The sequence below is a fragment of the Neobacillus solisequens genome (genome assembly GCF_051233465.1).
Taxonomy (GTDB): domain Bacteria; phylum Bacillota; class Bacilli; order Bacillales; family Cytobacillaceae; genus Neobacillus.
Genome location: NZ_JBKFGJ010000027.1, coordinates 1 through 57,671, shown reverse-complemented (window position 1 = coordinate 57,671; position 57,671 = coordinate 1). Strand labels below are relative to the sequence as shown.

Annotated in this window: 46 protein-coding genes, 1 rRNA gene and 2 riboswitches (1 of these 49 running past the window's edge); of the genes, 45 read left to right on the top strand and 2 right to left on the bottom strand. The window is 38.3% G+C overall.

Annotated elements, in window-relative coordinates; translation table 11 throughout:
• The 21 genes from ACI3K6_RS21600 to ACI3K6_RS21500 form a co-directional block, all read left to right on the top strand.
• Window positions 1–400, top strand: partial view of a DUF1672 family protein gene (locus tag ACI3K6_RS21600; RefSeq protein WP_435556463.1) — the final stretch only. Its footprint begins 509 nt before the window's first position; the window shows 400 of its 909 coding nt (coding positions 510–909); the start codon falls outside the window, past its left edge; the stop codon is at window positions 398–400.
• A gap of 370 nt (window positions 401–770) precedes the next feature.
• Window positions 771–1,679, top strand: a complete 909-nt coding sequence (locus ACI3K6_RS21595) for a DUF1672 family protein (RefSeq protein WP_435556462.1) — start codon at window positions 771–773, stop codon at window positions 1,677–1,679.
• A gap of 457 nt (window positions 1,680–2,136) precedes the next feature.
• Window positions 2,137–2,973 (top strand): DUF1672 family protein, encoded by an 837-nt coding sequence (locus ACI3K6_RS21590; RefSeq protein ID WP_435556461.1) that lies wholly within the window; start codon window positions 2,137–2,139, stop codon window positions 2,971–2,973.
• Between the two features lie 13 nt (window positions 2,974–2,986).
• On the top strand, window positions 2,987–5,080 hold the full coding sequence (locus tag ACI3K6_RS21585; protein WP_435556460.1) for an SA1320 family protein: 2,094 nt from the start codon (window positions 2,987–2,989) through the stop codon (window positions 5,078–5,080).
• 611 nt (window positions 5,081–5,691) lie between these two features.
• A complete protein-coding gene (locus tag ACI3K6_RS21580; RefSeq protein WP_335476056.1) occupies window positions 5,692–5,988 on the top strand; it encodes a WXG100 family type VII secretion target in 297 nt (98 codons plus the stop codon).
• A gap of 158 nt (window positions 5,989–6,146) precedes the next feature.
• Complete coding sequence (gene esaA, locus ACI3K6_RS21575) at window positions 6,147–9,530, top strand: type VII secretion protein EsaA (protein WP_435556459.1); 3,384 nt, start codon at window positions 6,147–6,149, stop codon at window positions 9,528–9,530.
• Window positions 9,505–9,999, top strand: a complete 495-nt coding sequence (gene essA, locus ACI3K6_RS21570) for a type VII secretion protein EssA (protein ID WP_335476052.1) — start codon at window positions 9,505–9,507, stop codon at window positions 9,997–9,999. Before esaA ends, essA begins: the two co-directional genes overlap by 26 nt.
• A gap of 12 nt (window positions 10,000–10,011) precedes the next feature.
• Window positions 10,012–10,263, top strand: a complete 252-nt coding sequence (locus ACI3K6_RS21565; RefSeq protein ID WP_335476050.1) for an EsaB/YukD family protein — start codon at window positions 10,012–10,014, stop codon at window positions 10,261–10,263.
• A gap of 20 nt (window positions 10,264–10,283) precedes the next feature.
• On the top strand, window positions 10,284–11,624 hold the full coding sequence (essB, locus tag ACI3K6_RS21560) for a type VII secretion protein EssB (RefSeq protein ID WP_435556458.1): 1,341 nt from the start codon (window positions 10,284–10,286) through the stop codon (window positions 11,622–11,624).
• A 35-nt stretch (window positions 11,625–11,659) separates the two neighbouring features.
• The gene (essC, locus tag ACI3K6_RS21555) at window positions 11,660–16,198 is read left to right on the top strand and encodes a type VII secretion protein EssC (RefSeq protein ID WP_435556457.1); all 4,539 of its coding nucleotides are present in this window, start codon (window positions 11,660–11,662) and stop codon (window positions 16,196–16,198) included.
• Window positions 16,191–16,595: a chorismate synthase gene (locus ACI3K6_RS21550; RefSeq protein ID WP_435556456.1), complete on the top strand. Its 405-nt coding sequence runs from the start codon at window positions 16,191–16,193 to the stop codon at window positions 16,593–16,595. Before essC ends, ACI3K6_RS21550 begins: the two co-directional genes overlap by 8 nt.
• Window positions 16,582–16,884 carry a WXG100 family type VII secretion target gene (locus ACI3K6_RS21545; protein WP_435556455.1) on the top strand — a complete coding sequence of 101 codons (303 nt, stop codon included), beginning with the start codon at window positions 16,582–16,584 and terminating at the stop codon, window positions 16,882–16,884. Before ACI3K6_RS21550 ends, ACI3K6_RS21545 begins: the two co-directional genes overlap by 14 nt.
• A complete protein-coding gene (locus ACI3K6_RS21540; protein ID WP_435556454.1) occupies window positions 16,881–17,588 on the top strand; it encodes a DUF5081 family protein in 708 nt (235 codons plus the stop codon). Before ACI3K6_RS21545 ends, ACI3K6_RS21540 begins: the two co-directional genes overlap by 4 nt.
• Window positions 17,581–17,913 carry a hypothetical protein gene (locus ACI3K6_RS21535; protein ID WP_435556453.1) on the top strand — a complete coding sequence of 111 codons (333 nt, stop codon included), beginning with the start codon at window positions 17,581–17,583 and terminating at the stop codon, window positions 17,911–17,913. The genes ACI3K6_RS21540 and ACI3K6_RS21535 overlap by 8 nt, the downstream gene beginning before the upstream one ends.
• Before the next feature lie 4 nt (window positions 17,914–17,917).
• Window positions 17,918–19,690, top strand: coding sequence for a hypothetical protein (locus ACI3K6_RS21530; RefSeq protein ID WP_435556452.1), 1,773 nt, complete (start codon window positions 17,918–17,920; stop codon window positions 19,688–19,690).
• Window positions 19,691–19,701: 11 nt separating this feature from the next.
• The gene (locus ACI3K6_RS21525; RefSeq protein ID WP_435556451.1) at window positions 19,702–20,217 is read left to right on the top strand and encodes an Imm6 family immunity protein; all 516 of its coding nucleotides are present in this window, start codon (window positions 19,702–19,704) and stop codon (window positions 20,215–20,217) included.
• 497 nt (window positions 20,218–20,714) lie between these two features.
• Window positions 20,715–20,903 carry a hypothetical protein gene (locus ACI3K6_RS21520; protein WP_435556450.1) on the top strand — a complete coding sequence of 63 codons (189 nt, stop codon included), beginning with the start codon at window positions 20,715–20,717 and terminating at the stop codon, window positions 20,901–20,903.
• Window positions 20,904–20,996: 93 nt separating this feature from the next.
• Window positions 20,997–21,608 carry an SMI1/KNR4 family protein gene (locus tag ACI3K6_RS21515; protein WP_435556449.1) on the top strand — a complete coding sequence of 204 codons (612 nt, stop codon included), beginning with the start codon at window positions 20,997–20,999 and terminating at the stop codon, window positions 21,606–21,608.
• A 395-nt stretch (window positions 21,609–22,003) separates the two neighbouring features.
• Window positions 22,004–23,566 carry a spore germination protein gene (locus ACI3K6_RS21510; RefSeq protein ID WP_435556448.1) on the top strand — a complete coding sequence of 521 codons (1,563 nt, stop codon included), beginning with the start codon at window positions 22,004–22,006 and terminating at the stop codon, window positions 23,564–23,566.
• A 24-nt stretch (window positions 23,567–23,590) separates the two neighbouring features.
• Window positions 23,591–24,691: a GerAB/ArcD/ProY family transporter gene (locus ACI3K6_RS21505; protein WP_435556499.1), complete on the top strand. Its 1,101-nt coding sequence runs from the start codon at window positions 23,591–23,593 to the stop codon at window positions 24,689–24,691.
• Window positions 24,678–25,835, top strand: coding sequence for a Ger(x)C family spore germination protein (locus tag ACI3K6_RS21500; RefSeq protein ID WP_435556447.1), 1,158 nt, complete (start codon window positions 24,678–24,680; stop codon window positions 25,833–25,835). The genes ACI3K6_RS21505 and ACI3K6_RS21500 overlap by 14 nt, the downstream gene beginning before the upstream one ends.
• 292 nt (window positions 25,836–26,127) lie before the next feature.
• Here the strand turns inward: ACI3K6_RS21500 and ACI3K6_RS21495 are convergent, their stop codons facing one another.
• Together ACI3K6_RS21495 and ACI3K6_RS21490 are read right to left on the bottom strand one after the other, a co-directional pair.
• Entirely contained in the window at window positions 26,128–27,054 is a 927-nt protein-coding gene (locus ACI3K6_RS21495) for a CHAD domain-containing protein (protein WP_435556446.1), read from the bottom strand.
• Window positions 27,055–27,182: 128 nt separating this feature from the next.
• The gene (locus tag ACI3K6_RS21490; protein WP_435556445.1) at window positions 27,183–29,309 is read right to left on the bottom strand and encodes an RNA degradosome polyphosphate kinase; all 2,127 of its coding nucleotides are present in this window, start codon (window positions 29,307–29,309) and stop codon (window positions 27,183–27,185) included.
• A 239-nt stretch (window positions 29,310–29,548) separates the two neighbouring features.
• On the opposite strand from ACI3K6_RS21490, the gene ACI3K6_RS21485 reads away from it, so the two are divergent.
• From ACI3K6_RS21485 to ACI3K6_RS21370, 24 genes are all read left to right on the top strand, one after another.
• Window positions 29,549–31,081: a Ppx/GppA phosphatase family protein gene (locus ACI3K6_RS21485; RefSeq protein WP_435556444.1), complete on the top strand. Its 1,533-nt coding sequence runs from the start codon at window positions 29,549–29,551 to the stop codon at window positions 31,079–31,081.
• A 339-nt stretch (window positions 31,082–31,420) separates the two neighbouring features.
• A complete protein-coding gene (locus tag ACI3K6_RS21480; protein ID WP_435556498.1) occupies window positions 31,421–33,514 on the top strand; it encodes an RNA degradosome polyphosphate kinase in 2,094 nt (697 codons plus the stop codon).
• A gap of 161 nt (window positions 33,515–33,675) precedes the next feature.
• Window positions 33,676–33,882 (top strand): DUF6199 family natural product biosynthesis protein, encoded by a 207-nt coding sequence (locus tag ACI3K6_RS21475; RefSeq protein WP_435556443.1) that lies wholly within the window; start codon window positions 33,676–33,678, stop codon window positions 33,880–33,882.
• 210 nt (window positions 33,883–34,092) lie between these two features.
• Entirely contained in the window at window positions 34,093–34,641 is a 549-nt protein-coding gene (locus tag ACI3K6_RS21470) for a DUF2179 domain-containing protein (protein ID WP_435556442.1), read from the top strand.
• A gap of 195 nt (window positions 34,642–34,836) precedes the next feature.
• Complete coding sequence (locus ACI3K6_RS21465; RefSeq protein WP_435556441.1) at window positions 34,837–34,977, top strand: hypothetical protein; 141 nt, start codon at window positions 34,837–34,839, stop codon at window positions 34,975–34,977.
• 55 nt (window positions 34,978–35,032) lie between these two features.
• Window positions 35,033–35,404 (top strand): DUF956 family protein, encoded by a 372-nt coding sequence (locus ACI3K6_RS21460; RefSeq protein WP_435556440.1) that lies wholly within the window; start codon window positions 35,033–35,035, stop codon window positions 35,402–35,404.
• A 402-nt stretch (window positions 35,405–35,806) separates the two neighbouring features.
• On the top strand, window positions 35,807–36,778 hold the full coding sequence (locus ACI3K6_RS21455) for a mannose/fructose/sorbose PTS transporter subunit IIA (RefSeq protein WP_335481506.1): 972 nt from the start codon (window positions 35,807–35,809) through the stop codon (window positions 36,776–36,778).
• Between the two features lie 33 nt (window positions 36,779–36,811).
• Window positions 36,812–37,612, top strand: coding sequence for a PTS mannose/fructose/sorbose transporter subunit IIC (locus ACI3K6_RS21450; protein WP_435556497.1), 801 nt, complete (start codon window positions 36,812–36,814; stop codon window positions 37,610–37,612).
• 18 nt (window positions 37,613–37,630) lie between these two features.
• Window positions 37,631–38,542, top strand: a complete 912-nt coding sequence (locus ACI3K6_RS21445) for a PTS system mannose/fructose/sorbose family transporter subunit IID (protein ID WP_435556439.1) — start codon at window positions 37,631–37,633, stop codon at window positions 38,540–38,542.
• 100 nt (window positions 38,543–38,642) lie between these two features.
• Complete coding sequence (locus tag ACI3K6_RS21440) at window positions 38,643–39,659, top strand: oxidoreductase (protein ID WP_435556438.1); 1,017 nt, start codon at window positions 38,643–38,645, stop codon at window positions 39,657–39,659.
• Window positions 39,660–39,818: 159 nt separating this feature from the next.
• Complete coding sequence (locus tag ACI3K6_RS21435) at window positions 39,819–40,181, top strand: hypothetical protein (protein WP_435556437.1); 363 nt, start codon at window positions 39,819–39,821, stop codon at window positions 40,179–40,181.
• Window positions 40,182–40,303: 122 nt separating this feature from the next.
• The gene (locus ACI3K6_RS21430) at window positions 40,304–41,125 is read left to right on the top strand and encodes an MBL fold metallo-hydrolase (RefSeq protein WP_435556436.1); all 822 of its coding nucleotides are present in this window, start codon (window positions 40,304–40,306) and stop codon (window positions 41,123–41,125) included.
• A gap of 106 nt (window positions 41,126–41,231) precedes the next feature.
• Entirely contained in the window at window positions 41,232–41,423 is a 192-nt protein-coding gene (locus ACI3K6_RS21425; protein WP_435556435.1) for a hypothetical protein, read from the top strand.
• A 1,042-nt stretch (window positions 41,424–42,465) separates the two neighbouring features.
• Window positions 42,466–43,422, top strand: coding sequence for an AAA family ATPase (locus ACI3K6_RS21420; RefSeq protein ID WP_435556434.1), 957 nt, complete (start codon window positions 42,466–42,468; stop codon window positions 43,420–43,422).
• A complete protein-coding gene (locus ACI3K6_RS21415; protein ID WP_435556433.1) occupies window positions 43,423–44,640 on the top strand; it encodes a DUF58 domain-containing protein in 1,218 nt (405 codons plus the stop codon).
• Window positions 44,637–46,862: a transglutaminase TgpA family protein gene (locus ACI3K6_RS21410; RefSeq protein ID WP_435556432.1), complete on the top strand. Its 2,226-nt coding sequence runs from the start codon at window positions 44,637–44,639 to the stop codon at window positions 46,860–46,862. The genes ACI3K6_RS21415 and ACI3K6_RS21410 overlap by 4 nt, the downstream gene beginning before the upstream one ends.
• Before the next feature lie 74 nt (window positions 46,863–46,936).
• A riboswitch (purine riboswitch) is annotated at window positions 46,937–47,038 on the top strand.
• Between the two features lie 122 nt (window positions 47,039–47,160).
• The gene (gene guaA, locus ACI3K6_RS21405; RefSeq protein ID WP_435556431.1) at window positions 47,161–48,699 is read left to right on the top strand and encodes a glutamine-hydrolyzing GMP synthase; all 1,539 of its coding nucleotides are present in this window, start codon (window positions 47,161–47,163) and stop codon (window positions 48,697–48,699) included.
• Window positions 48,700–48,798: 99 nt separating this feature from the next.
• Window positions 48,799–48,900, top strand: a riboswitch (purine riboswitch).
• Window positions 48,901–49,011: 111 nt separating this feature from the next.
• On the top strand, window positions 49,012–50,340 hold the full coding sequence (locus tag ACI3K6_RS21400; RefSeq protein WP_435556429.1) for an NCS2 family permease: 1,329 nt from the start codon (window positions 49,012–49,014) through the stop codon (window positions 50,338–50,340).
• Window positions 50,341–50,552: 212 nt separating this feature from the next.
• Complete coding sequence (locus tag ACI3K6_RS21395) at window positions 50,553–51,491, top strand: ABC transporter ATP-binding protein (protein WP_435556496.1); 939 nt, start codon at window positions 50,553–50,555, stop codon at window positions 51,489–51,491.
• A gap of 12 nt (window positions 51,492–51,503) precedes the next feature.
• On the top strand, window positions 51,504–52,688 hold the full coding sequence (locus tag ACI3K6_RS21390; RefSeq protein WP_435556428.1) for an ABC transporter permease: 1,185 nt from the start codon (window positions 51,504–51,506) through the stop codon (window positions 52,686–52,688).
• Window positions 52,681–53,808 carry an ABC transporter permease gene (locus tag ACI3K6_RS21385; RefSeq protein ID WP_435556427.1) on the top strand — a complete coding sequence of 376 codons (1,128 nt, stop codon included), beginning with the start codon at window positions 52,681–52,683 and terminating at the stop codon, window positions 53,806–53,808. Before ACI3K6_RS21390 ends, ACI3K6_RS21385 begins: the two co-directional genes overlap by 8 nt.
• Before the next feature lie 112 nt (window positions 53,809–53,920).
• Window positions 53,921–54,763, top strand: coding sequence for a glucose PTS transporter transcription antiterminator GlcT (glcT, locus tag ACI3K6_RS21380; protein WP_335480869.1), 843 nt, complete (start codon window positions 53,921–53,923; stop codon window positions 54,761–54,763).
• A 179-nt stretch (window positions 54,764–54,942) separates the two neighbouring features.
• A complete protein-coding gene (gene ptsG / locus ACI3K6_RS21375) occupies window positions 54,943–57,003 on the top strand; it encodes a glucose-specific PTS transporter subunit IIBC (RefSeq protein WP_435556425.1) in 2,061 nt (686 codons plus the stop codon).
• A 588-nt stretch (window positions 57,004–57,591) separates the two neighbouring features.
• A 16S ribosomal RNA gene (locus ACI3K6_RS21370) occupies window positions 57,592–57,671 on the top strand; the annotation flags it as partial.

Here is a 57,671-nt window from a genome sequence, read left to right as displayed (position 1 = left end):
GCGGGAAGAAGCAGTGAACAATACAAGGGTAACAGGTTATGCAACCCCGTTTTATTATATAAGTACTTCAGAACTGGACTTTCCAAAGGCCTATGATGCATTCCTTAAAAAGAACTACAGTTCAAATCAGGATTTTCGTAATTTAATAGAAGAAACAAAATTTAATAAAAAGGGAATGCTAATATCTTTAACTTTTTATATGAAAAAACAACATAGCTTACCAGATAAAAAAATAGCGAATGAAATAATCGAATTGTTTAAACAAAGTAAGGGGTTCCCTCCTGGAAATTACGGGGTATTTATCGAAAGTAATGACATTTTAAAAAGAACAGGAACTTCAAAAAAAGATGTGGGATCAACCCCAGGAATAGATGATATTATCATTGAGCCACAAAAGTGAGATGATGAAATGAATAGTGTAAATGTAAAAAACAACATACATTTTGATTAAGATTTAGTGATTGGGGTGCAAAAGTGTTTATATCATCGTAACGATATTTTTATATTGGTAACAGTCTTATAGTATAACAATTTGGCCCATTCTAGCAGTTGGGCCATTTTGCATGTATTAAACCCCATCTGGAAAAATAGATCTGATATTCGATAAATCTTCGAGTCGTGAAAAAGGCCATTTTTTTATAAGGATTTTATTAATACTACTAAGTAGTAATTAAGTAATATGTGCCATTCGGTACTTTTGTTCTATTCAGTTCGAACTGTAAAATAATTACCATAATACTAGCAATTAATACATATTAGGATGTGGAAACATGCGGCAAAAGAGGGAGATATATTGGGTCATTCTAATTAGTGTGACTCTCATATTAGGAGGATGCAGCTTTATCAGTAATGAAACGGGCGATAAAAAAAATGCTGAAGATGGGTATATGCCGGTTCAGGACTATACCGGTCAAGGGTACTCGTTCAATTATGGCGAAAAAACAGGCGAATTTGCCAAAAAGCACCGTCAGAAAATTATTGATAAAGTACATCATTTTTTTATGGAAAAATACGGGCTGAACGTGACGGTTCACAGTTTGGTTGGAGCAAAAAATGCTGTTGTCGCCTTCGTGGAATCAAAGCAAATTCCTAAATTCCATACATCTGTTATTGTAGGAGTTGACCTGCAGAATAATATAGTTGGTGATGTTGGGGCTTATGAAGGGAAAGTTGAAGGAGCGATTACATCAGGCCTTTATGTAATGGCATATGAGAAAGAATTCCAAAACTTGGATGAATTTTGTGAACAAATTGCAGAAAAATATCCAGTAATAGGAATGAGGATAGAGGCTGTGAATAATACGATGGATTCGGGTTATACAACACAATACTATTATACAAGCACGTCTCAATTAATTTATCCTAACGCCTATGATGCATTTGTCGAAAAAACCAATAGTTCAAATCAAGATTACCGTAATCTAATAGAAGAAAAAACTTTTAAAAAAGATGATATGAATATATCTTTAACCTTTTATATGAAAAAGAAACATAGCTTACCAGATCAAAAAGTAGCTAATGAAATAATTGACATGTTTAAACATACTCAGGGAGTCCCTCCAGGAACTTATGGAATATTTGTTCAAAGCAATGACATTTTAAAACGAACTGGAACCGAAAAAAAATTTGAAGGGACGACACCAGGAGTAGATGATATTATTATTGAACCAAAAAAGTGAGATGATTAAATGAATAGTGTAAACGTAAAAAAACAACATACGTCTGACCAAGATTTAGTGCTATTGGGGGGCAAAAGTTTATCGGCATCCTAAACAATATTTTCATATTAATATGAATGAAAATTTGGGTAACAGTCTTGTAGTATATAACAATTTGGCTCATTCCAGCAGTTGGGCCATTTGCATGTATTAAATCATCTGAAAAATAGATCTGATATTCGATAAATCTTCGAGTCGAGAAACAGGCAATTTTTATAAGTCTTTATTAATACAAAAAAGTAGTAATTAAGTAATATGTGCCATTCAGTACTTTTGTTGTATTTAGTTTGAACTGTAAAAGAATTACCATAATACTAGCGATTAATACATATTAGGATGTGGAAACATGCGGCAAAATAGGGAGATATTTTGGGTCATTCTAATTAGCATGACTCTCTTATTAGGAGGATGCAGCTTTATGAGTAATGAAACGGTTGATAAAAAAAATGCTGAAGATGGGTATATGCCGGTTCAGGACTATACCGGTCAAGGTTACTCGTTTAATAACGGTGACAAAACAGGAGAATTTGCCAAAAAGCACCGTCAGAAAATTATTGATAAGGTAAATCAATATTTCAGGGATAAATATGGATTGAATGTGCAGGTTCACAATTTGGTGGGAGCAAAAAATGCTGTGGTCGCCTTTGTGGAATCAAGGCAAGAACCCAAATTTCATACATCCGTTATTGTAGGTGTTGACCTACAAAACCAAAAAGTCGGCGACGTTGGGGCGTACGAAGGAGTTGTGGAGGGTGCCATTACATCTGGACTATATGTAATGGCATATGAAAAGGAGTTTCAAAACTTGGATACATTCTGTGAACAGATTGCAAAGAAATATCCAGTAATGGGAATGCGGGAAGAAGCTGTAAACAATACCATGGATTCAGGTTATTCAACACCATTCTATTATACCAGTACACTAGATTCATTCTTTCCAAATGCCTATAATGCATATACAGTTGATCATACAATCTCAAAAGATAAGGTACATAATTTAATAAGCAGCGATCTGTTTAAGCAAGATTTTAATACATTAGAAATTAGTTTAACTTTTTATATAAAGAAAAGATACGATAATCCTAATCAAAAAATGGCAGATGATATTATACGTGAGTTTAATCAAACAACAGGATTACCGCCAGGAAATTATGGGATATTTATACAAAGTAACGAAGTATTAAAACGTACAGGGACCGCAAAAAGTCACAAGGGTACAATTACTGGTAAAACAGATATTATTGTAAAACCATAAAGGTGAGATTTAAATGGCTGATACAAATGTAAGAATTTCAAAAACTACTGATCCAGATTTAGTTCAATTGAGCGGGTATTATGTGTATTTGCATCCAAAAGAAAAGAACGTATTAAAATTGGAAAATCCATATCGTGTCTTGGAAACGAATTATAATACAAGCCACACTGGTCTTGATGCTATGGTTGTTCAAAATATACTTACAAAAGAAATTTCTATCATTTTCGAAGGCACGCAACCCGAGAATAACAACCAAGATATACTCACGGATGGAAGCTTGGTATTATCAAATGCAACCCCGGATCAATATAAAGCAGCAAAAGAATACTTTAATGAAGTAAATAATAGATACGGGCATGTTGACCATGTAGCAGGAAACTCGTTGGGCGGTGGCTTAGCAAACTATGTATCTCTTCTCACTGGCGTCCCATCTGTAACCCTGGATCCAGCTTTGGTGCCGGAGGGCGTGTTAAAGGAAAGCGGGTATTCGAAAAATAAAACTGTTAATATTACCAATTATTGCGGACTCTATGATCCCCTAACTCTAGGGGAAACCGCCGGTGGTTACGGAGATCGTCTGCCTGGTAAAAATATAAAACTAGATTTTGGCATAAGCTGGCTTAAATATTTCGCCAGCAATCATACAGGATATGTCACAGATGAAAAAACTGGAACAATCGTCGATAAAGTAACAATTGGTGAAGAAGGAACAAAATCCTATGGGCAAATAAAATTCTTAGCCGATTACGCCATTCCAACCAGTGTTTGGACAGGAAAAGGACTGAAAGGGTCATCTGTTGGTACTGGTCAGAAAATTAAGATTGATAAGAACAGTATGGACCAACTCGTTACCGCTATGGATACCAGGGTTTTAGCCGCATGTAAAGAGTCTTTTAGTTATTTAAGAAAATCAATTGATACAGTAGAAACAGAGGGAAGACATTTAGATGACCGAAAAACCACGCTTCAATTTGATTTTGATCAATTGCTCAAGCAGAATGGTGTAACGAAACTAATGCTGGACATGATTGAAGCTGACAGAGCACAGAGTTCTATTTATAAAAAAGTTCATCCGGTCGAAGCCTTAGTGATCGAAAAAATCAGGGCTTTCTTACAGGCTCCTATCGTGGACAAAGCCTTTACGGTGATAGAAAGCAACCTTAGCCGCTTATTAAATCCTATTTTGGAAATTCCCTCTTGCTTGGGCAACTTGACTGCAGCCTTTTTAGACATGGAAGAATATTTAATGTACATTAGATCCCACTCGATTCCCCTTTTGGTCAGAGGTGTGGATAATGGCTTTTTAGATGGAGTGGTAGATGAATTAAAGGCCCACTATCTAGTAATAGAAGCCAATAATAAAATCGTAATGGATGATGTAACGAATTTTCAAACCCATACTAGAGATGTCAGGTTGAAAATGGACATGGTAGATACAGCCGTTGGTAATGCCATTAAGAATAGGACAGGAACCATTCCAAATGCTGCAGCAATGGAAGTAACTCCTACTATCCATGCAGACTGTAAGCCATCTAACTACTTGAAATCAGGGATGGATATTCGCCGGCGTCAATTGGAACAGAATTATAACCGCTTTGCTTCAAGTACAAATGCTAATCTTGACCCAATATTATTACATATTGAAACAGCAGCAGGTCAGGTACTGGATTTATTGTATGAAGCACAAATAATAATAAAGGTTATCAAATTAGACGTTAATATGATTAGGATTCCTTTTGTATCATTTGATAACAAGCTAAGGGCATACATATCCCATATTGATTCCTATTTGCAATCAGCCATTGATACAATGGATCATTTAAAAAAACTGGTGAATCGATTGCGGGATAAATTTCCACAGATCATACAAGCCTTTAAGCCCTACATAGAATTAGCCATATTTAATGGCACTCAGTATGAGGCAGTGATTCTTTATAATAAAGCTGCATTAAGTATTCTTAATAGTATGAAAATGGAATTCCAAGATATTGCCTATCAGTTATCCGAAAATCAATCTAAGGCGATTACACAATTGGGACACCATGCAAAACGGGTAGAAAAAAACATGTCAGTATTAATCGAGCAAGTAACAAGGGGTACTCTATAATGGAAAAATATTCATCTCATCACAAAACGAAGTGAAGAGGATGGATGTTTTTTAAGGTAAATTCATGATATAAAGTGAACCTACTAGATCAAAACTCTTGATTCACTACCCAATTTAGATGGAGTGAGTAGGTCTTGCAAATAAATATCTACAAACAAGCGATGCCTAAACGAGCATCGCTTTACTTATCGAAACTAGTTATGACCCAGTCTCTTTTTTTGTAACCAAAAGAATCGTCCATCCGACAACATTATGTAAAAAACAGTAAATAGCTCCTAAAATTTGTAATATTACCTCTAATTAACCCTATTTATTAAACCTATCGTCATAGTTAAAACGAACTGTTTTTCTTGTGTTTGCTTTGAAAAAATCCTAGTTTCAAAGTAAAGCTAGAAACAAAGTCCTACCATTATTTCCAAATGATTACACCGCTAATTTGTCCGATTATCTATCCTGTGATATATAGATATAAGGGAATTACTTCCAAAGTAATAGAGAAGAGAAGTACATAAACCACAGATATATTCTGAATATGTTTATCATGATTTTTATGATAAAAAAATATGTCTATTATCTTTAGGCAAACAAAAGGTAGAGGAGATGGAGAAATAATGGCTGGACAAATTCGTATGACCCCAGAGGAGCTAAAATCAAAAGCGACTCGTTATGGCCAAAGTGCACAGCAAATTGAACAAATTCTAAGAGAACTTACTAATCTGCAAAATGAACTTCGCGGTGAGTGGGAAGGCCGTGCGTTCCAAAGATTTGACGATCAATTTAATCAGTTAAAGCCAAAAGTGCAAAACTTTGCTCAATTAATGCAAGATATTAACACACAATTGAACAAAACTGCAGATGCTGTGGCTCAACATGATGAGCAATTATCACAAAACTTTGGTTTGCAATAATATATTTATCTAGTAGATAAATATATAAATATTAGACCTTGAGCCATCTAGTTAAAGGCCACGCGACAATCGTTGTGTGGCTTTGTTCATTGTTTACTCGATCTACGTAAAGCAATGATTCATTTATATACATATAGCAAATTTCAGGGGTTGATGGAATGAAAAAGGTTGAGCGGAGTGTCTTGTTATTCCTGATTTTTGTGCTTGTTCTTATGTCGGGGAGCTCTTACCTGGCGTTAGATCAAGCATCAAAAAGCAAAAATAACAAAGATGAGCAGAAGATGAGTGTTGCTTTGGTCAATGAAGACCAAGGGGCAAAATTCAACGGTAAGAACTATGAATTCGGCAACGAATTTATTAAGAATATCGAAAAAGATGACCAGCATGACTGGTATGTTGTCAGCCGCGGGGTGGCAGAAAGCGGCGTAAAGCGGAATGTGTACAATATGATGATTGTCATCCCGAATGACTTTACGCAAAAAGCATTATCCATTGATTCAAAATCACCTGATCAGGTCTTACTCAATTATAAAATTAATGCATCCGATAACAGTAATTTAAAAGCGAAAGCAGAAAAAACAGCAAGCTCAATCCTAGGCGAATTTAATCGCCGGATTATCGATGTTTATTTTGCCAGTGTGATCGGCAACTTGCATGATGCCCAAGACAATATTGCCTCACTGGTGAAAAAAGAGCAATTATATACCAATATTTATAATGATTCCATCCATCGACCGTTAGCGGGCTATACAACCCAATTCAGTCAGGTTCAGAATGATACTCAACAATCAAGGGATAGTTTCAAAGGTTTGCAGGATATTTTAAAAGAATTTGAGGGTGGTCTTGGCCAGGGTGTCCAAAATGGGAATTTGTATCAATCCAGCATTACAGACTTTACGAAGCTGCAATCTGCTAACGGACTAATTTCACAGAACTTTACAAAAGACCTTGGCCAATTTAACAGTCAGATGAATGACAGCAATGTACAGCAGCAGTTAGATCACTTAATTGAGGCAAACAAGGCGATTAATGAACAATTCCATACAAAAGAAGACCAGACGGCCAATATCTTGACGCAATCTGCGGCACTCCAAAACTACCTAGCGTCTACAAAGGAAAAAGTGGAAAACGCTGATACTGAAATAGCAGACCAATTAGCATCCGACATGCAGGAGATGACACGTCAAAAACTTATAAATGAGATTAAGAATTCTTCCGGCAAGGAACAGAGTGTGTACTTAACCCACTTTTTCGCAAAGCCGGATGAAAATGCACGTCAAACGATTCAAAAGCAGATCGATAAGCTACCTTCTTTAAACGCAGGGGATATAACCGGACTGACGTTGAAAGACCAAACAATAACCCAGCTTAAAAATATCATCGCATTAACAAACAAATACAACCGTGAGTTTAACTATACGCCAAAACATGACTCAGACAGTATTCCTTTGGTAGACCAAGTTGAATACCTTAAAAAAAGTTTGATCACGGATGGTGTAACTATATCAGACTCTGTAAAATTACCGGCAAATGTAAAGAAGGAGCAGGGGTTCACCTTATCTATTCCAGAAAATTTCTCTGTCGCTCAAGTATTATTAACATTGCCACACAGTGAAGAAATGGATTACACCAGCTCGTATATTGGTAATAAGAAGATTAACCTTCCGCAAACAGAGGAAGGAAATTTCACTGTCCGTTTAAAAGTAAAATTAAAGGAATCGGGACAAAACATTGATGTTTTCCAGCCCATCACTTGGAAGTGGAAGCTAGATCAAACGGATATCACGGATGCCGATGTTCCTGACACGCCGGAACATCCAAAAGTTCCTGAACCTACACCGGCAGCGGAACAGAAACCAGCTGATAATGGTGAAACAGCTGCCACACCAGCTGAGAGCGGAACGGATCCATCAACACAGTCAACTGAAGGCAGTCAGAGCACGGATACTACTACTAGCAGCGGGGACAGTAGTACGGAGACCCCAACTAGTGAAAGTCCAAGTGAGCCCGCTCCTGAGAATCCAAAGGATGAAGATCCGATTCCACTGATTTTCAATAATCTTATTATCCATCAAGTTATGTCACCGTTAGTTACAGATTCAACCAGTGTATTAGTGAATGCTGCTAGCGATACAGTTAGTGATTATCAAAAGCTGCTATCACAGTTTGATCTTTACTTTGGCATCGGGCTTGATCAGTTAAATCGTCCCGACCTAATGGATCAGTTGAATCAAACTAGTTTGACTGATATGGCTTCAAAAGATTCTCTGTATTATTTATTTAATAAGCAAGATATTGTCGATATTTTAGCTAATTATGTGGCAGAGCAGATTACAGAGGAAGTTCGTCAGCAAACGGAAGAATTAAAAGCAAAGATGGATAATTACCTGCAGCTCGTGAATAAGGCAAACGACGATTCTACGGAAATGGCAAAAATGATAAACAAAACGATGGAACAGGCTGAGCTTCAGAATGAAAATCTGTCGAAGACCTTAGAGGACGTTTCCGCGTGGCGTGAGCTAAGCTTGAAGCTGCAGGATACCCAAACCAAAATGATCGAAAATAGTTTGAATGAACAGACGGCATCGCTTTCACTGGATACCCAGTTTAAATCTCTACTTTCCGAAAGTCAGTCGCTAGCGGATCAATCCAAGAATAATCTAAATGCGGCAGATCATGTGTATCAAACCTTTGATGATATTGATAATCTGGCAAAGGATATTCAGGCAAGCGGGATTACTTTAGTGAAGCAGGCAGGGGATCTTTCCGATAATTTAACGAAGAAAGCCATTCAGGATCAAACCTTTGCGAACAATTTCGCCGGGGTCCTTGCGAACAGCAGAGTTGGAGAGCGGCCAAATGAGAATCTCATAAACTTCTTGTCCAATCCTGTACAAACCCAAAGTGCCGGAGTCATTATGGCAAATGGCGATACCTTTACCCCGTACTTCATTGTTTTGATTTGTTTCATTGTTGCTTTATTTTCAGCATATGTTCTAGCTAATAATGAAAGAAAAAAGCATAGTCAGGATTCTTTTGTAGAGGAGCGTTCCTTATTGGGGCAGAATACGGCGATTACCATGCTTACAGTCAGCTTGGGGCTGGTAGAAGGACTAATCATTGGGCTATTGTCTGCCAATCTACTAAAGATTAGTGATGAGAAATTCATGACTTGGGTCGGAATGATTACCCTGGTTATGACAGCAATTGTTCTTGTCGCTGCCTACCTGCTGCGTCAATTGAAGATGGCAGGTATGTTCATCCTCTTGGTGATTTTAAGTTTGTACTTGTTCTTAACCAAAGCCATCGGCCTTCAGTTCGATCAAGCCTCTTTTGCTGCGAAATTAAAGGATTACTCGCCATTGCAATATATTGAGACATGGTTAACGAACTTTGGCAGCGGTACGACGACCAATGATCAGCTGACAATCATCGTTTTAATAGTTGTATGTGTGACAAGTGTCATAGGCCATTTATTTGTTGTACACCGCTTTTTAGGGAGTGAGGAGGTTACGCATGAAGGAGTTAGTGAAAACCTTTAGTACACTCATTGTTTTTCTAGGTTTCTGCCTATTTCTATCCACCTCGGCATGGGCGGAATCTACCACTGATGATAACGGGAAAATGCAATTAAAAACGGACCGTATTGGCCAGGATGCAGCGAATCGAGAGAAACTAGATCAACAGTTTAATAAAGAAACAGAATTAGAGAAAATGGCGCCCGATTTGTTCGAGGAACAAACTCGGGCGGTCATTCAGACCAAACAATCTGAATTAAATCAACAAACCAAGGACATGGAACAAAAGCTTCTTGTTGAACCAAGCAGCGTGAATACCACCTTAAATGACACGAAAAACGCTCTTTTTGCACGAAATTATACAGTTCAATACACGAACATGTCCAACGAAGAACAGAATGATGGAGAAAATAAAGGGCTGCCTGTTCTTATCGGATTTGTTCTGGCCAGCTGCGGCGGCATCTATGTCATGATGAGGAGAATGCTTGAATAGAGGGAGAAGACGATGGCCAAAGAAACACATATCAACGTAACAGTTGATTTTAGTAAGTGGGGCAAAGGGAGATATGATGTTCGTATCCCTTTGCACCAACCTATTAAACAACTGCTTGTCAATTTAAATGAAGCACTGAATTTGGATATTGAAAAGCCGGCCATCTTTGCACTTAAGGTTGCCGAAAAGGAGCTGCTGCTTGCAGACGATGACCGCCTTGCAGATTACCCGGTTACAAATGGCGATATACTGCTAGTTTTATAGCTTAAAGGAGTCTAAATACCATGAATGAAAAAAAGATTGAAATGGAGTCTCTTCATCTCCATTTCCTCATAAATACGGATAAATGGCAGCTTCAACTGCCAAAGTCACAAACACGCGTTAAAGACATTCGTCAAATGGCCCTGATCAATGACGACTCGAGAATGTTTGTACCCGCTATGGTGGAAGAGGAAGATGACTATTTTATCTTTACTTATTCCGTGAATCCCCAATCCAAAACCTGGGAGGATATACGTAAACTGGACAGAAAAGATAAACTGCGCTTATTATGCAACCTAGCTGGTTTCAAGAACTGTCTATCTACACGTATGACTTTCTTCCTGCATCCGGATAACCTGATTGTTGATGATAATCTAAGTCCATCCTTAGTGTATCGAGGTATCCGGGATTTAATCCCCCCGTATCTTTTTGATGAAAAGAAATTCATTCTCCAATACAAATGTCTGATAATCGCCATGTTCTCGAAAAAATATAGTTTTGATGAGCTATATGCTGGTTCGCTAAAACAGGCAAAGGATACCGAGTTTGAACGTCAAGTGAGTGAGATGGAGGATGTTGACTCATTAATTCAGTTTTTACATGAAAAGTACATAGAAGAGAAAAAAGCAGCAGAAAAAAATCTTCAAATTGTCCCGAAAAAACAATTTCGCCTGTTTAAACGACTAGCCTTTACCATGATTGCTATATCGGTCTTATTGGCAGTGCCGCTAGTGTATTTAGGTTTTGTCAAGATTCCTTTTCAAGGACATTTATTAGAAGCACACCGCCATTTTTTAGCAATGGATTACGGCGGCGTCATTAATGATTTAGACGGTCAAACGCCAGAAAAGCTGCCAGACACAAGCAAATATGTTCTTGCCTATTCCTATATTGAATCAGAGCCTCTAGCTGATAGACAAAAAAAGGCAATTTTAAAAAATATCAGCATAAAAAGCGATCCTAATTACTTATTGTATTGGATCTATAATGGCCGCGGTGACTTTGACCGTACCATTGATCTTGCCAAATATATCGATGACCCGCAGTTAATTATGTATGGCCTGATTAAGCAAATAGAAAAGGCCAAAAATGATCCGAATCTTAGTGGCAGTGAACGGGAAAAGAAGGTTTCACACTATCAAGAACAATATCAGACCTATGCTGAAAAGTACGGGCTAGATTTGTCGTTGAACGAGGAAAATACCGAGCCAGCAGCGGTTCAGGAAACCAATCATGCGGAAGATACACAAGACAATGTGAAAACTGACAATCAAGAAAAAACGAATCCATCTCCAGGAGCAAAAGAGGAAAAGACTAGTCCTGAAAGTAGTGAAACGAAAAAAGCATCTGAGAATAAAAAGTAGAGCGATGCGATTCGTGTGTAGAGAGGAAGAGAAAGATGGCACAACGATTATTGCTGCTAACGTTTAGAAATCAATTGCACAAATGCCATTTGACAAAAAATGAACCCAAACGGCTGACGGTTGGGAGTGATTGGTCCAACACGATTACATTTAGCAATTTAACCCAATCTTTTGAGATTGAATGGGATGGTGAAGGATGTCAGGTCAGGGATAAGCTGCTAAGGGTGAATGAACGTCTGGAAGTGAACCTTGATGACGTCTCCATTCACACCTATTTAATAGATGCTAATCAATGGTCTGTATACGATACGATGAAGCATTCTAGTGTTACGTTAGGAATGAATGATTACGATGATGTCATCCTAGCAAACATGGATGCTAGTTTAGCACTAATCCGTAGACAGAAGGAGGATGCTTTTAATCTAGAAGTCTATAAAGGCCAGGTTTATCACAACTTCCTGCTTACTGATGGCGATGTTCGGCTGGAACCTGGAGATGAACTGTTTATTGATGGGCTGATTGTAAAAATTGGCCGGAATGATATACGTGTACTTGGAAATGAAAGAATAAAAGACACAAAGCTTATTCAACTGTTTGGGGTTCAACAAGGATTTGACAGCGACTATCCCGATTTTCACCGCTCGCCAAGGATTATTTATCGGGAGCCGGAAGATAAGCTGAAAATTGCTAAACCGTCCAATAAACCGGTAAGGCCGAGTGAACAACTGGCGCGGGTCATTGTACCGCCGATTGTCATGATTGCGGCAATGGTGGTTCTCTCCATTTTCCAATCCAACGGCTTTTATATCCTTGCGATGCTGGCGATGACGGTCACGACGGTGATATTTTCAGTCACCTCCTATTTAAAAAGCTTGAAGCAATATCGGATGGCGCTTAAAGAGCGGGATCAAAGCTATCAGGATTATCTAAAACAGAAAACCCATGAATTATATAAAGCAAGTGAAGAACAGCGGCACGCCTTACATTACCATTACCCTGATGCCGATGAAATTCGGGAAATGGCAAGAAACGTCCATTCGCGTATTTATGAAAAGACGATGTTCCATCATGACTTCCTTACATACCGTGCAGGGTTGGGGCGAGTGGATACTAGTTTTGACATTGAGTTTAATATGGAGGAGTTTACCCTTGAAAAGGATGAACTGGTAGAGGCGGCAAAGAACCTAAGGCTGCAATACCTTACATTAGATGATGTGCCGGTTGTCACCTCCCTGATGAGGGGGCCAGTTGGTTACATTGGCCAGCGACATCTAGTGCTGGAACAACTACAGCAGCTCGTCATTCAAACGGCTTTGTTCCATAGTTATCATGATCTCCAATTTGTCACGATATTTCCAGAAGAAGAGAAATCTAAATGGGAATGGATGCGCTGGCTTCCACATGCAAGCTTGCGTGATATCAATGTCCGCGGCTTTGTGTACCATGAGCGCTCTCGTGATCAAGTGTTAAATTCTCTCTATCAAATTTTAAAAGAACGGAAACAAACAATCGATGAAAAAACAAACAAAAGTGAAAGAATATATTTCACTCCACATTTTGTTGTTCTGATCACCGATGAAAAGATGATATTGGATCATTCTGTTATGGAGTACTTTAATGAGGATCCAAGTGAACTAGGTGTTTCGCTCGTGTTCGTTCAGGATGTCATGCAGTCGCTTCCGGAGCAGGTAAAGACAGTGGTGGATATACGAGATGCACAAACCGGAAATATCCTCCTCGAAGAAGGGGAACTGGTCAACCGGAGGTTTATACCAGATCATCTCCGCGAGGATTTTAACAAAGAGGATATTGCAAGGGCATTGTCCCCGCTCAATCATTTGCAAAATCTAAGAAATTCGATTCCTGAAAGTGTTACCTTCCTTGAAATGTATGGCGTTGAGAAGGTGGAAGACCTCCGCATTCAAGAGCGCTGGACCAAAAATGAAACCTATAAAAGTCTTGCGGTGCCGCTCGGGCTGCGCGGAAAAGAAGATATCGTCTACTTAAACCTGCATGAAAAGGCACACGGTCCGCATGGATTGGTTGCAGGGACGACAGGTTCTGGTAAATCAGAAATTATTCAGTCTTATATTATTTCGCTTGCGGTTAATTTCCATCCGCATGAAGTGGCCTTTTTGCTGATTGACTATAAAGGCGGCGGGATGGCGAATTTATTTAAGCAACTACCACATTTGCTAGGTACGATCACCAATCTGGACGGGGCTCAGTCGATGCGTGCGCTTGCATCCATTAAGGCGGAGCTGCAAAAACGGCAGCGTCTTTTTGCTGAACATGACGTTAACCATATCAATCAATATCAAAAGCTTTATAAGCTTGGAGAGGCCAGTGAGCCCATGCCGCATTTATTCTTAATCTCAGATGAATTTGCGGAACTAAAGTCGGAGCAGCCTGATTTTATGAAAGAACTTGTTTCTACCGCTCGTATTGGCCGTTCATTAGGGATCCATTTAATCTTGGCCACCCAGAAGCCAAGCGGCGTGGTCGATGATCAAATCTGGTCCAACTCGAAGTTTAAGCTTGCGCTAAAAGTACAGAATGCCAGTGATTCGACTGAAATTTTAAAAACTCCGGATGCGGCAGAAATTACCTTGCCAGGAAGAGCATACTTACAAGTAGGGAACAATGAAATTTATGAATTATTCCAAAGTGCTTGGAGTGGGGCGGATTATGTCCCTGATAAAAATGAACAGGACTTTATGGATACAACCATTTATGCCATTAACGACCTCGGTCAGTATGAGGTTTTGTCAAAAGACCTAAGCGGTTTATCGAGCCGAAAGGACATTTCTAAAGTACCAACCGAACTGGATGCAGTTGTCAATTATATTGATGTGTTTGCAAAAGATAAAGGAATTGTTGAACTTCCTCGACCATGGCTGCCGCCTTTAGAGGAACGGATTTACCTTCCTGACTTGGCTGGTGTCGACTATCAAACGGCATGGCATGAATGGAAGAAACCTTTGGAAGTGACATTTGGCTTCTTAGATATACCGGAAATGCAAGAGCAAAAGCCTTTGACATTGAATTTGAGCAAGGATGGCCATATTGCCGTCTTTTCTAGCCCTGGCTATGGAAAGTCGACCTTTTTACAAACAATTGCTATGGACATTGCCAGACGACACAGTCCGGAAAGAGTTCATATGTATTTCATTGACCTTGGAACCAATGGTTTGCTGCCGCTTCGTGAGTTGCCGCATGCAGCAGACACTATTATGGGAGATGAAGAAATTAAGCTTGGAAAGCTCCTGCGCCGTCTGCAAACAGAACTAAAAGAACGTAAACAAAAATTGAGCCATTACGGTGTGGCCACGATTCAAATGTACGAACAGGCAAGTGGCAAGGAAGTGCCGTCCATTCTGTTATTCATTGATACATTTGATTCGATCACCGATGTGGTCTACCGTGAAGAATTTGAAAAAGTAACGGCACAAATTGCCAGAGATGGTGTTAGTGTCGGAATTCATCTCGTGATTAGCGCCGGCCGTCAAAGTGCACTGAGGGCACCGTTACTTTCAAACATGAAGCATCAAGTAGCCTTGTATATGATTGACGGGACGGAAGCGCGAAATATTGTTGGAAGAACAGACTTAACCATTGAGGAGCTGCCTGGACGAGGATTAATCAAAATCGAACAGCCAACCTCCTTCCAAACCGCGCTTCCTGTAAGAGGCCAAGATACGCTTACGGTCATTAAGAACATCCAAGAAGAATGTAAAGAAATGAGCCATGACTGGAAGGGCGTTCGACCGCTACCGATTCCGATGGTTCCGGAAACAGTAGAATTTATTGATTTCATGAAAAAGCCAGAAACCAAAGCAATGATCAGCAATGGAGCCATCCCGTTTGCTGTTGATTTCGAAAAAGTAGAGCCAGTGGAGTTAAGTGTTGTGGAGGACCAAAACACATTGATTTTAAGCGACCGGATGGAATTAGTCGAGCAGACCTATTTGACGCTTGTCTCTAGTATTGCAATGAATGAACAACTCGATGTGGGTCTTATCGATAATGCATCATCGAGATTTAGAGGATTTAAAGATACCGTCAATATTTATGCGGAAACAGCTCTGGAAATGGACGATTTCATCGAACGTTTGCAGCAATTATTGGAAACGAGGGAAGATACCTTCCGTCAAGTACAACAGGCAACAGCTAACCGTGTGACCATGAAAGACTTTTTGAAAGAACTACGGCCAATGGTGGTACTCATTACGGATGTTGCCTTCATGACCGAGTCACTATCGTTTACATCTCAAACAACGGTCACTAAATTAATCGAATCAGGTGCTAGAGTTGGAATTTATTTCGTGATTGGCGCTGTACCCGGGGCAATTGAAAGACAATATGACGATATTGCCACTGTTGTTAAGAAACAAAAGGCAGGCGTCCTAGTGGGACGGATCAGCGACCAGAATATCTTAGAAGTATTAAATCGTCCGTATAAAGAACAGAGTTTACCTCCATACGAAGCTTATTATATTAAGCACGGCAGAGCAGAAAGAATCAAAATTGCAGCTCCTTACCTAAACAGAGAGGAAGTGAAGACAAGTGTTTGATTGGTTTAAAACGGCTACCGAGAAGAAACGTGATGATTATCATGAACTATATGAAAAGCTCAATAGTGCAATCACTGAGCATGATAAAAAGGTCTCTGAGGCTAATTCGGCATACGGTTCCTATATAGGCACTGTTCCCAATCTATCAAACTCAAAAATACCATCCAATGATTTTGAAGTGAGCCGTGAACAATTAAATGACAAATTAAAGAAGTATTTCCATTTAGACCAAGAGAAGCGGCACTCACTTGTTGCTGCAAAAGATAAAGCTTATGAACGATATATTCATTATAAAAATTTAGCCATTAAAGAGGCAGAGGCAGAAAGAGCTAGAAGAGAAAAGGAAGCAAAAGAGCTAAAAGAGAGATTGGAGCGGTTGATCAGTGGGGAGCGTTAGAATTGATGGCGATAAGGTGTATCAAGCCAAAGCAGCAGCCAAGTCATTGGAACATTCCCTTGAGAAAACATATGACCAATGTGAACAGCTGATTGCGTATGTTCATTCGGCAGAGTGGAGCGGCAAAGCAAGAGACGCTTTTTTAACCTATCTGGAAATCATTCAAAAATATCATCATGACATGAAGTCTGCCGTTGCCAAACAGACAAAAGCCTTAAATAACCTTGAGAACTACATGGACGACTTTCTTCAGGATGGCTCTGTAAAAGAAGTGAGGGATTTAGGATGAAGTCACTTACCGATGTATTTACTGCCCCTGAATTATATTTGTTGGCCGCTGCCTTTGGCGGCAATGTCCTTTTTGGCTTGCCGGAAAAAGAAATATTCCAATTGAAGGGTGAAACGGTCTTTAAAGAAGCGCATGAGCGTCTAATCGAAAAGGGCATCATTACAGCGGACGGTAAAATTACTAAAAATGGAGCCATCATAATCCGAACGGTTGAATGTTACCATCAAAGTGAGAAGTATGTCCGGGTCAATAATTTAATGTTTGCTTTTAGGGATAAGGAAAGCGACGAGCTGATTGTCCTAGTGGAAATGGCGGAACCAGGACATTATCAGCTTCGAGTTACCTCGAAGGCAATTATGTTAAAAATGTTAAATGAGCACTTTCCTGTTATTAATAGGGAACCAGATGAAAAAGAAAAGACCTTCTTAAAGGTAGAATTATCGAACCAGGAAAGACACGGGACAGAGGCTTTTGAGCCGGAGCATATGTTAATGAATCTAGAATTCTTTCATCTTAAGGCAGAACCTAAAAATCGATTTAACTCCAACTACTATCAGCAATGGCTGATTTTTACGAAAGACGAAAAGTTAATCATGGTTGATACTGTGAATAAGAAATATTATCATGCCAGTCAATATTGGTTCTTGAAGGTTCTATTTGATGAGCTGGATTTCCCTTATAAGGAGGAGAAGTCATATGTATAAGGCAGTGGGTGATGGAGGCGGCTCAGGGCTGCTCGTTAACATTAATCCAGATGAAATAACGACGATTTATAAGTTATTACAAGGCATTCTGACAGAATTAGAGACAAATGCTGCTCCCAATATTGAAAAGTTGGGAAACCTCGGCTATTACGAAGAGGGCAAGGCGAAAAAAGCGATGGAAGTTTATGCCGAAGCGAATCAGAAGATAATGGATTTACATGACAATTATTCCCGTGCTGCAACATTGGTTATCGATATCCTAAATACGATGATCCAAGCGGATGAAGCAATTGCTGAACAAATCATTGCAAAACTGGGGGTATGAACGGATGGATGTAAAATATATCCCCTCTGACTGGGAAAAGATGAAGGATGGGATTGGGGATCTCATTGGCCTTGGCCGTTGGGGCAAGGGAATGATTGATAATCTAAAAGATTTAAGCGAGAACTTGGAGGATGCTGAAGACGATATCGCGAAATATGATAGTGACGGTGTGATCTCGTTTCATCATAGTAGTCAAAAAGGCAAATACCAAGGACTGTATGAGGACTTTGAAGTGCTGCACCGCTTCGCTGGCAAGGTGGGAGACATTGTCGACCGCACGATTGATCAGCCATTCTATGAAGATATGGATGCGTTTGTGGAAGCAATGCGGGACTTAACGATTTCCAACTACACCACCAAAAACCGGATTGGATCAACGGAAACTCAGTTCGTCTATGGCGGTTATGGTGCCTCGCAGTCTTTCGAGGTCCCGAAGACGGAAGTAAGCATCGATGATTTGTTTAATGCGGATAATTTTTATGCCGGACAAATGAAAGTGGAATATGACGCGTGGAAGGAATTGAACCCCGGCCAAGATTTCTCTCAAGAGGAATACCAGCAAGCAGCCCTAAACACTCGTGCATTCCAATATGAATCGATCCGCAATCAACAGGAAAATAAGGAATTTTGGGTACAAATCGGGGCGTTAGTAGTGATTGTGGGAGCGACCCTAATCTGCCCTCCAGCAGGCATAGCTTTAGGAGCTTTATATGGTGCGGCAGAATTGGGTTCCGCCGTATCGGGCAAGGATTGGGTATCAGGCAGGGAACTAGGGACAGGAGAACGGTGGTTCCGCGGTGTATTAGCACCTTTGGACATTGTTCCGGGTGTGAGCGGCCTGGCGAAATTCAGCAGCACGGCCCGGCTCGCCCACGTGGGAGAAACAACCAGTCAGTTAGGATTGAAGACGGGTGTAAATGCTGGTTTCCGCCAGGGTGTCAATCACATAGACAACATGATTAAAACTGCTGGCCAGCACTCAGTGTCACGTTTGAAAAGCGCCTCTGCCGCAATAAAAGATGCGGCTCATGTTGTGAAAAATAAGCTGGCAACGGATATAATAGAGACAGGAAAACTAGCAGACACCATCATAACGGGTGTTAAAAACACAATCCCATCGCCCAAAAGACTTGTGGTGACGTCAACAGGTGAAAAGGTGTATATGCCTGTTGAAAACAGCCATGGGGTTGAGAACTCGATAAGGGATTTGATTCGTAAGATTGATGGGATCAATATTGAGGGTTCTAAGGGTACGGGTAATGGAAAGATACAATTGGGTAAAGAAGAGTTGGATGCGCTAAGGAAAAAGTGGAATGTCCCGGAAACTAATACTATTGCAGTTGGAAAAACGGATGTAAAAGGACTCGAAGGTTTGACTTTTGAAGGTGGATCGCCGAAAGTTAGGAAGGAAGCAGGTCTTCCAGATTTAGATGTATCAAATCCTAATAGACCTATTAAATCTTCAGGAAAAATACCATCTGCTACAAGACATGCTGAAGAAGGAGTAGCGAATCAATTTGTTGATGCAGTAGAGAAATTAGGTATACAACCTAATGATGTTGTTGGGACTTTAAAACTACATCAATCTAACCCCTCTGGGGTATGTCCAACTTGTCTTAGTGGGTTAGGAAATCCCAAAAAAGATCCAGGTGTTATAAAACAATTAAGTTTAAAATATCCTAACCTTGTAATTGAGGTGACCTCACAGGTGATTGAAGGGGCTAAAGTAAATGGAAGATTGGAATTCAAAGTGAAAAATGGTGTATATATTGATTAGGAGAGGTTTATATGAATCGTTTTGATAATCTGAATGCGGATGCAAAAGTAGTGTATCTTTTATCACTGTCTGAATTAATTATTGATAAGATTTCACAATCTGAAGGTTATGAAATAGCAGTTGAGTCATTGCAAAAAGGTTGGGAATGGGTCAAATCTAAAAATATTGAGGCATACAGCCTTTATTTATATTTAGAAAACATGGATGAGACTGATGTTATGACGTATATGCAACTCGAGGACGACAGTGATCGGGAAAAAGTATGGATATGTATAGGAAATGCATTGGCATATACAATCTGGGAGGCATATCAATATGAAAAAGAAAAATATCTCCCACAGACTATTGAAAGTGTTGATTATGAGACTGTTGAAAGCTTTAAAATAAATTTTGAAAAGGTATACGAGAGTAACCATTTGGCTGATAGATTAATAGACTACCTGGAAAAAAATTACCCAAACGACTCTGATAAAAAAGTGGATATAGACTCGCTTAAGACTTTTATTAATAATAGTATCGAGAAATAGATATAAGACATAACATTTGAATTTTTATGAGCTTATCCAACTTAAATGATAAGGAGGATTAAGCTTTTTTTATACCTTAATTTAAGAAATATAAAGAGAAATGACTAGCAAAGGAATAGAATTACAAAAAGGTTGTTAGGGATAAATATTAGCGGATTTAATAGATTCGGGTCTTACTAAGGCGAGAAATGCCTTTCAACTCCAACAGTCCTGTTTGTTATGCACATATAGGTGATATTGGTAAAGTAAGTATAGAAAACTCGCATGCAGTTGGGAATAAAATGAGAGATGTGCTATTTCGGATTGATGGGATCAATATTGAGGGTTCTAAGGGTACCGGTAAAGATTTAAGTAAATAGAACTTGGAAAAGCTGAATTAGATGTTTTACGTCACCTGAGACTCATACTATAGCTGTTGGAAAAACGGACCTACCAGGACTAAAAGGGAAGATTTTTGAAGGGAGTTCAATAAAAGTTCGTAGAGAAGCTGGGATATAATGCCTAATAGAGAAATAAGAGCTCCATATGATGGAACTAATCCACGACATATACAATTTATGAAGCATGCTGAAGAAGGAGTTATTAATGAATTTGATATGGCAATCAAAAAATTAGGAGTTAATCCAAATGAGGTGAAGATGCATAAGATGGTAGATGATATTAATAGGATAAATAAAAAGGAGTGATTTCGGCTGGATAAATTATCCTTTTTAAAACAATATAGAAAAAGTATAGAGTTTGTATCTAACAGAGACTTACTCAATATTGAAAAGGAAAAGATGCCTGAAGAATGGATAGAGATATTTAAAGAAACGGATAAAACTAGAAAGAAGGATAAATTGATAGCTTTATGGAATAGCGTGTGTGAAAAAGAATTGAGTAATACCATATCATACTTGAAAGAGAATTTATTAGAAGTTGAATTAATTGTAGATCATGGACAATATGCAGTACTTTACAGCGTAAAGAGTGAAAATGACGAAATTCTTTATTATGAAGGTGGTATACCGACCAATTTTATGTATATTTCTGAAATGCAACGAGATTGGTCAAATGTTCCAGAATCTATTAAGAAGTTCTATGAAAAGTTACACAATGGGTTTTATTATCTGCCAAGTAAAGCTATGGGACTTGTACCAATGGAAAGCATTACTCGTTTTGAGGATTATGAATGGGGAATACTTGAAGAATTAGATGAACCAGTAGGAATTAATATGGCTGCAACATATGGTTTTTTTGAAAATGGCATGGGAGGATATGTTGCTATCGATTTAAACAACTGTATAGGTGATTTAGCGACATTGTGGTTCACCAATGATAAGCCTGAATATAATGTGAATTTCTGGGATATTGTAGATGAATGGATTGTAATAGGGCTTCAAGACAATTAGTTATAGCCATTTTCTGCCCCATTTTGAGAAATATTTATGTAAATAATTGATATCAATAACAAAAACCACTTTCTATAAATTAGGGAGTGGTTTTTTTTTGTTGTTAAAATTTTTTTGCTTAGCAAGAAAAATTATACGAAAACAGAAGGACAAATTACTAAACCAATAATCGGTTAATATTAACATTTAAAGTAAATAATACAATCAATGGATTCTAGACGTTATAAGGAAATCTATCTGAACATTTATAGGAGAGGTTTTTATGTTCAAGAAAAATTTTTTTCTAATACCAGGCTATATCATTTTCGTATAAGCATTAATTAGATCTATAGTTCAACTTGGATTTATTAAATTTTTATATATGGGTTCGATCATTAGAGGAAGAGTGATGATTAGTGAAATGGTGGAAGCTAGATAAAAACCAGATGAAGACTGAGGAATCTGCCAATAAAGCAAAACAGGATGAACAGCCTTTTCAATCTAAAGATGAAATTACCGGCAATCTTACGGCAGATTTGAATCTAATTCGCAAAGAGATAGGCCATAATGCAGATGTGAAATTTCGTGAGTTTCAAATGGGAACAACGGGTATTCGTACTGCCATTATATTTATAGAAGGGCTTGCGAATGAGGATGTAATTAATAATCATATTTTGATTGATTTCATGTCAGTATCATCAAAAGAAACCGACCATCCATTAAAAAACTCATTCTTAAAAGAGTATATTAAAAACCAAGCCCTTTCTGTATGCGGCTTAATGGAAGTTCGTACTCTTAACGATATTACCTCCGGAGTAATGTTTGGATCAATTGCGATTTTAGTCGATGGTATTGAAGAAGTTTTCCTGGTTGAAGCTACTAAGTCCAAAACAAGAAATATTGATGAGCCGCCTACTGAGTCATTGGTACGCGGACCCAGGGTAGGTTTTATAGAAAATTTAAAGGATAATACAGCTCTTCTGCGGCGCCATGGCAAAGATCAAAACCTAACCATAGTTAGCTCTCAGGTAGGGGAACGATCAAAAAAGGAACTAGTCATTATCTACATGAAGGATCTGGTGGACCCTCATTTATTAGAAGAGGTTAAGCAACGGATTAATAAAATTAAAATGGATGATATACATGATTCTAGTTATATTGAACAATTAATTGAAGATAATTTTATAAGTCCATTCCCGCAAGTGCAAAGTACAGAACGACCTGATCGTGTTATGGCTGCATTGATGGAAGGAAGGGTCGCTTTACTGTTGGACGGTTCACCTTTTGCCTTAATTGTTCCTGTTACCTTCCATATGATGTTGCAGTCACCTGAGGACTATTACGAAAGATGGATGGCTGCGACATTAATTCGTTTATTACGTTATTTTTCAGCCTTTATTGCTTTATTTGGTCCTTCTCTATATATTGCCTTTACTTCCTTTCATCCGGGATTAATTCCAACCAAGCTCATTTTTTCCATTGCAGCCAACAGAGAGGGGGTTCCTTTTCCTCCGCTAATTGAGGCTCTCATAATGGAAGTATCTATAGAAGTATTAAGAGAAGCGGGACTTCGTTTACCAAAACCTATTGGACAATCAATAGGTATCGTAGGAGGGTTAGTCGTTGGAGAAGCAGCAGTGCAAGCAGGAATAGTTAGCCCAATCATGGTCATCGTAGTGGCTGTCACAGCCATATCTTCATTCACATTACCGCAATATAATATAGGGATTGCATTAAGAATTCTTCGCTTTGCCTCAATGTTTTTTGCTAGTGTGTTTGGATTATATGGAGTCGTTCTGTTCTTCCTGGTGCTGTGCACCCATTTGGTTAGGCTTAAAAGTTTTGGCATTCCATATGTGAGCCCTGCAGCATCATTTCGATTGACTGATTGGAAGGACTTCATGATAAGGCTCCCTCTATTCCTAATGAAACGCCGTCCAAAACTGTTATATCCAAAAGATTCAGTAAGAAAAAGGTAGCGGTTCGAAAGGAGATGACTAATGATGACTTCCAGTCCTTTAGATCGAATAACTTCTAATCAAGCAGTCATGTTTATCATAAATTTTATTTTCGGTGCAGGGATTTTAACGTTACCCAGGACTACGACAGAGAAAATCAAAACTCCCGATTCTTGGATCGCCATCATTATTAGTGGATTAATTATTACACTTGTAGCAGTGTTAATATTAAAACTATGCCAAAGATACCCGAACGAAACTTTCTATCAATTTAATCAAAAACTCCTTGGGAAATGGATAGGTTCGCTGCTAAGTTTAACAGTGATCTGCTATTATATTGCGTTATCCGCATATGAAGTTCGAACTATGGCTGAAAATACCCGGTTATTCTTACTTCAGGGAACGCCAGTCTGGGCTATTATGATGCCATTTTTGTGGATTGGTCTATACTTAGTTCAGGGCGGGGTAAATGCCATTGCTCGGTTATTAGAAATCATTTTTCCAATTACGGTTCTTTTTTTCCTTTTGGTCATGTTTTTAGGCATCGAATTATTTGAAGTAGATAATTTACGTCCAGTGTTAGGTTCAGGGGTAAAGCCTGTCATAAAGGGATTAAAAACATCCTCTTTATCCTTTGCAGGTTTTGAAATTCTCCTCTTTATTTTTATGTTTCTGAAAGAGAAAAACAAGGTAACAAAAATCCCATTACTTGGGGTTGGAATACCCTTTATCTTTTATACCATTACTGAAGTAATCGTAATAGGTTCCATTTCAGTAGACGCAGTGCTGTCACAAACATGGCCTGTACTTACATTTATTCGAAGCTTTGAAATCAAAGGCCTGTTATTTGAACGGTTTGATTCCCTCCTTCTTGTCATTTGGCTTATGCAAATATTCACTACGTATGTTATTGCTTTATTTGTTGCTACTTTGGGATTAAATCAGCTTTTTTCGATAACTTCCCAGGCCTTTATTTATGGGTTAATACCTCTCATTTATGTAGTTTCTATGATTCCTAAAAATATAAATGAAGTATTTATAATGGCAGATATGCTGGGTAAGTTCGCCATTAGTTTATTTTTTATAATGCCGTTGGTTCTTTTCATTATCTCAAAGCTGAAGGAAAGAAATTATGAAAAAATGTAAAACGATACTAGGAACCTCTTTTGTCTCGATATTTTTACTTTCTCTGCTGTCAGGCTGCTGGAGCAGCAAGCCCCTTGAAGATTTGAATATGGTTGTTGGCACAGCTGTAGATAAGGCGAATGATGGAAAATTACGATCAACGCTTCAATATGTAATACCTAACGCAATCGGTAATTTAAATAGCAAATCACCACAACAAAAACCTTATACGAATATCACTGCGACAGAGTTTTCACTTGAACCAGCCGGTTGGGAAACGACCTTACGAAGAGAAGGTCCTATTTCAGGAGCACATCAAAAAGCAGTGATTATTGGGCAGAAGCTTGCTCGTGAAGAACCAATTAGAGAAATTACAGATTTGTTTTTTCGGGATATCGATATTAGAGGAAGTACCTTAATCTTTATTTCCAAAGGAGAAGCTGCACGAACTCTCGAATCTAAGGAAGTCGGCGTAATTCCTGCCATGCGCTTGGTAGAAATTGCTGAACAGGAACTTACACCAAGAGCATTGAGGCACGTCTCTTTAATAAAGATTTGGGGAAAATCGAACTCGCAGACCAGCTTCCTGTTACAGCTGGTTGATGTAAAAAAAGGAGAAATTGATTTTAATGGAGCAGCCATAATAAAAGGAAGAACAAACAAGATGATTGGGACTCTTAATAAGGAAGAAATTGAAGGCATAAATTGGATAACCGGAGAAGGTAAAAGCGGAGCGGTAAAAGCATTCCAAAAAAAGTCTGATAAACCCACATATTATCAGATTCAGTCAATAAAAAGCAAAATTACGCCGCATGTGATCGGTCATAAAATTTCCTTTCATGTAAAAATTGAGTCAGAGGGAAGAATCGCTGAATATTGGAATCCTCACTTTAAACCTGATTTTAAGAATAAAACTATTAAATACATAGAAAATGCGACTGAGAAAGAAGTGAAGCGCTTAGTAGAAAATACCACAAAAAAAATGCAAAAGGAATATAGGGTAGATGTTGGGGGATTTGGCAATCAATTGCGAATAAAATATCCAAATGTTTGGAAAGACATGAAGGACAATTGGGATGAAAAATTTAGTGAGATCCCCATCACCTATGAGGTATCGATAACGATAAAGGATTACGGAATGATTGGTTCAAAGAAAAATAAATAATGTTTGTTAGTCCTAAAGACTTTACTTATATTCATCATGAAATAAGGGCCTGAACCTAATGTTCAGACCCTTTTAATGGGAGTCCTGATAACCGGTTTTTCCTTTAAATTTTGGTCGGTTTCAGGTATATTTCGGGCACTGCCTCCAATAGCTATAATAGGTACTTGCAGGTTCTTAAACCAGGGTAAACTTTGAAATGAATTCTTATTAAAAGTGTGTCTACATTAAAACTTCATTTTCTTCTGTAAAAAATGTAGGATGCATTTCCTTCTAGTTTTCTTTTACTTTGAAGTTAATCTTCTTTAACAGATCCAGGCAGTAATTCAACAGTTTCAACAAGAATTTTTATTGATTCTTTTAGTTGATTCTTAACGGCTTTTTTCTCTTTTTTAGGGGCATGTATCTTATTCTCGTATGTTTTTAATTGCTCCATCCAATCCTTCGTGATATGGACTTTTGCAAGTTGGTGCTGGATATTTTTATAATACTTTTCTTTCTCCACATACTTATTGCTGAAAATATCATTTAAATAGCTATAAATATAACTTAATGTTTTTGCCCTTTTCCGGATTTTATGGAGGATTTTTATGGTCTGTAAAGATGATTTTCCTTTAGCATCAACAGATTGGCCATATTCCTTAAGAAGTTCTGTAAAACGTTCCTCATACTTATTCAATTCTTTATCTTGTAGGATAGACAGATTATAATAGTCTAACTCTTCATTTACGAAAGTTTTTAGCTGAGTAATATAAGAATCATTGATTAATTTTGGAATGCGGTTCGTTAAGCGTTCGTTTGCTTCTTTTTGTTTTTTTGTAAGCAGTTTAACCATTTCAGCATTAACTTTATTTTCTTCATTTTGTTTCGCAATTTCATCAAGAAGGACATCGGATTTTTTAATTATCTTTAAGTCTAGGTGAACTTTTCTGATTGGAAGTAAGAGTGTGTGATCTTTTGGCAAGCCTAAAAATAAAAACACGGATTGGATTTTTTTACCTAGAATCCTAGCTTTATAGATGTTTTCAGGATCATCAGAAGATAAGCAGCCTAAACAGGCATCCGTGTAATCGTTCAATAGTTTTTCAATTGAGTTTGTCCATAAATATTTTAGATTCTCATTACCAATGCTTAGACACTGATCACAGATCCACTTTTCTTGGATTTGGAACAATGTAGCATTATTGCCGCAGATACAGCAATTTCTCTCGGTATTTTCCATTCTTTAACCCTCCATAAAAAAAGTAATTTATGTAAATAACTATGAGGTCTTTCATATAAACTAAGAAATTATCCATAAATATCTTATACTCTCTTAAAATACGGGATTCTTTATGTATTTAAAAAAGTTTAGTAAAGAATGTTGTTACCAATGTTCAAATAAGATTCATTATGTGCCTTACTCAATACTAATTGACTGTCAATTTCAGGCACATCCATGCTTCTTTTTACATAATGATAATGACCTTCATGATCCTGCTCTCTCGCTTTCACATTATCAGCTAGTAGTGTTCTTAAGATATGATTCAATTGAAGCTTAATATTCCCATCAAAAATAGGGAATAAAATTTCTACCCTCTTATCTAGGTTTCGTGTCATCATATCGGCAGAAGAGAGAAAGGTTTTTTCCTCCCCATTATGACGGAAATAATAAATGCGACTATGTTCTAAAAATTTGCCCACTATGCTTCTAACACAAATATTTTCACTTACTCCTTTGATACCAGGACGTACACAGCATATACCGCGAACAATCAAATCAATTTTGACACCTGCGATGGATGCCTCATATAATTTCATGATTATTTTCTTGTCTGACAAGGAATTCATTTTTGCAATGATATAACCATTTCCATATCGTTTTTGGAAAGTTATTTCTTCATTAATTAATTCAATAAAGTCTTTTCGGATATCAAAGGGTGCAACAGATAGATGATTATACATGGGCTTATCTGTATAACCGCTTAAATAATTAAAGAAATTAGTGGCATCGATGCCAAATTTTCTTTTTGATGTAAATAAACTAAAATCCGTGTACAACTTGGCCGTTTGATCATTATAGTTACCTGTGCCAAGATGGACAAACCGTTCAATTCGATTTTTCTTCTTCCTTACAATAAGTGTAATTTTACTATGTGTTTTTAAGTGGCTCATCCCATAAATCACATGGCATCCGGCATCTTCAAGTTCCTTGGACCATTGCACATTTTTTTGTTCATCAAAACGGGCTTTGAGTTCAACTAATACGGTTACCTGCTTGCCATTTTCAGCAGCCCTTTTTAATGCCTCAATAATAGGGGAATGGCCGCTTACCCGATAAAGAGTTTGTTTTATTGCTAAAACATCAGGATCTACAGATGCCTTTGAAATGAATTCAATAACAGGTTCAAAAGAATCGTAGGGATGATGAAGTAAAATATCTCTTTCTGAGATTTTCTCAAATATATTATTTCCTGAAAGTAAATCTTGAGGAGTATGTGGAATGAGATGATCATATACCAAGTGATCAAAGTGATTTTCTAACTTACTATACAATTTGAGAAACATCGTTAAATCCAGTGGCCCGTCAATTTCATACACATCATTTTTGCCGATTTCTAACTTGTCCATTAAATAATGCAGAAAATGAGAGGGGAAACCGGTATGCTGTATTTCAAGCCTTACAGCCATGCCCCATTTCCGTTTTTTTAACTCTTTTTCCATATCTTTAAGTAAATCTTGCGCTTCCTCTTCGTCTAATGTTAAATCAGCATTTCTTGTAATACGAAAAGCAGTTACGGAAACGATCTCATATCCAATAAACAATTTAGAGATAAAATAGCTAATTAAGTCCTCAAGAAGGATGAATCTCTCTCTTTCTGTAGCTGAGTTTACCGGGATAAACCGCTCTAAAAAAGAGGGAACCTCCACAAGGGCTACTTTTGAATATGTTTCTTCATTAACCGTTTTGTGGTTTAGAGCAACAGCAAGATTGATGCTCTTATTCAACAACATTGGAAAACGATGATACGCATCAACCGCCATCGGAGTTAAGACAGGAAAGATTTGCTCATCAAAATAATTTTCTAAATCCTTTATCTGTTCAGGGGTTAAATCCTTTATTTTGAGAATTTCAATCTTTTCCTCAAAAAGATTCGGGATCAGTATTTTGTTATAGGTATCATACTGAAGTTGTACTAAACTATGCACTTTTTCCCCGATTACCTTTAATTGCTGGCTAGGAGACAGTCCACCCTTCTTTTCTGATCGATTCTTTCCAGCTTTAGCCTGATTTTTAAGCCTTGCTACACGTACCATAAAAAATTCATCAAGATTGGAGCTGAAGATTGATAAATATTTTAAACGTTCCAATAAAGGGTTACGTTCATCAAGTGCCTCTTCCAATACACGTCCGTTAAAATCAAGCCAGCTGATTTCTCTGTTGTTAAAATAGTTCAATCCAGAGAGTTTAACAGCATTTTCATACAATGTTTTCATCTTATCCAACCCTTTTTTTCGACAAATGGTCTCATACAAAATATACCATCATTTGTAATATTGGACAAATCGAAATATGGTAATAGTTTAAAATGTTCTTATAAATCGGAAACTTCACTTCCGCTTTTTTTTATTTCCTTAATGAAAATTTAACATGCCCGACCTTGAAGTATGCCAAGTGAAGGTATAGGATAAAATAAAAAAGACATAATATTCCAACAAAAGGAGTGATAGCTAAATTGAAAGAAAGAGTAGCTATTATTGATATTGGTTCTAATACAATAAGACTTGTTATTTATGAAAAGTTAATCAATGGTAGACAATTAAAGGAAATAGAAAATATAAAAGTGTCATCCCGTTTACGTATGTATTTGGATGACAAACTTTTTTTAAAAGATGAAGGGATCTCCTTATTGATTGAAACCCTTCAAAATTTTAAAATGATGCTCGATCTTTATGGAGTATCAGAGATATTTTGTGTGGCAACTGCCACGGTGAGACAGGCGAGTAATAAAAAAGACATCGTGCAAATCATTCAAGAAAGGACGGGCTTCACCATTACCGTATTAACTGATTATGAGGAGGCTTATCTTGGGTACTTAGCTGTTTCCAATTCCATCAATATCCATGAAGCAATAACAATTGATATGGGAGGAGGAAGTACAGAGCTTACGTACTTCCGCAATAAGAAACTGGTTCACTATGTTAGCCTGCCTTTTGGTGCGTTATCGTTGAAGCTACAGTTTGTGAAAGACGATATTCCAACAATCGAAGAGCTACAGAAAATACGAAATTATGTACTTGCGCAAATTGAAAAATTAACATGGGTTTTCAATAAACATGTTCCGATTATTGCCATGGGGGGGAGTGCACGAAATGTTGCAAAACTTCATCAAGGCATAATTCAGTACCCGCTTGCAGATATTCACCATTACGAAATGAAACTGTCAGATATTCATGATGTTAGAGAATTACTTACACCCTTATCATTATTAGGAATTCAAGATGTTGAAGGAATTTCGAAAGATCGTGCCGATATTATTTTACCGGCAATAGAGTTTTTTGAGGTTTTGTGTCATGTTTCAAAGGCAACTCAGTTTATAGTAAGCAATAAAGGTTTGCGTGAAGGTGTACTGTATCAAAGATTGAATCGGAACCAACAAGAAATAACGGGACTTATAGATTCTGAAATCCACGAATTAATGCATGATTATTATGTAGATCCGATTAAAAGTAAACAGTTCATTCATCTTGCAACAATGTTTTTTGAACAGGTGAAAGGTATTAATGGAATTGGAATTGTTTTTTCTGATCACGACCGAGATCTACTTAAACAAGGTGCCAGTATCTTTCATTTAGGAAAATATTTATACGAAGAATCCGGACCTTATGTTTTTCACTTGATCGCTAATCGGCCGATTGTTGGCTTATCCCATCGGGAGCGTATCAAATTAGCCCTTGTTGCCTCGTTTAAAAGTAGAGGGGCTTTTCGCCAGCATATCGAACCTTTTAAGGATTGGTACACAAAAGAGGAACGAAAGAAGATCTGTTTATTAGGTGCTATTTTAAAGGTATCCAGGAGTTTAAACAGCACAGGGCGAAATATTGTTCGTGATATAAAAATTACATCACAAGGAAATTCTTGGGTAATGGACATACAAACCCAAAATAACTATGCACCTGAAAAATATCAACTGGAAAAACAAAAGAAACATATCGAAAAACTTTTGAAAATCACACTGATTCCCCACTTTCAAATGATAGAATCATAAAAACGTATTTAGCTAATAAACATAATTGGTGACCTATGATCCACCTTTTAAGTGATGTCGGTCACCAATGGCTCATCTTGTTCCCTGAACTTTCCTTCCATTCACCAGTACAAATTTTACCACATCCACAAGCGTAGAAAATTTAACTCCTATAAGAAAAAAATCCTAAATAGATAAAATTTAATTGTTTTCGCTAACTTCCATTGAGGGTCTACATTTTTTTACCATAATTTAACGGTGAATTTACATATAATTTACAATTTAATGGTATCGTTATAATTAATTGAAATATTAATTATTTGTTTTGGCAATAAAGGGGTTGTATTATTCGTGACTATAATGAATAAAGACAGAAAAGGGAACTTGGCTTCACCATCCTATTACAATAATCGGGAATTAAGCTGGCTGTCTTTTAATCAGAGAGTCTTAGAGGAAGCAATTGATCCATGTAATCCATTACTAGAACGATATAAATTTTTGGCCATTTTCAGCTCTAATTTAGATGAATTTTTTATGGTACGAGTAGCAGGTTTATTAGACCAGATAAAGACTGGATATAACAGGCGTGAAAATAAAGCTGGTTTAACCCCGAAGGAGCAGGTTGCCGCCATTTCCGCTATTACGCGCAAGCTTGTTGAAAAGCAAGCTCACACTTATTTACATATTTTAACCCCATTATTAGAAAAAGAAGGCGTTAAAGTTGTTCAAGTTTCTCAACTCAATTCTGCTGATCTATCTTTTTTAGAAATGTACTTCGATGAGCAACTGTTCCCTGTTTTAACTCCTATGGCAATTGATGCTTGCCGTCCTTTTCCATGTGTATTGAATAAATCATTAAATTTGGCCATTATTATGGAGCATAATAGGGAAGAAAAAGTATTACAGTTACCTTTTAATGGGAAATTGGCGATTGTACAAGTTCCTGCAGTTATCGACCGCTATGTTGAACTGCCGACAGATGGTCAAGAAAGAGTTTTTGTCCTGTTAGAAGAAGTGATTACTCATTTTATTCATAAACTATTCAAGGGACAATATATTAAATCAGTTACTCCGTTCCGAATCACACGAAATGCTGACCTATCCATCCATGAAGATGGTGCTGATGACTTATTACATGAGATCGAAGAAGAGCTCAAAAGACGCAAATGGGGTGCAAGTGTAAGACTAGAGGTCCAATCATCTTGCTATGATGAGCAAGTGATTAACTATTTGACAGAGGAACTGGAAATCCATCGTAATGACGTATATTTTGTTCAATCTCCGCTTGATTTGACATTTCTTTTCTCTTTTTGCAAAACGATTCAATGTACACATGAACATTTAGTGCAGCAATTACATATACCGCACCCCCCACAGGATTTAAAAAGGGGAGAAAATATTTTTACCAAAGCCCTTAAGGAAGATATTTTACTACACCATCCATACGAATCATTCGAGCAAGTTGTCCAATTTATTTCCCAGGCTGCAGATGATCCAGACGTTCTCGCTATAAAACAGACTCTTTATCGGGTAAGCGGGGATTCGCCTATTATTAAAAGTCTGCAAAGAGCTGCAGAAAACGGAAAACAAGTAACCGTTTTAGTGGAGTTGAAAGCCCGTTTTGACGAAGAAAACAATGTACAGTGGGCTAAAGAACTAGAACAAGCAGGCTGCCATGTAATTTATGGGATGACACATTTAAAAACTCATAGTAAAATCACTCTCATTGTTCGGCGAAAACAAGGGAAAATTGAACGTTTTGTTCATCTGGGTACTGGGAATTACAATGATGCCACTGCCAAGCTTTATACAGATATTGGGCTAATCACCACAAATCGTTCTATTGGTATCGACGCTACCAACTTTTTTAATTACTTAAGTGGCCATATGGAAATCCCGGAGTATAATCATCTTTTTGTGTCTCCATTTAATATAAGAAGTGCATTCCTTGAGTTAATTAATCGGGAAATCGTTTTTCATAAAGAAAATGGAAATGGACATATCATTTTAAAAATGAATTCACTGACTGATAAGCAGATTATCATGAAGCTTTATGAAGCATCCATTGCAGGGGTAAAAATTGAATTAATCATAAGGGGAATTTGTTGTTTACGACCAGGTATTAAAGGCATAAGTGAAAATATTTCAGTAACAAGTATCGTTGGGATGTTTTTAGAACACTCGAGAATCTACTATTTTCATCATAATGGCGAAGAGAACCTATATTTATCTTCTGCTGATATGATGACACGAAACATGGAAAATCGAGTTGAAATCCTTTTCCCCATCCTAAAAAGACATCTGAAGAACCGTATTAAAGAGTGGCTACTGGTCATGTTGAGCGATAACGTAAAAGCGCGTGAACAAAATTCAGCTGGGGAATATCATTATGTAAAAAGGGCCAATGAAGAAGATGAAATAAACAGTCAAAGTATATTATGTAGGATGTCTTAAAATAAAAGATGGGTCTTTTAATGATAAAACTGTTAGATTTATAGTGTCTAGAATAATTTTTGACAAAATATATAAAGATATCCTTTCCTAATTACATTGTCATACTTAAGGTAGTAAAATATGGGAGAGTAATGATGTGATTTTATTGGGAGATGTTTTAAATGGAATGGTTGGCAGGACTCTTTTTAGTGGTCATGGGAGCGATCATGTTGGTTAAACCTGATATGATTTGGAAAATATCGGAATCATGGAAAACTAAGAACAGCACAGAGCCGACAATTATCTATAGAAACCTCATCCGAATTGGTGGCAGTGTGATCCTAATTGGAGGTATATTCGCAACCGTAACGATTTTAATAATGAAATGATAGAAACCAAACTTTACAAGACTATCTTTGGTTTTTTCTGTACATGGCAATTAAAGATGTATGTAATTCAAAGGCATTTCATCCGTTTTCAAAACGGGTGGAAGGCCTTTTTTATAATTAAATGCCTATTATTTCCTAACATGATAAAATGTATGGGATAGTTTGAAACATCTTTTTATAGAAGATCAATCAATAGAAAGGGAGTTACATATGTTCACCAATCTTATTTTAATTTTTGCTCTTCAATTACTCTATGTTCCTGTCTTAACACTTCGGACCATTTTTTTAGTGAAAAATATGAGTGTAGCTGCCTCAACATTTGGAACACTTGAGGCCCTTATTTATGTATTCGGGCTTTCTTTAGTTTTTTCGGGTCACCAAAGCATTGCTGAAATGGTCGTCTATGCGATCGGTTTTGGCGTTGGATTATACATTGGTACACGCATTGAAAGCAAACTGGCCATTGGCTACACTTGTTTGGTTGTGAATTTAATGGATATGAATCAAGAGCTTATTGTTTTATTGCGGGAAAAAGGATTTGGGGTTACTGTCTTTGAAGGGATGGGGCGGGATAGTAAAAGATTCCAATTAGAAATCCTAACAAAGCGAAATCGTGAAAATGAAGTGATGAATCTAATCGAAGAATACGAGCCAAAGGCATTTATCATCTCTTATGAACCTCGTAAATTTAAAGGTGGCTATCTCATTAAAGCGATGAAAAAGCATTTGAGAAAAAATACCACTATTAAACTTCATTAGAGATTATTTTTCCAAGTCGACTATTGTAGAAGGTCTTCCAACAGTTTTTAAATTTGTTGGGTGGCCTTCTTTTTATGCAAATTTTGGAGTTTGGATATTCAAGAAGTATCCACCTTCACAAAATTGAAACAGTATTATTCCTTTAACATCATTAAAATAAAGGAAAGTCCTTTAAGATAAAGGGAGGCATTTCAAGTGAAGTTTCAATTCAACCTTCCACTGCGATATAAAATGATGTTCTTAGTTCTATGTATTGGCAACCTCGACCATTCCAAAAATGGCGGGTATCCCAAAATAATTTTAGAAAAGAAATTGTCACAAGTGTTTTTTGCCTAAAGTCATAAAAAGGGTATAATAATGTTTTATTAAAGAATGAAATGGAGTAGTTTAAATGGTCCAATCAATCAATAGCAAAGTCGATTTAGTTATAGATGCAACCTCACATATGGGAATTGCGGAATATGGTAAAATCATGATCGGAGATAAAGGTTTTGAATTCTTCAATAGTCGTGATGCCCGGAAGTTTATTCAGATTCCTTGGGAAGAAGTGGATTATGTAATCGCTTCAGTCATGTTCAAAGGGAAATGGATTCCACGTTATGCAATCCAAACGAAGCGAAATGGGACGTATACATTTTCGTCTAAAGATCCGAAAAAGGTTTTGCGAGTCATTCGGGAATCCGTGGATCCCAGTCGGATGGTTCAATCATTAAGTTTCTTTGATGTGCTTAAACGCGGCGTGAAGAGCAAATTTAAAAAGTAATTAGTTCTTAAAATCCTGACAGGTTGGAAAATGTCTTAATTTAGACAAATCCAAAAAAATTTCCCTCTTGAAAGCGGAATATTTCCTGTGCTATAATTTCTCATGTAAGCTCATTAAAGTGATGCAGCAAACATTGAAAAGATTGTATTGATGCAGAAGCTATTTTTAAACATTTCATTTACAGCGTTTGCAAAATAAATTTAAATAACATCGCCATTATTTTTTACGTGTTACTGATTCGATCAGGCATGAGTGAAAAGTATTGATTGAAATGAAGGATAAGGGGCAATCTATACCCATATCTTCATTTGATCTACTTTTTGCTCATGCCTTTTTTATTGCTTTTGTTGAAACTGTAACCGCTTTAGATGAGCCGAAAAAAACTTAATAGGAGGTAAAAAGATGGTAGGAATTATCATTGCAAGTCACGGTGAATTTTCCAATGGTATCTTGCAATCTGGAGAGATGATCTTTGGAAAACAAGAAAATGTAAAAGCTGTAACATTGATGCCGAGCGAAGGACCTGAAAATGTTAAAGCAAAAATGAAAGAAGCAATTGCCTCTTTCGACAACCAAGACGAAGTATTATTCTTAGTCGATCTTTGGGGTGGTACTCCTTTCAACCAAGCCAACAGCTTGTTAGAAGATCATAAAGACAAGTGGGCAATCGTTGCTGGTTTAAACTTGCCAATGTTGATTGAAGCATTTGCATCACGCTTCTCAATGAACACAGCACATGAAATTGCTGCACATATTTTGGGCACAGCAAAAGAAGGGGTTAAAGTACAACCTGAAGCATTAGAACCAGCAGCTCCAGCTGCTGCAGCTGCTGCTAAACCTTCAAATGCAGGTGCACCTGGTAAATTTGAATACGTGTTAGCACGTATCGACTCACGATTACTTCACGGACAAGTAGCAACTGCTTGGACAAAAACAACACAGCCTACACGTATCATCGTTGTATCTGATGCAGTAGCAAAGGATGATCTTCGTAAGAAATTAATCCAACAAGCTGCTCCTCCAGGTGTAAAGGCACACGTTGTTCCGATCAATAAAATGATCGAACTTGCAAAAGATGATAAACACTTTGGCGGCCAGCGCGCGTTGCTTCTATTCGAAAACCCGCAAGATGCACTCAGAGCGGTTGAGGGCGGCGTTCCATTGAAGACAATCAACGTTGGTTCGATGGCACACTCACCTGGTAAAGTTCAACCGAATAAAGTGTTGGCCTTTAGCCAAGCTGATATTGATACTTTCAAAAAGTTAAAAGAAATTGGTTTGAATTTCGATGTGCGTAAAGTTCCGAATGATTCAAAAGGCGACATGAACGAAATTCTTAAGAAGGCTCAAGAAGAGCTAAAGAAACAAAAATAATTCCAGAGAAAACGGAGGATTAATAACATGGATTTGAATGTGATTCAAATAATATTAGTCTTTATCGTAGCATTTTTAGCTGGTATGGAAGGAATTTTGGATGAATTCCAATTCCACCAACCACTGGTTGCTTGTACGTTAATTGGCTTAGTTACAGGAAACTTAGTACCATGTCTTATCTTAGGTGGTACGCTTCAATTGATCGCTTTAGGTTGGGCAAACATCGGAGCTGCCGTAGCACCGGATGCTGCGTTAGCCTCAGTTGCATCTGCCATTATTTTAGTATTAGGTGGACAAGGTAAAGCTGGTGTGGCTTCTGCAATCGCGATTGCTGTCCCACTTGCAGTTGCTGGTCTTTTATTAACCATCATCGTTCGTACACTTGCAACAGCCATCGTACACTTTATGGATGCTGCTGCTCAAGAAGGAAACATCAGAAAAGTTGAATTTTGGCAAATCGCTGCGATCTGCATGCAGGGTTTACGTATTGCCATCCCAGCTCTATTAATAGTAGCTGTTGGTGCAGGTCCGGTTAAAGACTTACTTGGCTCTATGCCAGTTTGGTTAACAGATGGTTTAGCAATCGGTGGGGGAATGGTTGTAGCCGTTGGTTATGCAATGGTTATTAACATGATGGCTACAAAAGAAGTATGGCCATTCTTCGTAATTGGTTTTGTATTAGCATGTATCTCACAAATTACACTTATCGGTCTTGGAGCAATCGGTGTGGCTCTTGCACTTATCTACTTAGCGCTTTCTAAACAAGGCGGTTCAGGTAATGGCGGAAACGGAAACACTGGCGATCCACTAGGCGATATTATTGATAGTTACTAAGAAGGAGGGAGCATAAACATGGCAAATGAATTAAGATTATCCAAAAAAGATCGTATTTCAGTTTGGTGGCGTTCCACTTTCCTTCAAGGTTCTTGGAACTATGAACGTATGCAAAACGGTGGCTGGGCATATACGATGATTCCAGCAATCAAACGCTTATATACAACTAAAGAAGATCGTGCAGCTGCACTAAAACGTCATTTAGAGTTCTTTAATACTCACCCATATGTAGCTTCACCTATTATTGGTGTAACATTAGCGCTTGAAGAAGAACGCGCAAATGGCACACAGGTTGATGACGCAGCCATTCAAGGGGTTAAAGTCGGTATGATGGGGCCTTTAGCAGGTATCGGAGATCCAGTTTTCTGGTTCACGGTTAGACCGATCCTTGGTGCATTAGGCGCTTCTCTAGCTTTGACTGGTAATATCCTTGGACCGATTATTTTCTTCGTATTATGGAATCTCATTCGTATGGGCTTCACATGGTATACACAAGAATTTGGTTACAAAGCTGGTTCTAAAATTTCCGATGACTTATCTGGCGGATTACTTCAAGATATTACAAAAGGTGCATCCATCCTTGGTATGTTCATCCTTGGTTCATTAGTTAACCGTTGGGTATCAGTAAAATTCGCGCCGGTTGTATCCGAAGTTAAACTTTCCAAAGGTGCTTACATCGACTGGAAAAACCTACCTGCAGGTGCGGAAGGTATTAAATCAGCATTACAACAACAAGCTTCTGGTCTTTCATTAGAACCGGTTAAAGTAACGACTTTACAAGGCAACTTGGACAGCTTAATCCCTGGATTTGCTGGATTGCTTATCACATTCCTTTGCATGTGGTTACTTAAGAAGAAAGTTTCTCCAATCGTTATGATTCTTGGATTATTCGTGGTTGGTATTGTATTCCACTTAATCCACTTAATGTAATAGAAATAAAGAGCGCCTCCTGATATCAATTTTGGGAGGTGCTTTTCTCGTATGACAATGGGGTTGAGAATAGTAATAATAAATATTTTAGGGGGTAGCTATGCTAACTATAGGTTATATTGGAAATGGAAAAAGCACGAACAGATATCATCTGCCATTTGTACTGCAAAGAGAGAATATAAAGGTCAAAACCATTTATCAAAGAAATTCTAAGAATGAAGGTTGGGACAGGATTCCAGGAGTCAATTATACTTCCGATTTAGATGAATTATTAAATGACAAGGACATTCAACTCATTGCGATTTGCACAAGAACCGACAGCCATTATGAATACGCAAAATTAGTATTAGAACATAATAAGAACTGTTTGGTTGAAAAGCCTTTTATGGAAACCTCAGAACAGGCAAAAGAAATATTTGCAATGGCAAGAGAGAAAGGATTAATTGTTCAGGCGTATCAAAACAGACGTTTTGATAGTGATTTCTTAACTGTTCAAAAGGTTATTGAAGAAGGAAAAATGGGGGACTTGCTTGAAGTTGAAATGCATTACGATTATTTCCGTCCCGAAGTCCCAGAGTCTGTTCATTCTTTTGATCCTGGTTCTTCATTTTTATATGGACATGGATGTCATACACTGGATCAGGTGATTAGCTATTTTGGCAAGCCGGATCATATCCATTACGATGTAAGGCAACTTTTAGGACAAGGAAGAATGAATGATTATTTTGATCTGGATTTATATTACGGTAAGTTAAAAGTATCTGTAAAATCCAGTTATTTTAGACTTAAAGAAAGACCAAGTTTTGTCGTATACGGCAACAAGGGAAGCTTTGTGAAGGAAACAAAGGATCGTCAGGAAGAACATTTAAAGTTATTTTACATGCCTGATCACAAAGATTTTGGTGTAGATACCATCCATCATTATGGTGTACTTACATATATTGACGAAGAAGGTACAATCCACGAAGAAAAAGTAAAATCCGTAAATGGTGATTATGGAAGAGTATATGATGATTTATATGAAGCCATCATCAATGGTAAAGATAAAACCATTACAGACGAACAGACATTGCTCCAAATGGAAATATTGGAAACTGGAGTTAAAAACTTACATTAACATGGCTGATTCTAAAAGGCCTCTTTTCAGTTTGCTGAACTGATGAGAGGCCTTTTTCTATGTTGAAAATTAAGAAAATATTAAGGTTTAAGGGATATCATAAAGCAAAGACTGCAAGATTTAAAAAAGAGGATTAATAATAGTGGGAGAAGGGACCATATGCATGTTTCATCTGTAAGTAATTCAAGCTACACTAGTCAAACAGCCAAGGATTCATCTAGTGCCATCAAGGATTTACAAAAGCAGAAACAAAAGCTGCAGCAAGAGATTCAGCAAGAGAATATGTCAAAAGATGATGCAAAAACGAAGCAGAAAAAAATACAGGAATACCAAGAAGAAGTGAAACAGATTGAACTGCAAATCCAGCAATTACAATCTAAACAAAATCAAAGCACAAGTGATCAACAGCAGACAGTCAAGCAACAACAGCAGACAGTCAAGCAACAACAGGATACAGTGGAAATCAGCGAGGAAGCTATAAGACTTTTTCAAGCACAACAAAATAGTGTGATTAGCGAATAAAAAATTAGGGACCTTACTTCGTTAAAGAAGAGAAGGTCTTTTGTTTTTCTTTTTAAATATTATGAATAGTCATTCATTTTGTGTTACTATGAGAAAAAGGATGGTTAATGGGGGATGAATCTATGTTGGTTAAAAAGAATTTTGCCCAGGATTCAATAAATGGTGTCCGGCTGGGGAATGGGTCGCTCTCGTTGCAAGGTGTAAAACTCAATGTCCATTGTTTTTTTCTCGACGGTGTGCTTATTGATGCAGGGGCAAGGTCATTGGAGAAGGGGTTTATCTCATTTTTTAAACAACTGGAGATTCAGCAAGTGGTGATGACACATTATCATGAAGATCATACGGGTTGTGCCGCCTTTCTACAGAAAGAACTTGAAGTACCCCTGTATATGAATGCTATGATGATTGATTATTGTAAAAAAAAGCCGGATTATCCGTTATATCGTCAATTGTATTGGGGGAGACGACGGCCGTTTCGTGCACAACCTATTGAAGAGACATTTACTTCTCGTAATGCTACATGGACCGTCATCAAGACACCGGGGCATTCCAAAGATCACCTGGCTTTTTTGAATAACGAAACGGGTCAACTTTTTACAGGGGATCTCTATTGTCAGGAGAAAACCAAAGTGATCCTGAGAGAGGAAAGCATCCCGGACATTATCGAATCATTGAAAAGGATATTAACTTTTGATTTTGAGGATGTGTTTTGCTGTCATGCCGGGTATCTGAACGATGGCCGGACAGCATTAAAAGGAAAGCTGGAATATTTGCTTGACCTGCAGGGCGAAATTGTGAAGCTTAATGATGAAGGCAAGACGCCAGAGCAAATTAATGCCACACTTTTCCCAAGAAAATATCCTATTGTTCGTTTCTCATCTGGTGAATGGGATTCCGTGCATATTGTCAATTCAGTTCTTTTCGGGCACCAAAAGACAGTTTAAAAATATTGGAAATTCCCCCCTAATAGCATACAATATAATAAAGGGAAGCCATGCGAACTAGCTTTTTCAGAATTACCCTTTGATGATGAAAAAGGAGGGCTCATGAATGGGATGGCTCGTGATGATTGGCGGACTATTCGTATTTGGGTTTATCGTTGATCTAGTATATAAGCGAAAAGGGATTCGTGATTTTGACCCTGAAGAGAATGCGAAGCATGTGTCGGATTCAGAAAGGGTTTATATGGAGTCATTTATGCACAATGTTCGAAATGATCAACATAATAGTGGAGGATTTTAATGAGGATGCTGCTGAGCATTCCTTTTTTTATTCTTAGACAGATCTATTAGACTTTAAAAAGAAAATACCACACCTAAAAAGGGAACATAGAGGGGTTCTACGTTCCTGAAAAAGGTAAGACATTATAAAAGGGGAACATAGAGTGGTTCTACGTTCTTGAAAAAGCTAAGACATCATAAAAAAAGGGAACATAGAGGGGTTCTACGTTCCTGAAAAAGGTAAGACATTATAAAAAGGGGAACATAGAGGGGTTCTACGTTCCTGAAAAAAGCAAGACATCATAAAAAAAGGAACATAGAGGAGTTCTACGTTCCTGAAAAAGCCTAGATATAATAAAAAAGGGAACATAGAGGGGTTCTACGTTCCTGAAAAAAGCAAGACATCATAAAAAAAGGAACATAGAGGAGTTCTACGTTCCTGAAAAAGCAAGACATCATAAAAAAGGGAACATAGAGGGGTTCTACGTTCCTGAAAAAGCCAAGACATCATAAAAAGGGGAACATAGAGGGGTTCTACGTTCCTGAAAAAAGCAAGACATCATAAAAAAAGGAACATAGAGGAGTTCTACGTTCCTGAAAAAGCCAAGACATCATAAAAAGGGGAACATAGAGTGGTTCTACGTTCCTGAAAAAGCCAAGACATCATAAAAAGGGGAACATAGAGGGGTTCTACGTTCCTGAAAAAAGCAAGACATCATAAAAAAGGGAACATAGAGGGGTTCTACGTTCCTGAAAAAGCCAAGACATCATAAAAAGGGAACATAGAGTGGTTCTACGTTCCTGAAAAAGCCAAGACATCATAAAAAAGGGAACATAGAGGGGTTCTACGTTCCTAAAAAAGCTAAGATACAATAAAAAAGGGAACATAGAAGAGTTCTACGGATCCGAATACGATGAAAACTCGGAAGTAGAGCCACATAAAACTCGGACCCTCAAATCAAAACGCATTTTTGGGTAATATATGACAAAATAACAGGATTTTTCCTAAAGTAAAGCGAATACATAGGATGATATACTTAACCCCCCATGAGGAGGAATCACAAGTGGCTCAAGGACAAATAAATACTAAAATAGATCAAATTCTCTCCAATATTGAAAAAGTCATGATTGGCAAAAGAAATGTAGCTGAATTAAGTTTGGTGGCGTTGCTTGCTGAAGGGCATGTCTTACTTGAAGACGTACCGGGTGTCGGGAAAACGATGATGGTCCGCGCCCTTGCCAAATCCGTTAATGCTAACTTCCGCCGGATCCAGTTCACCCCTGACCTTTTACCATCTGATGTAACTGGTATATCCATTTATAATCCAAAGGAAATGGAATTCCAATTTCGTCCGGGTCCTCTGATGGGCAACATTATCCTAGCGGATGAAATCAACCGGACCTCCCCCAAAACCCAATCAGCCTTACTAGAAGGAATGGAAGAAGCCAGCGTTACGATTGACGGTATTACTCATAAGCTGAAAAAGCCATTCTTTGTTATGGCAACGCAGAATCCGATTGAATACGAGGGAACGTACCCACTACCGGAAGCCCAACTTGACCGTTTTTTGTTAAAAATGAAAATGGGCTATCCTGAACTACACGAGGAAATGGAAGTGCTAAATCGTGCCCAAAAGGTACCGCCTATTGAAGAATTGCAGCCGGTCATTGACCTAGACGGACTGCGCACTCTGCAGAATGAGGTTAAAGAGGTCTTTGTGGATGATACCATCAAGCGGTATATTGTCGATATCGTCTCCCGGACGCGCGGGCATGGCAGTGTATATCTCGGTGCAAGCCCAAGGGGATCGATTGCACTGATGAAAGCGGCCCAAGCTTATGCCTTCATGTTTGGACGCGAATATGTTTTACCTGATGATGTTCAGTATTTAGCATCATTTGTGTTATCTCACCGGATTATTTTAAAATCGGAAGCAAAATTTGAAGGCTTCTCGGCAGAAGAGGTAGTGAGCAATGTGGTCGGAAGAGTGCCGGTACCTGTTCAAAGGCTTGTGAAATAAATGAGGAAGCTGAAATTCTTTTTACAAAAAGCTTGGAAGTTTATTATGCTTTTGTTCCTTATTCTGCTGACCTTTTCTTATGCCATGTTTCAAGGCGGATTCGTCAGCTGGTTCCTTTTCTACAGTTTCCTCCCGTTTGCCATTTATTGTATGGCTTTATCCATGTATTCCTTAGGAGATCTAGATGTAACAAGGACTCTGCAAAAAACAGATTACAATGCAGGAGAATCGCTCAAAGTAACGGTTACTATCAAGCGTTCGAGGGCGTTTCCGCTCTTCTATTCACTGGTTGAAGACCAATTATGTGATGCCTTAAAATTTGCCGAAATGGCTGAATCCCCGAAAACCTTGCTGATTCCTAGAATGAAAAAGGAGTTTTCCTATGACTATACCATTCATAAACTGCCCCGTGGGGAACATCATTTTCACTCGTTTACAATAAAAACAGGTGATCCGCTTGGACTTTTTGAAAAAGTAAAAACGCATAAGGCAAAAGGAAAATTGATTGTGTACCCTGCTTTTACTGAGTTGCTCTATCGGCCGTTTGAAAACCAGTATGATCAGGGACTTACAGCTTCAAGGGAGCGGGTCCAGCGGGACACGACAATGGCGGTTGGAGTGAGAGAGTATCAGCCGGGCGACCGGTTTTCCTGGATTAACTGGAAGGCCAGTGCTAAACGGAATGAGATCATGACAAAGGAATTTGAGCAGCGACAATCTCATGATGTATATGTGGTGATGGATTGTGTGCCGGATAAACGATTTGAAGCAGTGGTTTCCTTTACAGCCTCTTTACTGCGGGCAGTTTTGAAAAAAGGGGCCCAAACTGGGCTGCTAACTGTCAGCAAAGACAAGGCGTCCTTCCCGATCCGAGGTGGCGAGCAGCATCTGCAGGAATTGTTTTATCATTTAGCAAAAGTGGAAGCAAAGAGCAATGTGGTATTTGAAAAAGTGCTGGATACAGATGGAGTATTTATCCAACAATCTGTTTCGTTTATGTTTGTGACCGCGCAACTTTCTAAAACATTAATTGAAAAGGCGAGTTTCCTTGGACAAAGAAAAGGTGCGATTACCCTATTTTTAATAAAAGGAGAAAACGAACCACCTGCGGAAAATGAGATTTCACTGATTGCGATGGCAAATGCACGGGGAGTTAGGGTTGTACTGGTACATGAAGGGCAATTTGCTGCCGCCTTTTCGGAGGTGATGATCCGATGACGAAGAGGGACTTTCCAACCTTCCTGTTATATTTCCTTGGTTTTATGCTGTTATGGGAATGGCTCAGGCCAGTTGAGGAATTAACAAAAACAAATGGTATTGAAATGTTTATCGGCTTTCTGCTTGTTTCGTTTGGGTTATTCTTTTTAAAGATAAAATGGTTTTGGCATGGTCTCATCAATCTGTTAATTATTTTGATTTCCATTAACCGGCTGTATTTTGACGAGGGGTTCTTTCATTTTCAATGGCTAAAGGACTTCAGTTCCGATCTCATTCATAACATTGGCTACATAGCTTCAAGAGATTGGAACGAATTGTCGAATGACTTTCGTTCACTATTATTTTTTATATTATTGTGGCTGATGGTGTACTTAATTCATTATTGGCTGATCAAACGGAGCCGAATTTTTATCTTTTTCTTTTTGACCCTCGTGTACATTACAGTGCTCGATACCTTTACTACATATAGTGCTAAAACGGCGATTGTCCGAACCGTTATTGTAGGGTTTACCGTGATGGGCATGCTGACGTACTATCGAATGCAGCATAAAGAAAAACTCCATAATCAACCTGCAGCTTTTAAAAAATGGATGGTGCCGATTCTAGGTATGATTGCCATTAGTGTTTTATTCGGTATCATGACCCCGAAGGCAGCTCCGTTATGGCCCGACCCTGTGCCCTATTTAAAAGCAACTGGGAAAAAGGGTGAAGCGGGAAGTGGAGGTGCCGGACCACATAGAGTGGGTTATGGAACCAATGATGCTGCATTAGGTGGTCCATTTATCGCTGATAATAAACCGGTTTTTAAGTACGAAGCATCAGGGAAGTTTTATTGGAAAATGGAAACGAAGGATACTTATACCGGAAAGGGCTGGATTCCATCGGGGGCAGCCACTATTACGTATGAGCAAGATGAGAGTGTTCCGATTGTTGCTTTTCCGAGCACATTAAAAATATCAAAGGAAACAGCTATTGTCAAAACGAATGGGAACTATCAATACCCATATCTCATGTATCCATTTGGAATTAAAAAGGTGTTGAAAATCTCACCAATTGACCCGGATGGGAATGTGTTCTTGATTGATAAAAATATTGAAAGAATTGGTTATTACAATCACAAACAACGTCCTTCAATCCCTTGGACATTTGCCGTAGAGTTTGAAGTACCGGAATATACAGAAACGGAATTAAAGGCAACGACTGAATACAATTCGGCTGTTCTAGCGCCGGAATTTTACAAGCGTTATACTCAGGTGCCGGACAAACTGCCGGATAGAGTTCGGGTGCTTGCGGAGAAAATCACAGCGGGGGAAACAAACTGGTACGACAAAGCCAAGGTGGTTGAAAGTTACTTTAGCAGTAACGAATATACGTACGATCAGAAAAACGTAGCTGTTCCAGGGAAAAATATAGATTATGTCGATCAGTTTTTATTTGAAACAAAAAAAGGCTACTGTGACAACTTTTCCAGTTCGATGGCCGTACTGTTGCGTTCGGTTGGAATTCCAACCCGTTGGGTAAAGGGATTCAACGGTGGCGAATTTGTAAAATTTGGAGAAGGGACTTCAGGAACTCAAATTTTCGAGGTGAAGAATAAAAACGCCCACTCCTGGGTGGAAGTGTATTTTCCTAATCTAGGATGGGTGCCATTTGAACCAACAAAGGGATTCAGTAACCCAATCGATATTGACTTTGGGACGGAGCAGCCTTCTTCTGGGAACCAAACACCTGCACCATCTTCCGTTAATAAACCGGTTCAGAAACCTGAAAGGGATCCAGAGGCAACCAAAATACAGAGTGAAAAATCTGCTGATGTTTCAAACAATTGGAGAATGACTCAAATCTTTTTCAAGGAAAATTGGAAGCTGCTCACTCTCATTATCATCCTGATTTCAGCCATCGTTACGGCACTTTATAGAGTAAGGGGTAAATGGCTGCCGTATTTGATTTTGCTGAGATTCCGGTTTAATAGACAAGACGAGGCCTACGGTACTGCCTATTTGGTATTGTTGCAACAGTTGGAACGTTATGGTTTGAAGCGGAAAGATCACCAAACACTCAGAAACTATGCAATATACGTAGATCAATTTTTTTCAAGCCGGGAAATGACACGGTTAACCAGCCGTTATGAACAATTCCTCTATTCAAGAAATCTTCCTGAGGGAAGCTGGAAAGAGGACCGTAAATTGTGGGAAAATTTAATTAAAAAGACAATCGCTTGACCGGTAAAACGACCTATTGTTACAATATGTGATAAATTGAAGACTAGCTCAAGCTTACATGATTGCTTGGGCTTTTCTATATAGAACGTTTCCTTCATATATCCTCGAAAATAGGGTTCGAGAGTCTCTACCGGTCCGCCGCAAATGGTCCGACTATGAAGGCAGAATTTTTTCGAGCGAGAAATTACGAGAGAACTAGAATTCTGCCTTCCTGAAGACTTTCAAGGGAGAGGATTCTAGTTTTTTTTATAATTTATTGGAAAAACTAAAAAATACTTTAGAAATAGGGGTGGCTGTTTTGACCGAAAAGCAAGATTTGATTGTAGTTTTGGATTTTGGAAGTCAGTATAACCAGTTGATTACACGGAGAATTCGTGAGTTTGGCGTGTATAGTGAGCTTCATCCGCATACGATTACGGCAGAAGAAATTCGTCAAATGAATCCAAAGGGAATTATCTTCTCTGGCGGCCCGAATAGTGTCTATGACGAAAATTCATTCCGCTGTGATGAAGCGATTTTTGAAATGGGTTTACCGATCCTAGGGATTTGTTATGGCATGCAATTAATGACAGTTCACTTTGAAGGCAAGGTCGAGCAGGCCAAGCATCGCGAGTATGGAAAGGCAACAACGGAAGTGAAGAACCCATCCGCGCTGTTTGGCGGCCTGCCGGATGAACAGGTGGTTTGGATGAGCCATGGAGATTTGGTTATTGAAGCACCGGAAGGGTTTACTGTGGATGCAACAAGTGCTTCTTGCCCGATTGCTTCCATGAGTAATGAAGCTCGGAAGCTTTATGCGGTACAATTCCATCCCGAAGTTCGCCATTCTGTCTATGGAAATGAATTGTTGAAGAACTTTGTGTTTAACGTTTGTAATTGCAGCGGAGACTGGTCCATGGAAAACTTCATTGAAATGGAAATGGCGAAAATCCGTGAAACCGTTGGTAATAAAAAGGTTCTTTGTGCATTGAGTGGCGGGGTAGATTCTTCAGTGGTGGCTGTATTGATTCATAAAGCCATCGGCGATCAATTAACTTGTATCTTTGTTGATCATGGATTATTGCGAAAAAATGAAGCGGATAGTGTCATGAAGACTTTCACTGAAGGCTTCCATATGAACGTCATTAAAGTGGATGCGAAAGAGCGTTTCTTATCCAAACTTGAAGGTGTTTCTGACCCTGAGAAAAAACGTAAAATTATCGGTAATGAATTTATTTATGTGTTTGACGATGAGGCGGCGAAGCTAGAAGGAATTGAGTTCTTAGCACAAGGAACACTTTATACAGATATTATCGAGAGCGGCACAGCTACAGCTCAAACGATTAAATCACATCATAATGTTGGCGGTCTGCCAGAAGATATGCAGTTCAAGCTGATCGAACCGTTAAATACATTGTTTAAAGATGAGGTTCGTGCACTTGGTACGGAACTTGGCATTCCGGATGATATTGTTTGGAGACAGCCATTCCCTGGTCCAGGGCTTGGTATTCGTGTTCTTGGGGCGATTTCAGATGATAAATTGGAAATTGTCCGTGAATCTGATTGGATTCTCCGTGAAGAAATTAAAAAGGCTGGCTTAGATCGTGATATTTGGCAATATTTCACGGTATTACCGGACATTCGCAGTGTAGGCGTCATGGGTGATGCCAGAACGTATGATTATACAATTGGCATTCGTGCGGTGACATCCATTGATGGAATGACTTCGGATTGGGCACGAATCCCTTGGGATGTATTAGAAGTGATCTCAACTCGAATTGTTAATGAGGTTCCTCATGTGAATCGAGTCGTGTACGATATTACCAGCAAACCACCTGCAACCATCGAGTGGGAATAGATTTTAACTAAAATACGAACGATATAAAATTAATTTTTTATATCGTTCGTATTTTTTGTTTACAAAATGATATTTCGCTGTTACAATAATAGTGGAAATAAGAATATTGTCGAATACAGTCGTATAATATTGGGGATAGGGCCCAAGAGTTTCTACCGAGCCACCGTAAATGGCTTGACTACGGCAGTGATAAAAGAGAGACTTTGTTTCTTCTCTTCTATTTATGTCACATGCCTTTGTCAACGCTCCGGTAGAAAATGCCGGAGCGTTTTTTATGTAAAAAAATGCAAGATTCATAGAGGAGGAGAAGAAATGCAAAAGTATTTTGAGTTTGAAAAACTGGGTACGAATTACCGTCGTGAGTTTATTGGTGGGATGACAACATTTTTGGCGATGGCCTATATTTTAGTAGTAAACCCGTTAACATTGTCATTAGCTTCGGTAAAGGATTTTCCGGAAGCATTAAGAATGGATCAGGGTGCGGTCTTTGTTGCTACTGCATTGGCTTCAGCAATTGGATCGATCATTATGGGACTTATCGGAAAATATCCACTTGCCTTGGCACCTGGCATGGGGTTAAACGCCTTTTTCGCTTATACCGTGGTATTAGGAAGCGGAATTCCATGGCAGCATGCATTAGGTGCAGTTTTTATTTCCGGTATCTTTTTCTTTTTACTAACCCTAACAGGTCTTCGCGAAAAAATCATCAATGCGATTCCCATTGAATTAAAACATGCGGTTGGTGCCGGTATCGGTTTGTTTATTACTTTTGTTGGTTTGCAAAACGCACATATTATTGTTAATAATGATGCAACCCTTGTCGGTTTAGGTGATTTAACTGCTCCGGATGCCCTTCTTGCCATTTTCGGGATCGTCGTAACAGTGATTATGATGACAAAAGGGATTAATGGTGCAGTATTTTATGGAATGATTATTACGGTTATTGCTGGAATGATTACAGGTGAAATAAAAATGCCTCATCATATCGTTGGTAAGGTACCTAGCTTGGAGCCAACTTTCGGGGCCGCATTTTCATCCTTTAGCGACAGTTCTTTTTATACCACTGGAATGTTAGGAATTATTTTGACTTTCTTATTTGTCGACTTTTTTGATAATGCAGGTACACTTGTAGCAGTAGCAAATCAAGCTGGTTTAATGAAAAACGGTAAGCTAGAGCGTGCAGGAAGAGCGTTATTGTCTGACTCTGTAGCATCTACTGTTGGTGCTGTTCTAGGTACTTCAACGACTACCTCCTATATTGAATCAACAGCGGGTGTAGCAGCAGGGGCAAAAACAGGATTTGCTTCTTTAGTAACAGCAGGACTATTTATTTTATCGATCTTTTTCTTCCCGCTTTTATCGGTTATTACAGCGCCGGTAACAGCGCCAGCTTTAATAATTGTCGGAGTACTAATGGTATCTTCTTTAGGGCACATCGATTGGAAACGATTTGAAATTGCGGTTCCAGCCTTTTTAACAATGATTGCCATGCCGTTATCCTACAGCATTGCAACAGGAATTGCCATTGGTTTTATCTTCTACCCGATTACCATGATTGTTAAAGGGAAAATCAAAGAAATTCACCCAATCATGTATTTATTCTTTGTCATTTTTATCTTATATTTTATTTTCTTAAAATAGTATTTTTGCATAGGGAACTGCCATCATGGCAGTTCTTTTTTAATTTGTTGGCACGTTAAACTTGTATGTTGAATTAAGCTCCTCAACAATCCAATACAGCCGATTTGTTAAAAGATTAGTAATTTTTGTATAGAAATGTATTTTTTCTCAATTTGCTTTTGTATGATAAAAGGTGGAAGTCGAGTGCGAATGGAGAAGTGATTGAAATGAAAATGCTCACCGTTCAAGATTTGAGTAAGAGTTTTGGTCAAATTGAAGCCGTTAAGGATGTTTCGTTTGCTGTTGAAAAAGGGGAGTCCTTTGGCTTGCTTGGTCCAAACGGTGCGGGAAAGTCGACCACAATCAATATGATTACCGGTCTGTTTCCGCCATCTTCAGGAGCCATTCAGGTGAAGAACATTGATGTGGTGAAAAATCCAAAACAGGCACAAAAATTAATTGGTGTTGTCCCACAAGAAATTGCTCTTTATCAAGAAATGTCAGCGCGAGAGAACTTAAAGTTTTGGGGTAGAATGTATGATTTAAGTGGGAAAGAGCTGGAGAAAAATGTTGATGAAGTGCTTGAAATTATTGGATTAAGAGAAAGGGCCAAGGATAAAGTAGATACCTTCTCTGGCGGCATGAAGCGTAGGGTCAATATTGGGGCGGCAATTCTACATCGTCCGGAAATGTTAATTATGGATGAACCGACAGTCGGAATTGACCCGCAATCACGAAATCACATTTTGGAAACGGTTAAACGATTAAATGGCGAAGGGATGACGATTATTTATACGAGCCATTACATGGAGGAAGTTGAATATCTGTGTGAACGACTTGGAATTATTGACCATGGTCAGTTAATTGCTTGTGGGACCCTGAAGGAAATAAGGGAAACCCATGGAGATCATTCTAGAATAAATGTAACGGTCGATACCAATGCAGCAATGATTGACCTCATTAAAACCACTTTAGCTAAAAGTTTTTTGGAAAAAGATATTCAAATAAAGGATTATCAAATTTCCGTTTTACATAAGGAACCTAATACTGTTTTGAGTGAGTTGATCCAGTCAGTAACGAATACTGGGGCAAAAATTACTTCAATGGAAATAGTTGAGCCTAATCTTGAAAGCGTATTCTTACATTTAACTGGCCGGAATTTACGGGACTAGGAGGGAATAGTCATGAATTTTTGGTGGCTTGCCTGGAAGGACCTGATGCTGATTGTCCGTGATAAGAAGGCGTTTATAACTCTTATTGCGATGCCTCTGTTGTTAATCTCTATATTGGGGGCTGCATTTGGTAATCTTATGTCTGAAAAAGATGTGACGATAAAAAAGTTTACTTTGGGTGTCGTTAACCAAGACAAAGGTCAGTTAAGTAAAGTTCTAACGGATGATGTACTATCTAAGGGCTTATCAAAGCAAATTCGGATCAAATTTTATAATGAAAATGACTTGCTTGGAAAAATTAAGGATCACACTCTGGAGATTGGCATCATCATTGAACCTGATTTTACCTCATCGTTAATTTCGGGGGATCAAACAAAAGTAAAGCTAGTAACAGTTCCAGACCCAGGCATCAAAGCAATGATTGTTCAATCTGTTATTGAACAATTTTCCCGTTCGATTCCTGTTGACATGATGTCGGCACAAATGGCACAGCCTGTTCAAGGTGGAACGACGCAAATGAATATTCAAGAGCAGCTGCCAATAAAGAAACTCATAAAAGAATCCACTGTTGATGCTAAAACAAAACCTGTTGGCTCATTTCAGTATTATGCTGCGGCCATGGGCGTAATGTTCTTGTTAATGACAGTGGTTCAGGGTGTTAACATGATGATTCGCGAAAAGGAGCAGAATGTATATCAACGATTGCTTTTGACAAATTTAACCTACACGAAATACCTTTTAGGAAAAATGCTCGGCCTTGTGATTATCTGCCTATTACAAGCATTTATCATCATTATCGGAACCAAGTTGTTGTTTGATGTTAACTGGGGGAAATCAGTATCAGGAATTGTTGTGATGACAATAGCGTTTGTCATCAGTGCTTGTGGCTTAGGGATATTGGCCGGATCTTTTGTAAAAACAGAAAAAGCCTTCGGTGTGGCGGGCATGTTTGGTACACAAATCATGGCGGCTTTAGGGGGAAGTATGGCACCTCTTTATATTTTTCCGGATTGGGTTATTACCATAACGAAGGTCTTACCGAACGGACTTGCCTTGCAAACCTATTTGGATTTAATGTCCGGGGCTACTTTAACCAAAATCATGCCAGCAGTGCTTAGTTCGATTGGCTTGGGAATCTTCTTCTTTGCCATTGGTCTGATCCGCCTTTCGATGGAAAGGAGAGGTAAATATGCGTAAAATAAGATCGCTCGTAGCCTTTAATCTAAAAAAATTATTTAAATCTCCAGGAACCTGGGTACTGATGTTTGTCATGCCGTGTTTATTTGGTTCTATTTTTGGAGGAATCGCAGTTAAATCTGGACAGACTAAACCGTTAGTAAACATTATTACCTCTAATAATCATACTAGCAATCAGATTGCACAGCTCCTTAAGCAGGATGAAAACTATAAATGGGAAAGAGCTTCGTTAAAAAAAGCCAAAGAAAATGTTTCAAACGAGGATGCCATAGCAGCCATTGTCATTCCTGATCACCCTCAAAATCAGATTCATAAAGGAGAGCAAATCTTTACCGTCATCATTCAAAGGAAAACAGAAAATTATCTTGCCTTAGAACAACATATTCAGGGAACTGCCAGATTAATTGCTAGTTCCTATCAAACGGCAGAAAAAATAAATTCCGAAGCTTTTCCTAAATTGTTGGAAGCAGCAGCCGACCATAAGGGGATTATGGTTAAAAAACAAACGGTTGAAAAGGATAGTAATAAATTAGTGGACATTAATTTAATGTTTGTTGGTTTTGCCATCATGTTTATGATGTTCGGACTTTCCGGAGCAGCGTCCACCATTTTGGATGAACGAGTTGGCGGAACCTGGGGAAGGTTATTAATATCTCCTGCACGTAAATCAGAAATTATGGCGGGGTATTTATTGTCGTATTTTCTAATGGGCTGGATCCAATTGGCCGTATTAATGCTTGCGATGAGTGTCATGTTTGATACTGGTTGGGGGAATTTAGTCTATTTAATTCCGTTCGCCTCACTCGTGATCATAACGGTTACTGGATTCGGATTAATGATTGCTGGGCTTGTAAAGACGAAGCAACAGGCGGGAGCTTTAAGCGCTATTTTAATTGTAAGTACCTGTATGCTGGGAGGCGTTTATTGGTCGATTGAGCTTGTTCCGGATATAATGCAAAAAATTGCTTTAGTTGTTCCACAAAGTTGGGCAATGTCAGGATTTAAAGAAATCATAAGTGGAAGTCTTCATGGAGGAACTATGTTTAAGGATTCAATGGCGTTAATTGGCTTTTCTGTGCTGTTTTATATCATTGGGTTAAGAGGAATGCGTTTTGAATAAATTTCCAATGGGGTTTCAAGTATTTGTCGATAATTGTCGTTGACTTCCTGTTTCTTCTATTGATAGTATGAAAATACTGATGTTATTTGGGCGAAATGGGGAAAGTAAGGGTATGGCTAAACTTTTAGTTGATAAAGTCTTAAATAATAATGTGTTAATTGCTGAACACCCTTCCTATGAAGAAGTTGTCGTCATTGGGAAGGGAATCGGATTTAATCGAAAAAATGGCGATTATATTGATATGGAAAAAGCGGAAAAACTGTTTGTATTAAAGAATGAAAAGGAACAAGAAAATTACATTCGATTACTACCCTTTTTAAGTAATGATCACCATGAAGCGATTATTTCTGCGATCGAACATATCAAACAACGAACGAATTCACAATTAAATGAGCATATCCACGTTGCGTTAACCGATCATATTATGTTTTCCTTGTCCCGGGTTTCGCAGGGAATGGAATTTAGGAACCCAATTTTACTGGAAACTAGGGCCTTATATCGATTTGAATATGAAATAGCGCTTGAAGTGGTGGAGATTATTAAAGAGAAAACGGGAATTTCCCTTCCTCACGAAGAAGCTGGCTTTATTGCGTTACACATTCACAGTGCAATTACCAAGCGAACTCTTTCTGAAGTGAACCAATACTCTCAGCTTGTCACCAAACTGGTGAAGATGGTCGAAGAACGATTTGATCTCGTAATTGATAAGGATAGTATTGATTACATGAGACTGGTTCGTCATCTCCGTTTCGCGATTGATCGTGTGGAAAAAGGAGAAAAAGTCGTTGAACCCGATAAAATAGCTAGTCTCTTGAAAGAAGAATATCCCGTGTGCTATAATCTCGCATGGAAGCTCATCAAAGTGATGCAACATACATTGAAAATGAAAGTATTCGATGCAGAAGCGGTTTATCTTACCATGCATTTACAGCGTTTACAAAACAAATTTAAATAGTCATTATTTTTTGCGTGTTACTGATTTTATCAGGCATGAGTGAAAAGGATTGGTTGATAAGGAGATTTGGGGAAAATCTATACCTATCTCTTCTTTCAATTGAACTTTTACTCATGCCTTTTTATTGTTACTTCCTATACTATAATGGGCTAAAGTTAATTTTTATTGGGGGTGGTACAATGTTTAAAAATGCTTTTGGCGTTCTGCAAAAAGTAGGTAAAGCCCTAATGCTCCCTGTTGCGCTCTTACCTGCTGCAGGCTTGCTGTTAGGAATTGGTAATGCCATCCAACAGCCAACTACGCTACTTTATCTACCGTTTTTAAATGTTCATTGGGTTCAGTTAGTGGCAAACGTGATGGAGGATGCTGGATCCATAATTTTTGGTAACTTAGCCTTGATCTTTGCGGCAGGGGTGGCTTTAGGTTTAGCGGGAGATGGTGCCGCCGCTCTTGCTGCTATTGTTGGTTATTTAGTGTTAAACCAGGTAATGAGCTCATGGGCGGGAGTTACTGCGAAGATGGTAAGTAGTGACCCATCCTATGCAACTGTTTTAGGAATTCATACATTACAGACTGGGGTATTTGGTGGTATTATTGTTGGTTTGATAGCTGCCTTTGCTTACAATAAGTATCATGATATTGAAATGCCATCCTTTCTGGGGTTCTTTGCGGGGAAACGATTTGTTCCAATCGTAACAGCAGCTTTCTCGTTAATTGCTGGTTTATTATTATTAGTTATTTGGCCACCGATTCAGCATGGTATGAATAGTGCATCTGAATGGTTACTTGGTAGTGGAACCTATATAGCTGTATTCTTCTTTGGTTTTATTAAACGTTTATTAATTCCGTTTGGATTACACCATATTTTTTACGCACCATTTTGGTATGAATTTGGTTCATATAAAACGCAATCAGGGCAAATTGTACATGGAGATATGACTATCTTCTTTGCGCAATTAAAAGATAACGTAAAACTTACTGCAGGTTATTTTATGCAGGGAGAATTCCCAATCATGATGTTTGGGTTACCCGCAGCAGCGTTGGCAATGTATCATACAGCACGTCCTGAAAAGAAAAAGTTAGTAGCAGGACTATTGGGTTCTGCTGCCTTAACTTCTTTTCTAACAGGTATTACTGAACCAATGGAATTTTCGTTTTTATTTGTATCGCCACTTTTATTCTTTATCCATGCAGTCCTGGATGGTCTTTCGTTTGTATTGCTGGCTTTGTTTAAAGTTCACTTAGGATATACATTTTCGGGTGGAGCGATTGACTTTGTTTTATTCGGAATACTTCCAGGAAAAGAGCGCTGGTGGATTGCAATTCTGTTAGGATTCGTTTTCGCAGTGATCTATTATTTTGTTTTCCGCTTTGCGATAACAAAGTTGAATCTCATAACACCAGGAAGGGAAGACGATACTGAAATTACTATAGAAGAATCAAAAGGTTTAGCTGGTGATCTGGCCTATCAAATCCTTGAAGCTATGGGAGGCCAGCAGAATATCTCACACCTAGACGCATGTATTACCCGTCTTCGTGTTTCTGTAAATGATATTAAAAATGTAGACAAAAAAGGTTTGAAGAGACTAGGAGCTGCCGGGATTCTTGAAGTTGGCAATAATATTCAAGCAATCTTCGGACCGCGTTCAGAAACCATAAAAAGTCAAATGAATGACATTATGAATGGTAAAAAGCCGCGTGTGATGGAAAAAGAACCGGAAAAAGGGATACGACAACAGGTGGAAGGATTAACTCCTAACGCTTTGTATTATACAAGGAGAATCGATGAAAACTTTGTCTCTCCAATTAAAGGAGAGATTAAGAAGATTTCAGAAGTGCCAGATCCAGTATTCGCAGAAAAAATGATGGGCGACGGATTTGCTATCGTACCTGCAGAAGGTTTGATCGTATCACCTGTTGACGGTAAAATCGTAAACTTATTCCCAACAAAGCACGCGATTGGCATCTTATCCAACGCTGGTCACGAAATCCTTATTCATGTTGGATTGGACACAGTGAATCTAAAAGGTCAAGGTTTCGAAACCTTAGTAGCAGAAAATGACATCGTGAAAAAAGGTCAACCGCTTTTGAAGTTTGACATTGACTATATTAAACAAAATGCAAAATCAACGATTACTCCAATCATCTTCACAAACTTAACAGACGGTGAAAAAGTGGTTATTGAAAAACAAGGTTTGGTTGAAGCCAAGCAAGAAGGTATTGTTAAAATTTCTAGATAATTTATATATAATGAAGCTGGCTCAAACAAGAGGATGTTCCTTTTAAGAGTCAGCTTTTTTATTTGTAATAAGGAGATCTTGGTAGTAAAGGGATTTTTGAATACATGCTATAAACGTAGACTAGAGGGAGATGATTGATGGACGGGCTCTCAAGGGTGGGTAGCCGTAAAAAGCGATAAGAGAATTCCGATAGTAGCACTCAAGGATGAATACGAAGAAAATAAGAGAGATGTCTAATAGAAGGGGCGGGAAAAAGGTTATAAATGCTCTTTAGATTCTGAAAAAAGACTAGACCCTTATGTATAAAAATTCCCGCAATATAAATTGAAATTAACTGTTGACTCACCATGCCCACGGTGTTATAGTATTAAAGCAGTCGTTAACGACGGGTTAACAACATTGTGATAATAAAAAACTTCACAAAAAATGTTGACACGAAACAAACGACGTGATATATTAGTAGAGTTGCTTCTGAAGGAAGTGACCGACATTGATCTTTGAAAACTAAACAAACAAGAACGTCAACAAACAATAATATTCATTTCGTTAGAAATGAAGCCAACGTTTTATTTTATGAGCTAATCACTCTTTTTGGAGAGTTTGATCCTGGCTCAGGACGAACGCTGGCGGCGTGCCTAATACATGCAAGTCGAGCGAACCACTTCGGT

Excerpts from the sequence above, each read along its gene's own strand:
- ACI3K6_RS21595 (WP_435556462.1), top strand. The coding sequence starts at position 771 with ATGCGGCAAAAGAGGGAGATATATTGGGTCATTCTAATTAGTGTGACT.
- ACI3K6_RS21590 (WP_435556461.1), top strand. The coding sequence starts at position 2,137 with ATGAGTAATGAAACGGTTGATAAAAAAAATGCTGAAGATGGGTATATG.
- ACI3K6_RS21585 (WP_435556460.1), top strand. The coding sequence starts at position 2,987 with ATGGCTGATACAAATGTAAGAATTTCAAAAACTACTGATCCAGATTTA.
- ACI3K6_RS21580 (WP_335476056.1), top strand. The coding sequence starts at position 5,692 with ATGGCTGGACAAATTCGTATGACCCCAGAGGAGCTAAAATCAAAAGCG.
- esaA (WP_435556459.1), top strand. The coding sequence starts at position 6,147 with ATGAAAAAGGTTGAGCGGAGTGTCTTGTTATTCCTGATTTTTGTGCTT.
- essA (WP_335476052.1), top strand. The coding sequence starts at position 9,505 with ATGAAGGAGTTAGTGAAAACCTTTAGTACACTCATTGTTTTTCTAGGT.
- ACI3K6_RS21565 (WP_335476050.1), top strand. The coding sequence starts at position 10,012 with ATGGCCAAAGAAACACATATCAACGTAACAGTTGATTTTAGTAAGTGG.
- essB (WP_435556458.1), top strand. The coding sequence starts at position 10,284 with ATGAATGAAAAAAAGATTGAAATGGAGTCTCTTCATCTCCATTTCCTC.
- essC (WP_435556457.1), top strand. The coding sequence starts at position 11,660 with ATGGCACAACGATTATTGCTGCTAACGTTTAGAAATCAATTGCACAAA.
- ACI3K6_RS21540 (WP_435556454.1), top strand. The coding sequence starts at position 16,881 with ATGAAGTCACTTACCGATGTATTTACTGCCCCTGAATTATATTTGTTG.
- ACI3K6_RS21535 (WP_435556453.1), top strand. The coding sequence starts at position 17,581 with ATGTATAAGGCAGTGGGTGATGGAGGCGGCTCAGGGCTGCTCGTTAAC.
- ACI3K6_RS21530 (WP_435556452.1), top strand. The coding sequence starts at position 17,918 with ATGGATGTAAAATATATCCCCTCTGACTGGGAAAAGATGAAGGATGGG.
- ACI3K6_RS21525 (WP_435556451.1), top strand. The coding sequence starts at position 19,702 with ATGAATCGTTTTGATAATCTGAATGCGGATGCAAAAGTAGTGTATCTT.
- ACI3K6_RS21520 (WP_435556450.1), top strand. The coding sequence starts at position 20,715 with ATGCCTAATAGAGAAATAAGAGCTCCATATGATGGAACTAATCCACGA.
- ACI3K6_RS21515 (WP_435556449.1), top strand. The coding sequence starts at position 20,997 with ATGCCTGAAGAATGGATAGAGATATTTAAAGAAACGGATAAAACTAGA.
- ACI3K6_RS21505 (WP_435556499.1), top strand. The coding sequence starts at position 23,591 with ATGACTTCCAGTCCTTTAGATCGAATAACTTCTAATCAAGCAGTCATG.
- ACI3K6_RS21500 (WP_435556447.1), top strand. The coding sequence starts at position 24,678 with ATGAAAAAATGTAAAACGATACTAGGAACCTCTTTTGTCTCGATATTT.
- ACI3K6_RS21495 (WP_435556446.1), bottom strand. The coding sequence starts at position 27,054 with ATGGAAAATACCGAGAGAAATTGCTGTATCTGCGGCAATAATGCTACA.
- ACI3K6_RS21490 (WP_435556445.1), bottom strand. The coding sequence starts at position 29,309 with ATGAAAACATTGTATGAAAATGCTGTTAAACTCTCTGGATTGAACTAT.
- ACI3K6_RS21480 (WP_435556498.1), top strand. The coding sequence starts at position 31,421 with ATGAATAAAGACAGAAAAGGGAACTTGGCTTCACCATCCTATTACAAT.
- ACI3K6_RS21475 (WP_435556443.1), top strand. The coding sequence starts at position 33,676 with ATGGAATGGTTGGCAGGACTCTTTTTAGTGGTCATGGGAGCGATCATG.
- ACI3K6_RS21470 (WP_435556442.1), top strand. The coding sequence starts at position 34,093 with ATGTTCACCAATCTTATTTTAATTTTTGCTCTTCAATTACTCTATGTT.
- ACI3K6_RS21460 (WP_435556440.1), top strand. The coding sequence starts at position 35,033 with ATGGTCCAATCAATCAATAGCAAAGTCGATTTAGTTATAGATGCAACC.
- ACI3K6_RS21455 (WP_335481506.1), top strand. The coding sequence starts at position 35,807 with ATGGTAGGAATTATCATTGCAAGTCACGGTGAATTTTCCAATGGTATC.
- ACI3K6_RS21445 (WP_435556439.1), top strand. The coding sequence starts at position 37,631 with ATGGCAAATGAATTAAGATTATCCAAAAAAGATCGTATTTCAGTTTGG.
- ACI3K6_RS21440 (WP_435556438.1), top strand. The coding sequence starts at position 38,643 with ATGCTAACTATAGGTTATATTGGAAATGGAAAAAGCACGAACAGATAT.
- ACI3K6_RS21435 (WP_435556437.1), top strand. The coding sequence starts at position 39,819 with ATGCATGTTTCATCTGTAAGTAATTCAAGCTACACTAGTCAAACAGCC.
- ACI3K6_RS21430 (WP_435556436.1), top strand. The coding sequence starts at position 40,304 with ATGTTGGTTAAAAAGAATTTTGCCCAGGATTCAATAAATGGTGTCCGG.
- ACI3K6_RS21425 (WP_435556435.1), top strand. The coding sequence starts at position 41,232 with ATGGGATGGCTCGTGATGATTGGCGGACTATTCGTATTTGGGTTTATC.
- ACI3K6_RS21415 (WP_435556433.1), top strand. The coding sequence starts at position 43,423 with ATGAGGAAGCTGAAATTCTTTTTACAAAAAGCTTGGAAGTTTATTATG.
- ACI3K6_RS21410 (WP_435556432.1), top strand. The coding sequence starts at position 44,637 with ATGACGAAGAGGGACTTTCCAACCTTCCTGTTATATTTCCTTGGTTTT.
- ACI3K6_RS21400 (WP_435556429.1), top strand. The coding sequence starts at position 49,012 with ATGCAAAAGTATTTTGAGTTTGAAAAACTGGGTACGAATTACCGTCGT.
- ACI3K6_RS21395 (WP_435556496.1), top strand. The coding sequence starts at position 50,553 with ATGCTCACCGTTCAAGATTTGAGTAAGAGTTTTGGTCAAATTGAAGCC.
- ACI3K6_RS21390 (WP_435556428.1), top strand. The coding sequence starts at position 51,504 with ATGAATTTTTGGTGGCTTGCCTGGAAGGACCTGATGCTGATTGTCCGT.
- ACI3K6_RS21385 (WP_435556427.1), top strand. The coding sequence starts at position 52,681 with ATGCGTAAAATAAGATCGCTCGTAGCCTTTAATCTAAAAAAATTATTT.
- glcT (WP_335480869.1), top strand. The coding sequence starts at position 53,921 with ATGGCTAAACTTTTAGTTGATAAAGTCTTAAATAATAATGTGTTAATT.
- ptsG (WP_435556425.1), top strand. The coding sequence starts at position 54,943 with ATGTTTAAAAATGCTTTTGGCGTTCTGCAAAAAGTAGGTAAAGCCCTA.